Here is a 57671-nt window from a genome sequence, read left to right as displayed (position 1 = left end):
CACCGCAGCAGCCCCGCACGGGGGTCGGCGGGCCCGCGCCCCTGCAGGCCCCCCGACCCCGCCGTACGCTGAACCCACCTCTAAAATCCGCACGTCAGGGCCGCTCCAGAGCCGCAGCGCCCACCCCTTGCCCGTTCGAGGAGCCGCACCTCATGGCCGAACACCCCGCCTACCCCGTAGGCCTCCGCCTCACCGGCCGCAGGGTCGTCGTCCTGGGCGGCGGCCAGGTGGCCCAGCGCCGCCTCCCCGCGCTCATCGCGGCCGGCGCCGACGTCCTCCTCGTGTCGCCCGAGGCGACCCCCTCGGTCGAGGCGATGGCGGACGCGGGCGAGATCACCTGGGCGAAGCGCCCCTACGCCGACGGCGACCTCGCCGACGCCTGGTACGCCCTGATCGCCACCAGGGACCCGGAAGCGAACGCCCGGGCCTCCGCGGAGGCGGAGGCGCACCGCGTCTGGTGCGTCCGCTCCGACGACGCCGACGCGGCGACCGCCTGGACCCCGGCGACCGGCCACAGCGAGGGCGTCACCGTCGCCGTGCTCACCACGGACGCGCGCGGCCGCGACCCCCGGCACACCGCCGCCATCCGCGACGCGGTCGTGGCGGGCCTGCGCGACGGCACCCTCGTCGCCCCGCACCACCGCACCCGCACCCCGGGCGTCGCCCTCGTCGGCGGCGGCCCCGGCGACCCCGACCTGATCACCGTGCGCGGCCGCCGCCTCCTCGCCGAGGCCGACGTCGTCATCGCCGACCGCCTCGGCCCCCGCGACCTCCTCGCCGAACTCCCGCCGCACGTCGAGGTGATCGACGCGGCGAAGATCCCGTACGGCCGTTACATGGCCCAGGAGGCCATCAACAACGCGCTGATCGAGCACGCCCGGCAGGGCAAGTCCGTGGTCCGGCTCAAGGGCGGCGACCCGTACGTCTTCGGGCGTGGCATGGAGGAGCTCCAGGCCCTCGCCGAGGCGGGCATCCCCTGCACGGTCGTCCCGGGCATCTCCAGCTCGATCTCGGTTCCCGGCGCGGCCGGCATCCCGGTCACCCACCGCGGGGTCGCGCACGAGTTCACGGTGGTCAGCGGCCATGTGGCCCCCGACGACGAGCGCTCCCTGGTCGACTGGCCGTCCCTGGCGAAGCTCACCGGCACGCTGGTGATCCTGATGGGCGTCGACAAGATCGGGAAGATCGCCGAGACGCTCGTCGCGCACGGCAAGCCGGCCGACACCCCGGTCGCCCTCGTCCAGGAGGGCACGACCGCCGCCCAGCGCCGCGTCGACGCCACCCTCGCCACGGTCGCCGAGACGGCCCGCGCGCAGGAGGTCAGGCCCCCGGCGGTCATCGTCGTCGGCGCGGTGGTCGCCGTCGGCCCGCAGACAGTGGCGTAACCCCGGGTAACACAACCCGTTCCCAGCCGTTGGCACCGCACCCAGGACAAGGCAGTATCACCTCTGTGGCCGATCTCATCACCGTTGAGGACCCCGACGACCCGCGCCTGCGCGACTACACCGGCCTGACCGACGTCGAGCTGCGCCGCAAACGCGAGCCCGCCGAGGGCCTGTTCATCGCCGAGGGCGAGAAGGTCATCCGCCGGGCCAAGGACGCCGGGTACGAGATGCGCTCGATGCTGCTCTCCGCCAAGTGGGTCGACGTCATGCGCGACGTCATCGACGAGCTCCCGGCCCCGGTCTACGCCGTCAGCCCGGAGCTCGCCGAACGCGTCACCGGCTATCACGTCCACCGCGGCGCGCTCGCCTCCATGCAGCGCAAGCCGCTCCCGACGGCCGCCGAACTCCTGCAGAGCGCGCGCCGGGTGGTGGTGATGGAGTCGGTGAACGACCACACCAACATCGGCGCGATCTTTCGCTCGGCCGCCGCCCTCGGCATGGACGCGGTCCTGCTCTCCCCGGACTGCGCCGACCCCCTCTACCGCCGCAGCGTCAAGGTCTCGATGGGCGCGGTCTTCTCCGTGCCGTACGCCCGTCTGGACACCTGGCCCAAGGGCCTGGACTCGGTCCGCGAGGCCGGCTTCACGCTGCTCGCCCTCACCCCGGACGAGAAGGCCAGCTCCCTCGACGAGACCGCCCCGCACACCATGGACCGGGTCGCCCTGATGCTCGGCGCGGAGGGCGACGGCCTCTCCACCCAGGCCCTGGTCGCCGCCGACGAATGGGTCCGCATCCCCATGTCCCACGGGGTCGACTCCCTCAACGTGGGCGCGGCGGCAGCGGTCGCCTTCTACGCGGTGGCCACCGGCCGCCCCACCCCGTAGAACGTCGGCCCGCCCGCCTGTCTCCCCAGTCTCCTACGACCGAGCGGGCCGGACAGGCCCCGCCCGTCAGTCCCCGAGCCCCGCCCCACGCTCCGGCACAGACACCTGCACCGACCGCGGCCCTTCATGCCGTACGACGTCGTGGTCGACGCCGAGTCCCCGGGCCGGCCCCTGGCAGCCCTGGACGATGCCGATGCCGAGGGCCACGAGCAACGTCACGACGACGAACACGAACAACCGCTGCCGCAGCAGCCGCGGATTGGCGGGCCGCCGCCCGGTTCCCGTGGTCCGCGGCCCCGGACGCCCGGCCCCGCTGCGGGGCGCCGGCCGGCCGCCGTTGCCGGGACGCGTGGTGCGTGCGGAGGGAGTCGGCCGGGCCCCGGACCGCGACGACGAGACGCTGCCGCCGCCGCTGCGGGGAGCGCTGCCCCCGCGTGAGGGAACACCGCCCCGCGAAGGGGCCCCGCCGCGCGAGGACGGCACCCCGCCCCGGGGCACGGGGGTGGCGCCGGGGCCGCCCGGTTGACGCAGGGTGCGCTCCGGATAACTGGGGTCGGCGAGCCGCCCGGTGGGCCGGTCCGCCTCGCCGGCCCGGGGCACGGGCGGCCGCGCGTCGGCCGTGCCCTGCGCCTCGCGGGCCGCGATCTCCTTCAGCCTCAGGGAGAGATCGAGGGTGCTGGGCCGTTCCTCGGGGTCCTTCGCGAGGCAGGCCCGGATCAGCGGGGCCAGCGCGTCGGGCACGCCGTGCAGCGCGGGCTCCTCGTGCACCACCCGGTACAGCATCACCTCGGAGCTGCCGTGCCCGAAGGGCGAGTCGGCCGTCGAGGCGTAGGCGAGGGTGGCGCCGAGCGAGAACACGTCGGTGGCCGGGGTGACCATCGCCCCCCGCACCTGCTCCGGCGCGAGGAAGCCGGGTGAGCCGACCGCCGTGCCGACGTGCGTCAGCGTCGAGGCCCCCGTCGCCCAGGCGATGCCGAAGTCGATGATCCGCGGCCCCTTGGGGGACAGCAGGATGTTGGACGGCTTGAGGTCCCGGTGCACGACCCCGGCCTCGTGGACGGCGACGAGCCCCTCCGACAGTGCGGCCCCGATCGACGCGAGCTCGGCCGCGCCGAGCGGCCCCTCGTCGTTGACCTTGTCGTGGAGGGAGGGCCCGGGAACGTACTGGGTGGCGAACCACGGCCGGTCGGCGTCCAGATCCGCGGCGACCAGCCGGGCGGTGCACCCGCCCCTGATCCGCCGGGCGGCCGACACCTCGCGAGCGAACCGCGAACGGAACTCCTGGTCCTCCGCCAGATCGGGCCGGATCACCTTCAGCGCGACCCGCTGCCCCTTCTTGTCGGAGCCCAGGTAGACGACGCCCATTCCGCCCGCGCCGAGCCGTCGGTGAAGCCTGAACGAGCCGACGACGCGCGGGTCCTCGCGCCTCAGGCGCATCATCGCCATGTTCATCCCCGCTGCCCGGTCCGTGTGACGTGGCACAGCTTACGTTTCCACGGCCGCTCGCGCGCAGAGGCCGCGCCCTCTCGTCCCGATCGATTGTCCGTGCACGGCGCACCAGGTGAAGGAGGGTCAGAGGCCCTGCGAACAGGCGTCCCTTGACGACCGCGCGACCTCAACCACCCTCAGTGGAAGGGCGATTGAACCAGCGAAGGGCGACCGGGCGGAGTCGGCCACGGACGCCGACGACCCGACGGGGACCCGGGAGGCGCTGGTCGCAGGGGCGGGCCACGGGGGCGTGGCAGCGGTGCGCCGAGGGGCGACGGAAGTGAGCGAAGTCACGCTTGAGGGCCCCCTTCCCCGGAAAAACCGGCCCGGACCGGGCGCCCCCTCCGGGAAGACCCCGAGACCTGGGACCTCGTCTCCACCCAGGGGAGTACTCCGCAGGTCATGGCTCATCCTCCGGGAGGCCCGGCAATCGGTACGAGGGCATGACGCCCGGGGAGCGCCACGCGCCTAGATTTGAGGTCAAGCGGCGGGTGCAGCACTCGTCCCCCGAGGTCAGACACCCGCCGCTGCCAACGACAACCGAATCGGTCAGGAGAGGGACCATGGCCTACACGGCACCGCGGGCACTGATCCGCACACAGGGACGCACCAGGCGAACCCGCCGTACGGGCCGCCGCCACCCCTTGGTGGCGACGCTCATGGCCCTTCCCCTGGCGGTCCTGCTCCTCGTCGTCTTCGACGGCTGGGAGACAGTGGCCACACAGGCGTCGTCCGTGGGAGTGATGCTGGGGCGCTGAGCGGCGACCCCAGGCCCGGAAGAGCGGTCCGGGCGGGGACATCCACCCATGAAACCCCGTGGGGACGGGGGTGCGGCGGACGGCAAAAAATGCCGGCGCAGCTGGGGAGCTGCGCCGGCATTGCCCTGCCCGCGAACGGTGGCCTCCGACACCGGGCGACCTCACCTGCGTACCCTCGCGGACAGACCCGTACGCCGTCGCTCAGGGAGCACCGTGACCGCCACCCCCCTGCTCGCCGAGCTCGCCTTCCGCGCCAGAGCGCAGGCTCATGCGCACGGCGTCGCGGCGGCCTGCTCCTGCGGCGCGGCCACCCTCGCCGACCGCCCCGACGCCACCGTCGTACGGCACGCGGACACCGTCGCCAAGGCCCACGCCCCGGACACCGACCCGGCCGAGCTCACCGCCCGCCTCACCGCCGCCGCCCGGGTCGCCGACGTCCTCCTGCCCCCGCGCACCCCGACCCCGGCCCGCCTCCACGGCCGGCTGGTGACCTTCTGGCCGTACGGCGTCCCGGTGGACCCGGACGATCCGGACGCCGCTCCCTGGGAGGCCGCGGGCACGCTGCTCGCCGCTCTGCACCGCGCCCCCGCCCCGCCCGGGCTCCCGCCCATGCGCGGCCCCGTCAAAGCAGCCCACGCCGTGGCCCGGCTGCGCGCTGCGGGCCCCCATCCCGTCGCCGCGTCCGTCCTGCGGGCCTGGAGCCTGCTGCCCGCCTGGGCCCGCGCCGAGGCGCCGATGCCCGGCGCAGCCGTCCTCTGCCACGGCGACCTGCACCTCGGTCAGCTCGTCCGTCACCCGGGCCCCGACGGGCCCTGGCGGCTGATCGACGTCGACGACCTCGGTGTGGGCGTTCCGGCCTGGGATCTCGCCCGCCCCGCCGCCTGGTACGCCTGCGGCCTCCTCCCGCCCGACGAGTGGACCCGCTTCCTGGCCGCCTACCGTGCGCGGGGCGGCCCGGCCGTTCCCGCGGACGGCGACCCCTGGCCCGCGCTCGACGTCCCGGCCCGCGCCCTCACGGTCCAGACCGCGGCCCGGGCCATGACCAAGGCGCTCGCACAGGACCGGCCGCTGGACGAGGTCGAGCAGTGCCTGGTCGACGCCTGTGTCCGTATGGGTTCCGTCCCCCCGCAGTTGGCGTCGAACTCCGCGAAGTAGGGTGCAACCGACCGCGGCCGGACAGTGTCTGTCCTGGCGATACGCGAAACAGGACCGACCGGCGAGGAGTTGGAGCCCAACCATGCAGTGTCCGAAGTGTCACGCCCCGATGCACACGTACAACCGAAACGGCGTCCAGATAGAGCAGTGCAGCAACTGCCGGGGAATCTTCCTCGACTACGGCGAGCTGGAGGCGCTGACCCGCGTGGAGTCGCAGTGGTCCCAGCCGGCGCCCCCGCCGCCCGGCGCCCCGCAGGCGTACCCGTCCGCCCCGGCCGCTCCCGCCTGGGGCGCCCCGCACGGCGGAGGTCACGGTGGCGGGCACTACGGCGGCCATGGCGGCCACCAACGCCACAAGAGCTTCGGACACATGCTGTTCTCCAGCTGAGCCCCTCCCCGCCCACGCAGAAGCCCCCGGCCGTACGAGACGGCCGGGGGCTTCTGCGAAGTGTGGACGATACTGGGATTGAACCAGTGACCTCTTCCGTGTCAGGGAAGCGCTCTCCCGCTGAGCTAATCGTCCGGGATGGTGCGGTGCTGCGTGCGCGATACTGGGATTGAACCAGTGACCTCTTCCGTGTCAGGGAAGCGCTCTCCCGCTGAGCTAATCGCGCGGGGACCCTTGCGGATCAAGGTCCTTGCGGACCAGTGGACGATACTGGGATTGAACCAGTGACCTCTTCCGTGTCAGGGAAGCGCTCTCCCGCTGAGCTAATCGTCCTTGGAGGTGGAGACGGGATTTGAACCCGTGTAGACGGCTTTGCAGGCCGTTGCCTCGCCTCTCGGCCACTCCACCAGGAGCGTAGGGACTCGGGAAGATCCCCTACTTCCTGCGAGCGGACGACCAGGTTCGAACTGGCGACCTCAACCTTGGCAAGGTTGCGCTCTACCAACTGAGCTACGTCCGCTTGTCGTTTCCGCTCGGCTTGCGCGTCGCGGCGACGTGTTGAACTCTAGCGGATTCCTCGGCCAGCACAAAAACGCGTTTGTGCAGCGTGCTGCCCTGTGTCCCACTGAGGGCCAGCTCAGAGGCGTGCGCGGACTCACCCGGGCAGGCCGTAAGAAGCCCGCCATAGACTCGACATCGTGCTCGACCTCCCGCCTCTCGCCCGCTTCGGCGCCCGCGTCGCCACCGGCCTCCTCGATGTCACCGACGACCCCGCGGCCCTCGAATCCACCGGTTTCTGGGCCGTGTCCGCCGACTTCGAGGGCCGTCTGACCTGCGCCCGCTTCGCGGACGTACGCGAGGAGCCCGTACCCGCCCCGGCGCCGGGCCGATGGAGGGGGCCCGCCGTCGGTGACTGGACGTCGTCGCTCGATCGCGCCGCGTACACGGCGGGCGTACGTCGGATACGCGAGCACATCGCGGCCGGCGAGGTCTATCAGGCCAATCTCTGCCGCGTGCTGGAGGCCCCCGTCGCGCCCGACGCCGACGTGGACGCCCTCACCGCCCTGCTGGCCCGCGGCAACCCGGCACCGTATGCAGGAACGATTCGTCTCCCGGGGTGCGGCGTCGAGATCGCCACCGCGTCCCCCGAGCTCTTCCTGCGCCGGGACGGTCGCAACGTCGAGTCCGGGCCCATCAAGGGCACCGGACGCACCGAGGCCGACCTCCTCGACAAGGACTACGCCGAGAACGTGATGATCGTGGACCTGGTCCGCAACGACATCGGACGGGTCTGCGCCACCGGCACTGTCACCGTCCCCGACCTGTGCGCCGTCGAGAAGCACCCGGGCCTGGTCCATCTCGTCTCGACGGTCGGGGGACAACTGCGCGAGGACGCCGGCTGGCCCGAGCTGCTCGCCGCAGCCTTCCCGCCCGGCTCGGTCACCGGCGCCCCCAAGTCCAGCGCCCTGCGGATCATCGACGCCCTGGAGACCTCCCCCCGGGGCCCGTACTGCGGCGGCGTCGGCTGGGTCGACGCCGACCGCGGCGCGGGCGAGCTGGCCGTCGGCATCCGCACCTTCTGGATCGACCGGTCCGCCGACGCCCCCCTCCTGCGCTTCGGCACGGGCGCCGGCATCACCTGGGGCTCCGACCCCGAGGCGGAGTGGCGGGAGACCGAGCTGAAAGCGTCCCGACTGCTCGCGGTAGCGTCGGGGACGTACCAAGCAAGGGAACACGAGGGAGAGCGACAGTCGTGAAGATCTGGCTCGACGGTGGGTTGCAGGACATCGAATCCGCCCGCGTCTCCGTCCTCGACCACGGGCTGACCGTGGGCGACGGCATCTTCGAGACGGTCAAGGCGGTGGACGGCGGCACGTTCGCCCTCACCCGACATCTCGACCGGCTCACCCGCTCCGCGCGCGGCCTCGGCCTGCCCGACCCCGACCACGAGGAGATCCGCCGCGCCTGCGCCGCCGTCCTCGAGGCCAACCCCATGCCGCTGGGCCGACTGCGCATCACCTACACCGGCGGGCACGGCCCCCTCGGCTCCGACCGCGGCGAGCACGGCCCGACCCTCGTGGTCGCCCTCGGCGACACCACCCGCCGGCCCGACTCCACCGCCGTGATCACCGTCCCCTGGACCCGCAACGAACGCGGCGCGCTCACCGGCCTGAAGACCACCTCGTACGCCGAGAACGTCGTCGCCCTGGCCCGCGCCCACCAGCACGACGCCTCCGAAGCCCTGTTCGCGAACACGGTCGGGCAGCTCTGCGAGGGCACCGGTTCGAACGTCTTCGTCGTCCTGGACGGCGAGATCCACACCCCGCCCCTCGCCTCCGGCTGCCTCGCGGGCATCACCCGCGAGCTGGCCGTCGAGTGGACCGGGGCCAAGGAGACCGATCTGCCGCTGGACGTGCTGGAGCGGGCCGAGGAGGTCTTCCTCACCTCCACCCTGCGGGACGTGCAGGCCGTGCACCGCGTCGACGCCCGCGAACTGCCGGGCGCACCGGGGCCGGTGACCGCCAAGGCGATGCGCGTCTTCGCCGAGCGGGCGGGCGACGACCTGGACCCGTAAGGGGTGCACGAGGCGCGACTGCCGGGAAATCGGGCTGACTTCGGCCCGTGACGACGGGTAGAAACCCCCTGATGACCACGACCCTGCGGCCGACCGAGCCGCTCCAGCGCACGAGCGGCGGGGCGCTGTCCCGTCACTTCCGGGTGTGTGTGAACAGCCGTCCCGTCGGAGCGATAAAGCTCTCCACCCACCCCGACTTCGGGCCCGCCGTCGCTCGCGTCGACGACCTGCGCATCGAGGAACCGGACCGCGGGCGGGGCCGGGGCGCGGTGGCCGCGCTCGCCGCCGAGGAGGTGGCCCGCAGCTGGGGCTGCCGCACGATGGAGATCAGGGTTCCCGTAGACGCCGGGACCGCCCTGCGTCTCGCCACGGCCCTCGGCTACCTCCACCGCAACCGCGCCATGGAGAAGCTCCTCGGCACGGTCCCGCCCGAACTGCCCCCGGGCACCTCGGGCCGACCGCTGTCCGAGGCCGAGTACGGGCCCTGGCGACAGCACGGCATCGAGGAGTACGCCCAGAGCTGGATCAGCCGCGGCACTGCCGAGACCGAGGCCCGCGCCAAGGCCGAGGCGGACACCGAACGCCTCCTGCCGCAGGGCCCCGCGACGAAGAACATGCTGATCAGCGTCCTGGAGCACGAGGGAACCCGGGTCGGCGCGCTGTGGCTGGGCCTCGACAAGGAGCGGGCGTACGTCTACGACGTCGAGGCCGACGAGGCCTTCCGCGGCCAGGGCCACGGCCGCTCCCTGATGCTGCTGGCCGAGGCTCAGGCCATCGACGCGGGCACGCGGTTCATCGGCCTCAACGTCTTCGCGGGCAACACCCCGGCCGAGCGGCTCTACGACTCGCTGGGATACGTGCCGGTGAGCTACGCGATGTACAAGAGCCTGCTCTGAGCCCGTAGGGGACCGCCCGGGCCGGTCTCGGCCCGTCCTGCGCTGTCTTGGCTCGTCCTGGCGTGTCGGGGCTCGTCCTGGCCTGTCGTGCCTGTCTGGGCTGGTGGCGGCCCGGCTCAGCCCTGCTCGGACAGCAGGCGGTCGGCGATCTCCTCGATGCGCTCCCGCAGCCCCTCCTGGCTCTTGCCGCCGTCGAGGCGCTCGCCTCCGATGACGTACGTCGGAGTGCCGGTGACGCCGATCGCCTTGCCCTCGGCCTGGTCGGCGTCCACGATCAGGATGTGCCGGCCGTCGATCAGGGCCGTGTCGAACTCCTCGGCGTCCAGCCCGAGTTCGCCGGCCACCTCGACCAGGAAGGGTTCCCCCTTACGGTCCAGCTCCTCGACCCGCCCCAGCACGGCCTCCACGTACGCCCAGCCCTGCCCCTGCTCCAGGGCCTCCTCGGCGGCCTGTGCGGCGGCGAAGGAGTGCCGGTGCTTCTCCAGCGGGAAGTGCCGCAGCCGCAACTCCAGCCGGTCGCCGTAGCGCTCGCGCAGCGCGCGCAGGTCGTCGAGCGCGCCACGGCAGTCCGAGCACTGCAGCTCGCACCAGACGTCGAGGACGACGGCGGCGGGGCGGGCAGGGGCGGCTGCGGATGCGGCTGCGGATGTGGCGGCGGACGTCGAGGCGGGGGAGGAAGCCGGGGAGGAGTCGCTCATGGGCTCAGTCTTCCAGCCCTGGTCCGGCTACCCCAATCCGGACCGCTCTGCGCTCACCTGCGCGCTCACCTCTGCACTCACCGAACGGCTTCGGCTTGTCCCGGCCGGCACCTGCGGAGGAGCCGACCCGGAGATGTCCCTGATGTCCGGCCGGAGCATGGCTTGTGAGCGGTGTGGAGGTGCAGGATGGAAGGAACGAAGCGCCGCCCTGACGAATGACCCGCGTGGAGGACCGGATGATTGCCGAGACCGTCTGTTCCGCTGTTGCCGCGGCCGGCCTGGGCATCGCGGTGGTCACGGCCTACCGCAAACGCTTCCTGGCCGCCGCCCGCATCGCGGCCTATGCCCTGGTGCCCCTGGGCCTCGTGATGACCGGGATCGTCGAGTGGGCGGCCGACACCGCCTTCAGCCCCACCGCCTGGGCGGGCTTCGCCGTCCTGGGCGGGGCCTGGGCCCTGTTCGCGAGCACGCGCGCCCTGGAGCGCCGCCGCGGCGTCGGCACCCGCAAGGAGCGCAGAGCGGCCGCCCGCTCCGCGCAGACCGACGCGATCGCCCCGGCCGCCTCGGCGCCGTCCCTCGGCCAGTCGGCCCGCCCGACGGCTCGTCCCGCCGCCGCACCCCGCGCCCAGGGCGGTTCCGACGACTTCAGCGACATCGAGGCCATCCTGAAGAAGCACGGCATATGAAGGGCCGAACCGCACGGGAAGCGGCGCTGCACCCGCGTCGGCCCTGCACAGAGCGCCGACCTCGCTGATGACCCTGTAGCTGACCTTGTGGCCGACCCCGCGGTGGAAACGACACAGTCGGCCCGTCCGCGCGCGGAAACGATCACGGCCTGCACCGACGCCACGGAATCCGGCGCACTCCCGCTCAAACCGAGCGTGTTGATCGCGCGGGGGGCGCGGTCTACGTCATCATCGCCCGCGAGATGCTGGACACGACACAGAGCGACGCCGCGCCGCCGCAGGACGAGCCGCGCGGGTGCCTCTTCGCCCTTTCCCAGCCACCGCTGATGATCTTTCTGGCGGTGATCGGGTGTCTTCTGCTCATGGCTTCGCTGCATGACCTGCTGCTGCTGTGAGCCGTACCCGCGGTCCCCGGCGCCACCCGCCGGGGCCGCGTCGGCATCGAGGGGCGGCGGGCGGCAGCGACTGCGCGGGCTGCTTGTGAAGGCGTCAGCGATCCATGGCGGGCCGCCCACTGCGGTCTCCTCGGTCGGCAGCCTCCTCGGCCTGCGCTCTCCTCGGCCCGCCGCCGACCCCTGTCCTGCTGTTTCCTCAGCCCGCCGCAGCCCGGGGCTGCTCAGCCCGCCGCTTCCTTGCGGCGCGCGCGGTAGGCGGCGACGTGGAGGCGGTTGCCGCAGGTGCGGCTGTCGCAGTAGCGGCGGGAGCGGTTGCGGGAGAGGTCGACGAAGGCGCGCCGGCAGTCCGGGGCCTCGCAGCGCCGCAGCCGCTCCTGCTCCCCGGCGACCACGAAGAACGCCAGCGCCATCCCGCAGTCGGCCGCCAGGTGGTCCGCGATGGAGGCGCCGGGCGCGAAGTAGTGCACATGCCAGTCGTAGCCGTCGTGATCGGTGAGCTGCGGTGTGGTGCCGGCGGCGGCCACCAGCTCGTTGATCAGCCTGGCCGCGCCGCGGGCGTCCGACGCCGCGAAGACGCCTGCGAACCGGCCACGGATCTTGCGCACGGCGGACAGGTCGAACTCGGAGAGCACGCCGACGTCGCTGATCTCGTGCTTTCGCACGAAATCCGCGAGGGCGGCGACATCCGTCAGCGTGTCCGGCGTCGTGTCGTCCTCCGGGGCGGTGTTCACCAGATCCACCACGGCATCGAGCGCACACCGGGTGTCGTGGGTGATCAGCACGTTTCGCTCCCTGGCCTGGGGGTCGGGCGGACGCCCGCCGATGCTGGCCGATGGTAGCCGCCCCGGGCCGTCAGGCCACGGTCAGTCGATGCGGGGACGGCGGGGGAGACCCGGCCGTACGTCTCGTGGGCTCCGCCCGCCTCACCCGTACCCCACGCCCCGTATGCCCGGCACGCACGCCGACGCCGCCCCACGGATGACCGTGGCGCGGCGTCGGCGCATACCGTATGCGGTTGTCTCAGCCCGAGCCGTCTCCCCGAGTGGACGGCGCCGGGCAGCTCGGTGTGAGCTCCGCCCTAGCTTTCCGCCAGGATGTGCGAGAGCTCTTGGTCGAGATCGAAATGCCGGTGTTCCGTGCCCGGGGGCACGGCTGCGTCCGTTCGCTTCAGGAAGGACTCCAGAGCCCGCGCAGGGGCCTCGAGCAGGGCCTCGCCCTCAGGAGAGCTCAGGGCGATGCAGACGACGCCCTGACCGTGACTGCGCGACGGCCAGACACGGACGTCGCCGGTGCCCGTGGGCCGATGCAGGCCCTCCGCGAGGAGATCACGGGCGAACACCCACTCGACGGTTTCCTCGGCTCCGGTGTGGAAGGTGGCGTGCACGGCGTAGGGGTCGGCCGTGTCGTACCGCAGGCCTGCGGGGACAGGCAGGGAGGACTCGCTCGACACAACGAGGCGCAGGTGCAGCTCGCAGCTGACCGTGGTGTTCATAAGCGCCAGGGCCTTTCGCTCAGTGTGCGCTCGGGGATTCGCACGTCGGCGAAATCGACATGCCACCTACGGTGCCGTTGTAAACCCCTCTGAGTGTTTTGCGTGTCTTTACGTAACTCTTCCGGCCGAGGGTGCGTTCGAGAAGTGCCACCATTCCGGTGACTGGAATCTCTCGGGTAGGGTCTGGGTGTATGAATACGGGGAGTGACGAGCCCGGCGAGGTCACCATGACGGCGGACGGGGCGAAGGCGGACGGAGCGGCGCAGGAGCCGCCCGGGCAGGGGCTCGGCTCCAAGGCGCCGGAATTCGTCAAGGCGCGCCGCATGCTCCACCTGAGCTGGCAGGTCGGCGTCTTCGTGCTCGGCCTGGCCGTGGTGGTCGCCGGCGTCATCATGCTGCCGCTGCCCGGACCCGGCTGGGTCGTGATCTTCGGCGGCATGGCGATCTGGGCGACCGAGTTCGTCTGGGCCCAGCTGGTGCTGCGCTGGACCAAGCGCAAGGTCACCGAGGCCGCCCAGCGCGCCCTCGACCCGAGGGTCAGGCGTCGCAACATCACCCTGACCGCGATCGGCCTCGTGATCATCGCGGCCCTCGTGGGGGTCTACCTGTGGAAGTTCGGCTTCGAGATGCCCTGGAAGATCAAGGACCAGTGAGCCGCGCCGGGGGTGCGGGGGCCGGCCGGTCCTGGTCACAGGCACCCCCTGACATGGGGTAATGTTCTTCCTGCGTCCGGGCGATTAGCTCAGTGGAAGAGCGCTTCGTTCACACCGAAGAGGTCACTGGTTCGAACCCAGTATCGCCCACCCCGAAACGGCGGCCCGTCTGCGAAAGTGCAGACGGGCCGCCGTCGTTCGTGCCGCCCGCCGCCGACTCGATCGCCGGCCGCCTCCCACCCCGGGCCCTGCTACCAGTCCCCGCCGGTCCCCGCCCGCCCGCACCAGGTGGCACCGAGTGCACCGCCCGACCTCACGCCTCCCCGGCCCCACCCCGTGACCCCCGCGGCCTCACACGCCTCCGGCGTCCGTGGCCCGCGCCACAGGCCCCGCCTGCACCGAGTGGCACCGCGCGACCTGGAGTCTCCCCGGCCCCACCCCGTGACCCCCGCGGCCTCACACGCCTCCGGCGTCCGTGGCCCGCGCCACAGGCCCCGCCTGCACCGAGTGGCACCGCGCGACCTGGAGTCTCCCCGGCCCCACCCCGTGACCCCCGCGGCCTCACACGCCTCCGGCGTCCGTGGCCCGCGCCACAGGCCCCGCCTGCACCGAGTGGCACCGCGCGACCAGGAGTCTCCCCAGACCCACCCCGTGACCCCCACGCGCCCCGGCATCCCCGGCCCCGGCATCCCCCGCCCACGCCACACGCCCAATCGGCCGCACCCGGCGGCACCCTGTGGCTCCACGGCTCCACGCGCCCCTGCCTGCGCTCCACGCCCACGCCTGCACCGCAGCCCCGCACCCGGTGGCATCCCCTAGCTCTACGTGTCTCACGCGCCCCCGCGTCCACGCCCGTGCACCCCCGCCGCCCCTCCACGCCCCACACCTACCCCTCAGCCCCCATCCACCCCCAATCGACGCCCCCAACTCCCACCCCGCACACCCCCAGTCGACGCCCACCCCGCACGCCCCCGCCCACCCCACACCTCACCCGACCCGTCACCCCAAGCCCCGCCCCACCCGTCGCCCAACACTCGCCCAACACTCATTCACCCCTCACCCAACACCCGCCCACCCAGGCGGATTTCAGCCGCTCCGCACATCCCCTCACCCCCGACCATCCGTTCGAGACGCCGAACAAGCCCCCCTCACCAGCGACTTCGCACCCTCTCCCGCCCCGAGTCGCCCCCAAACCCCCCGCTCGCCGCAGAGCCGCCTCACAAGAAATTCCTGTCCGAATCATTGACGCTCCCTCAACCCCCTCGTACCTTGTGCCAGCAAGCGCTTTCTTGAAACGATTCATGTAAGCGGCAACGACGCTGCGGGGAGGGTCCGACTGTGGGGACCAGCAGGAATGTTGAGAGGCGAACGATCCTGAAGGCGGCCGGAGCTTCCGCGGCCACGCTCGGGCTGGCCGCGACCACGGGATGCGGAGGCGACAGCGGTTCCGGGAACGGGACGGTGACGATCCGTTACGCCTGGTGGGGTGCCGAGGAGCGCGCGAAGAAGATCAATCAGACCATCGCGCTCTTCGAGAAGAAGTATCCGAAGATCAAGGTGAAGACCGACTTTCAGGACTATGTCGCTTTCTGGGAGAAGTTCCAGACGCAGGCGGCCGGCGGAAATCCACCGGACGTATTCCAGAACGCCGTCGCTTATCTTCGGAAGTACGACAAGAGAGGCATTCTCCTCGACCTCAAGTCCCAGGTGGACGCGGGTAATCTGAGCCTGGACGACTTCCGGGCCGGCGTCACCAAGGTCGGCGAGGTCGACGGCAAGCAACTGGGCGTCCCGGTCGGCTCCAACACCATGGCGCTGGTCATCGACAAGAAGGCCTTCGAGAAGGCGGGCGTCGAGGCGACCCCCGGCTGGACCTGGGACGACTACTTCAAGGCCCTCAAGACGATCCATGACAAGACGAAGGTCCCCGGGGACACGGGCTACTTCAGCATCATGTACCTGTACGACCTGTATCTCCGTCAGAACGGAAAGGCGTTCTTCACCAAGGACGGACTCGGCTTCGACAAGGCCGATCTGACGGAGTGGTGGCAGGACGGCTACAACCTCACCAAGGCCGGGGTCATCACCGACCCGAAGACCGTCGCCCAGGACCGCCCCAAGTCCTCCCTCTCGGCGGGGCACGCGGCGGCGGAGTTCACCTGGGACAACTTCACCGTCCGCTACACGGCGGAGGGCGACAGCACCTACGGTCTCGCCCCGATCCCCACCACGGACGGCAAGGACACCGGCCAGTACCTCGCCTCCCTGATGCTCAGCGCCTCGGCGCGCACCTCGCACCCCAAGGAAGTCGCCCAGTTCATCGACTTCATGGTCCACGACCCCGAGGTCGGCAAGATCATGGGCTACGACCGGGGCATCCTCGCCACCACCGAGCAGTACGAGGCGTTCAAGCCGACCGACGCGGTCGCCAAGGAGATCGCCCAGTACGAGGTCGACACCGCCAAGGCCGGCCTCCTCGGCACGATCACCCCGCACCCGTCCGGCGCCGACACCGTCGAGGCCGCGTTCCTGCGCATCGCCGGCGACATGAGCCTCGGCAAGCTCAAGGTCTCCGACGCGGTGAAGCAGCTCTTCGACGAGTCCGAGGCCGCTTTCCAGGCCTGACGCCCCGATGGGGAACCACCTGACGCCCGATGGGGAACCGACTGTGACGCTCGTCAAGGAATCTCCGCCCGCCGCCCGGAAGGCCCGCTCCGCCGCCCCCGCCGCCGACAAGCGGCGGGGGCGGCGGGAGAACCTCGCCGGCTATCTCTTCATGTCCCCGTGGATCGCGGGCTTCCTGCTCCTGACCGCGGGCCCCATGGCCGCCTCGCTCTACTTCGCCTTCACCGACTACAACCTCTTCAACAGCCCGAAGTGGATCGGCTTCGGCAACTTCACGAAGATGTTCGACGATCCACGCTGGCAGAAGTCGGTCGAGGTGACGGCGAAGTACGTCGTCATCGGCACGCCCCTGAAGCTGCTGCTCGCGCTCGGCGTGGCCCTGCTGCTCGCCCAGAGCCGGCGCGGACAGGCCTTCTACCGGGCCGCCTTCTACGCCCCCTCGCTCATCGGCGCGAGCGTCTCCGTCGCCTTCGTCTGGCGGTCCCTCTTCTCCGACGACGCCGTCGTCGACCGTACGCTGTCGGTATTCGGCGTCCATGTCGGCGGCTGGGTCGGCAACCCCGACTGGATCCTGTACTGCCTGGTCGCGCTCACCGTCTGGCAGTTCGGCGCGCCGATGGTCATCTTCCTGGCCGGCCTCAAGCAGGTGCCCAGGGAGCTGTACGAGGCCGCCGCGATGGACGGCGCCGGGCCACTGCGCCGGTTCTGGAGCATCACGCTTCCGATGATCTCCCCGGTGCTCTTCTTCAACGTGCTGCTGGAGACCATCCACTCCTTCCAGATCTTCGGCTCGGCCTACGTCGTCTCCAACACCTACTGCGGCCCGGCCGACGCCACGCTCGTCTACACCTGCTACCTGTACCAGCAGGGCTTCAAGAACGCCCAGATGGGCTTCGCCTCCGCGATGGCCTGGATGCTGCTGCTGGCCGTGGCCCTGGTGACGGCCGTCCTCTTCTGGTCGCAGAAGAAGTGGGTGCACTACGAGAACGCGGAGGACACCCGATGAGCGCCGCCACCACGCCGACCACCGCGTCCGCCGGCCCACCCGCCGAGCGACCCACCGTGCACAGGTCGGCCGGCCTCGGCCGCAGGCGCGCCGGCTCACTCGTCTGGCACCTCGGCTCCCTGCTGGTCCTCGCCGTCGTGCTCTACCCGGTCCTGTGGGTCGTCGGGGCCTCGTTCAAGCCGAGCAAGAACATCATCAACAGCCTGGACCTGTTCCCGACCAGCCCCATCCTCGACAACTTCAAGGGCCTGGCCGACGGCATCGCCGACATCTCGATCTGGACGTTCTTCCAGAACTCCCTCTTCTACGCGCTGGGCTCCGTCGCCGGCATCCTCATCTCCTGCTCGCTGACCGCGTACGCCTTCGCCAAGATCAGGTTCGCCGGCCGGAACCTGCTGTTCTCGCTGATGATCGGCACGCTGCTGCTGCCGTACCACGTGCTGCTCATCCCGCAGTACGTGATGTTCCAGAAGCTGGAGCTCATCAACACCTATGTGCCGCTGCTCCTGGGCAAGTACCTGGCCACGGAGGCGTTCTTCGTCTTCCTCATGGTGCAGTTCATGCGCAACCTGCCCCGGGAGCTGGACGAGGCCGCCCGGATCGACGGGTGCGGGCATCTGAGGATCTACTGGTCGATCGTGCTGCCGCTGTGCCGGCCCGCGCTCATCACCAGCGCGATCTTCACCTTCATCAACGCCTGGAACGACTTCATGGGCCCGCTGATCTACCTCAACGAGCCCGGCAAGTACACCGTCTCGCTCGGCCTGACGATGTTCCGCGACTCCGACGGCGTCGCCGCCAACTACGGCGGGCTGATCGCCATGTCGCTGGTGGCGCTGCTGCCGGTGCTGCTGTTCTTCCTCGCCTTCCAGCGCTATCTCATCGACGGAATGGCGACCTCCGGACTGAAGGGCTGAGGCGGTTCCCCCATGGCCGAAGCACGCGTGAAAGCCCGTAGCCACAAGGAGCGCAAGGAGTCCGTCCTCGCCGAACGCTTCGGGGTGTTCGCCGAGTGTCTGCTCACGGGGGTGTGGATCGCGGTGGCCTCGCTCGGCGTGGTCACCTATCCGGCCGCCTTCGCCGCCGGGGCCCGGCATCTGCGCCGCCGTACGGCCCATGAGGCCGGCGGCCTACGGGAGTTCGTCGCCGACTTCCGGGCGGCCCTGCGCGGCGGGTGGCTCGCCGGGCTCGCCGGGTGGGCGGCGGCGGCCGCGGTCTGGGTGGACGTGCAGGCCGCGCGGGCCGGGATCCCCGGCGGGCCGTTCGTGGGGGCCGTAGGGCTGTTCGCGCTGATCGGGCTCGCGGTCGCCGGGCTGCGCGCGGCTGCGGTGTGGACGCCGGGGGAGTCCTGGCGCGCCCTGCTGGCGCGGGCGGGCCGCCGTACCGTGCTCGATCCGGCCGGATCGTTCCTGCTCACCGCCGGGCTGGCCGTGGTGGCCGTCTCCGGCTGGGTGATCGCGCCGCTGGCGGTCCCCGTGCTCGGGGCCGTCGTAGCGGCGGCGGTAGCCGTGGAGGAGCGGTACCGCAGCCGCTGAGCCGCGGTTCCTTCGTACCAGGTCGGCGCCCGGCGCCGCACCTCTCTCTGTCATGCCCCTGACCAGACGTTCTCCCGCATGGAAAGGCTGCAACTCATGTCTCCCATCCCCCGCAGGTCCCTTCTCAAGGCGGCGGCCGTCGCCGGAGCCGCCGCCCAGTTCAGCTGGGCGCTAGGGGCGAAGGACGCCGAGGCCGCGCCGAGAGCCGCGGCGGCGGACGCGGATCCGGTGACCCTGGACTGGCTGGAGGACGGCGGTCTCGGGGCCGCCCCCGGCTCCACCCTAGGCGTGCCCTGGCCGATGGGCGCCTTCCAGGACGACCAGACCTTCGCGCTCGCCGACGCCGACGGCAAGGACGTCCCCGTACAGTCCTGGCCGATCGCCTACTGGCCGGACGGGTCCCTCAAGTGGACCGCGCACGCGGTGAGTTCGGGCTCCGGCAAGCTCACCCTCGCCGCCGGCGCGCCCGCCGCCCCCGCCAAGAAGGTCACCGTCGACAAGAGCGGCGGCACCATCGACGTCTCGACCGGCGTCATCACCGCGAAGATCGGCAAGTCGGGCGCCACGCTCATCAAGTCGGTCACCCGAGGCTCCACCGAGATCGCCAGGAACGGCCGGCTGGTCCTGATCCGCCAGCCCGAGATCGAGGACGAGGACCAGGGCACGGTCAAGACCGAGCGCTTCGAGGGCGCCGTCGACGCCGTCGCCGTCGAGCAGGAGGGCCCGGTCCGCGCGGTCGTCCGCATCGACGGCAAACACCGCAAGGGCAGCCGCAGTTGGCTGCCCTTCTCCATCCGCCTCTACTTCTACGCGGGCGCCGACTCCTTCCGCATGGTGCACACCATCACCTACGACGGGAAGCAGGAACCGGGCAAGGCCAGCGGCGACTTCATCCGCGGCCTCGGCGTCCGCTTCACCGTCCCGATGCGCGACGCGTCCTACGACCGCCACATCCGCATCGGCGGCGAAGGCTCCGGCCTGCTGCGCGAGGCCGTCAAGGGCATCACCGGCCTGCGCCGCGACCCCGGCGCCGCCGTCCAGGCCGCCCAGTACGCGGGCCAGAAACTCCCCGACCCGGCCACCTGGGACCAGCGGGTCACCACCCGCCTCCAGTACATCCCCGAGTGGGGCGACTACACCCTCTCCCAGCTCTCCGCCGACGGCTTCACCCTCCGCAAACGCACCAAGAAGGGCTACGGCTGGATCGGCGCCGGCGGCGGCAAGCGGGCCTCCGGCTTCGGCTACGTCGGCGGCGTGAGCGGCGGATTCTCCTTCGGCCTGCGGGACTTCTGGGAGAAGCACCCCGCCCAGCTCGACGTCCGCGACGCGCACACCGACGAGGCCGAGGTCACCCTCTGGCTCTGGTCGCCCGAGGCCCAGCCCATGGACCTGCGCTTCTACCACGACGGCATGGGCCAGGACACCTTCCCCGAGCAGCTCGAGGGCCTCAACATCACCTACGAGGACTACGAGCCCGGCTTCGGCACCCCCTACGGAATCGCCCGTACCTCCGAACTCCTCTTCTGGGCCAACGAGTCCACGCCCACGCCCGAGAAGCTCGCCGAACAGGTCGAGGCCGTACGGGAGTTGCCGCAGCTCGTCGCCCCGCCCAAGCAGCTCATCAAGGCGAAGGTCTTCGGCCCCGGCCTCTACTCCGAGCCGGACCGCTCCACCCCCGCCAAGGCCAAGATCGAGGACCACCTCGACTTCCTCTTCACCTACTACAAGGACCAGGTGGAGCAACGCCGTTGGTACGGCTTCTGGGACTACGGCGACATCATGCACACCTACGACACCGTCCGGCACCAGTGGCGGTACGACATCGGCGGCTACGCCTGGGACAACTCCGAGCTCTCGCCGGACCTCTGGCTCTGGTACGCGTACATACGGTCCGGCCGGTCCGACATCTTCCGCTTCGCCGAGGCGATGACCCGGCACACCGGCGAGGTCGACGTCTACCACCTCGGCCAGTGGGCGGGCCTGGGCACCCGGCACGGTGTGCAGCACTACGCCGACAGCGCCAAGCAGCAGCGCATCGCCAACACCACCTACCGCCGCTACTACTACTTCCTCACCGCCGACGAACGCGTCGGCGACCTCATGCACGCCAACGTCGACTCCGACGAGACGTTCCTCGCCCTGGACCCGCTGCGCAAGATCCGCACCGAGCCGTACACGCCCGACCGGCACGCCCTGTCGATCGGCTTCGGCACCGACTGGAGCGGCCTGGTGTCGGCGTGGCTGACCGAGTGGGAGCGCAAGGGCCCCAAGTGGGAGAAGGCCAAGGCACGCGTCCTGTCCACCATGGAGACCATCGCCGCCCAGCCCAACGGCTTCGTGCAGGGCAGCGGCTTGTACGACCTCGACACCGGCAGGTTCGCGGTCGCCACGACCCCCGTCGTCGGCGTCTCGCACCTCTCCGCCGTCTTCGGCCTCAACGAGCTGTGCGCCGAGCTCATCCACCTGGTCGACATGCCGGCCTTCAACGAGGCCTACTTCGACTACTGCCGCTACTTCAACGCCACCAAGGCGGAACAGGCGGCGCGCTACGGCTCCAACTTCGGCACGTTGCTGCTCTTCCAGGGCCACTCCCGCCTGGACGCGTACGCCGCCGTCCAGACCGGGGACGCGACGCTCGCCAAGCGGGCGTGGACGAAGTTCTACAGCTCCGACGGCTACATGGAGTCCTCGCCCTGGAAGACGGAGCCGCTGAGCGGCCCCGCCACCCTCGTCGCGGGCAGCGAGGCCGCCTGGGTGTCCACCAACGACACCGCCCTCTACGGCCTCGCCGCCATCGAGAACCTGGCACTCCTGGGCGACAAGATGCCGTAGCCGGCGGCTAGTTCATCCGCCCCAGGACCTCCCGCACCCGTCGGACGTCCCGCAGTCGCTGCTCGTACGTCGCGCCGACGGCGAGCAGCAGCAGTCCGGCGAGGGCGGGAGGAACCCAGCGGGGGAGCGCGTCGGCCATCTGGACGAGATACGGGGAGAGTTCGCGCACCCCGTCCAGGACGAGCACCGAGCCGCCCAGCACGAGGGGCGCCTGGATCCGGTGCCGGCCGCCCAGCAGGGTGAGCAGCAGGGCTGCCGTGCCGAGCAGCAGCGGACGGGTCCAGCCCGTCCCGCCCCAGGCGGCGGCGAGGCTCGGCAGCAGCGTGGCGGCGAGCCCGGGACCGTACGCCGTCCAGGACGACGTCTCGGGGGCGCGGCGCCGGCGCAGGGCTCCGACCAGCAGCGCCGGAACGGTCACCGGCAGCGTGTAGGCCTCGGGCACGGTGACGCCCCAGGACGCCAGCCGGACCCAGGCGGCCAGCGCGAAGAGGGCGGCGGCCGCGTAGCCGACGGGTCGGCGGTCGGGGCGTACGGCGGTGCCCGCGGCGATCACCGCGCACAGGGACAGCACCAGGGCGAGCAGCGGCGGGTCGAAGACCGCGAGGCCGACGGCGACCAGGCCGGCCACGGCTCCCGTCGTCTCGACCGCGACCGTCGTGGCCGAGTCGTCGATCCGCGGCGCGATCAGGGCCGCGGCCACCGGGATCGCCAGCACCAGCAGTGCGATCTGCTCCGGCCGCCAGCCGGCGGAGGCGCCCACCGCGCACGCCAGCGCCGTCGCGTATCCGAGGGAGGCGGCCGCGGACACCGGGGTGAGCCGCCCGCGCCGGGCGGCCACCGCGAACACGGCGGTCAGCGACGCGAGTACGGCCAGGGTCGCGTTCTCGGCGGCCAGGGAGAGGAGGCCGAGACTGACGGAGGTCGCCAGGGCGAGCCCGATCGCCGGCCGAGTCCCGAGCCCGAGGAGCGCCACGACGGCGATCCCGAGCACCGACAGGCCCATGCTGTACGGCAGTTCGAGCGCCGTGGGGAACACGATCACCGCCCCCCACGCCAAGGCGAGCGCATGCGGGCGCCACTGGGCGCCGCGCAGCACGAGGACTGCGGCGACCGCGGCGAGGACCAGCGGAGCGGTGGCCGAGTGCGGCGGCCAGAACGCGTCGACCGTCGCCGCCGTACGAGCGTCCTGCGGAGCCCCCGCCCACACCCGGCCCAGCCAGGCCGTCGGCCCGAGCAGCGTGACGCCCACGGCCGGCGCCGCCGACAGCACCGCACCGGCCTGCACGACGACGGAGGCCAGAGTGAGACCCCGGCGCACCGGCTCCGTGCCCCGCGCGGCGGGCAGCAGGGCGATTCCGCAGGCCAGACACGCGGGCACGACCCACTCGCCGGGCACCGACACGCGCAGGACACCGCCGACGCCGGCGACCGCGCACAGGGCGCCCGCCAGCGCCGTACCCGTTGCGAGCCCGGGCCGGGGGGTGAACCTCGCGGCGGCCAACGCGATGACCGCCGCGAGGAACAGGAGCGCCGCCGCACGGGCGGCGGCGCCCGGACCGGACGCGTCCAGGCAGAGCAGACCGGCCGCCAGCACGCCGTAGCCGCCCGCCCCGAACGCGCACACCACGGCGACGGGCCGCACGGACACCGCTCGCAGCGCGACCGCCGCGTCCGCCGCCGCCGTCAGCAGCACCCCGGCCGTGACCGCGTACGGCCCGCCGCCGGCCGCCACCACCCAGAGAGGCAGGGGGAGTTGGGCGATCAGCAGCCCGGCCGGGCGGGGCAGGCGAAGGCCGCCGAAGGCCGTGCCGTACGCCGTCCAGAGCGCGGCGAGAGCCGTCGCGCAGGTCGCCACGTACGTCGTGCTGTCCGCGGCCCGGAACGCCACCTCGTGCAGGGCGAACGCGTCCAGCGCCGTGAGCGCGAGGCCGAGGCCCGCGACCGACTCGGCGGTCGAGCGCAGCCCCCGCCGCAGCAGCGCCACCGGTGCGCCGAGCACGGCCAGCGTCACCGCGCCGAGCACCAGGGACCGGCCGACGATCCCCAGGTGCCCCCAGCTGACCAGCGTGAACACCATCGCCGCGACCGTGAGCAGGATGCCGCCGAGCAGGAGAAGAACGTTCTGCACGCCCGGTGCGGTGGCCTCCGGGCGGGGCGGTCCCACAGGCGCCGACGCGATCGGCCGTACCGGCTGCTGAAGCGCGGTCACCAGCCAGGCGCGGCGGGCCAGCAACTGGGCCCGGCGGGAGTCCAGTTGCCGCAGCTCGGTGTCGAGGAGCCGCAACTCCTCGACCGGAGGCGGAATATGCGTCATGCCTGGAGTGTGGGCCGCGTCACGTCGTACGGCATGAGCGCGCGTACTCAGAACGTACTCAAATGCCGTTCGCCGGGCCCCCGCGCGGGCACACTCGGCCCATGGACTGGACCCATTACCGCTTTCTCAGCCTGTGGGCCCTGCCCGCGCCGCCCGCCGTCGTGTACGCCGCGCTGGAGCGGGCCGAGGACTATCCGCTCTGGTGGCGGCAGCTGCGCGAAGTACACCGGATCGACGACACCACCGGCGCCGTCCGCATCCGTTCGCTCCTGCCCTACGACATGACCTTCACCGCACGGGCCGTACGGCGCGATCCGGCGGCCGGAGTGCTGGAGATCGCCGTGTCCGGCGACATCGTCGGCTGGGCGCGCTGGACCGTCACCCCCGACGACGGCGGCGGCACGCTCGCCCGTTACGAGCAGACCGTCGAGGTGAACAAGCCGCTGCTGCGCCGCTTCGCCGTGCCCGGGCGGCCGGTGTTCCGCGCCAACCACTGGCTGATGATGCGCGCCGGACGGCGCGGACTCGCGGCGTACCTCGAAGCGGTTTGAAGGAAGCGTGCGGGGACCTGTATGGTTCAGTGCGTTCCCGGGCGATTAGCTCAGTGGGAGAGCGCTTCGTTCACACCGAAGAGGTCACTGGTTCGAACCCAGTATCGCCCACCGGGAAGAGCCGGTCCGCAGTACGCGGACCGGCTTTCTTTGTGCACCGCTGCGGACAGTCCTTAGGCCGCGGCGGACAGCGCCGGGCGCAACGGCCACGACGTGTCCACCGTCTCCGGAGTGCCGCTGCGCGCGAACCACGCCTGGAGCCCCCGCGCCTGCGCCGCGTGCCACGCCGTCTGCAGCGCGTGCAGCTCCGCCGGGGACAACCGCTCCAGCCGCGCTGCGAACCGCCGCCCCAGCGCCCGCACGACCTCCAGCGAGGCCAGCGCGTCCGCCGCCGCGTCATGCGCGTCGGCCAGCGTCACGCCGTAGTGCCCGCACAGGTCGGTGAGCGTGCGCCGGCCCTTGCGGTAGCGGTCCAGATGCTTGTCCAGGACCCTCGGGTCCAGCACCCGCAGCGGCGCCGGCTCCAGCCAGTGGCCCAGCGACGACGCGCGGTGGCGACGCAGCTCACGGTCGAGCAGCGTCAGATCGAACGGCGCGTTCATCACCACCAACGGCCGTCCCGCGGCCGCCTGTTCGGCCAGCAGCTCGGCTATCTCGAACATCACCGGCGCCGGCCACCGGCCGTTGCGCTGCAGATGCTCCTCCGTCAGTCCGTGCACCGCCGTCGCCTCGGCGGGCACCGGCACGCCCGGGTTCACCAGCCAGCGGCTCACCCGCGGCCGGACGCCCGGCGCGTCCTGGACGACGAGAGCGGCCGACACGATCCGGTCGGCCTCCACGTCGACGCCCGTCGTCTCCGTGTCGAAAGCGGCCAGCGGCCCCTCGTACCAGTTCGCCATACCAACACAACCCCTCGTTCACCCACGGCAGCTGACGCCCCGTCTTCTGCCTGTTTGGTGATACCCGGGCTGTTTGCGCCGTACGCCGGAAGGACACAACAGGGGTACGGGTCTTTGCAGTTCAGAGCAGTTCAGGGCAGTTCGGAAGTGATTCGGAGCAGTTCGGAGCGGTTCAACGGCCCGACGCGGGAAATCATTCGACCCCGGCGCGGGATCGCACGGCCATCCGGCGCGGGGAACTCACCTGGCTTGGAAGGCTGTTGGTCATGGCGATAGCGCAGCCCGAGCGGGGCGGGCTGCTGCCCGAACGCACGGGCCCCCATCGCGGCACACTCGCCACCACCGCCTGCATGGAGACCCTGCAGGTGGGCTATCTGCACGCGGTCGCGGCGGCCGCGGGGTGCTCGCTGTCCCAGCCGTTCCCCGACAACGGCATCGACTGGCACGTCAGCCACAGCGCGCCCGGACACACGGTGGACGACGAGGTCACCATCAAGGTGCAGCTCAAGGCCACCTACCAGATCCCGCCCGGCCCACCGGGCCGCTCCTTCTCCTTCACCCTCGACAACGACCACCTGCGCAAACTCGCCCGCACCCCGGTGTCGGTGCACAAGATTCTCGTCGTGATGATCGTCCCCCGGTCGCAGGACCAGTGGCTGCGCGCCGGCCACGACCGCCTCGACCTGCGGCACTGCTGCTACTGGGTCAATCTCGCCGGCCACCCGATCACCGGGCGGACCCGGACCACCGTGCGGATACCGACCGCACGCATCTTCGACGACCGAGCGCTGTGCGAGATCATGACGCGGGTCGGGACGGGAGGCAGACCATGACCCACCGCCCCCTCGACGAACCCCTGCGAGCCGTACGCCCGCATCCCGAGCCCCACTGGGACCGCTCCCCGCAGCCCGGCGACGTCGACCCGGCCGTCCTCGGCGCCCTGCTGCGCCGCCACGGCTGGCAGCGGCGCGGCGGAGCCGTGGGACGCTACGGCCGCTGGACCCCGCCCGGACCGGGCGGCGGCGGAATGAGCCTGCTCGTCCCTGAGAGCCGCGCCTTCCCCGACAGCGACGACCTGCTCGGCGAGGCGCTCCTCGCCCTGGCCCGCAGCGGCACGCCCTCCGCCCGCGAGGTGCTGGTCGGGCTCGCCGTCCCCAGCGACGAGATCCGCTGGTGGCGCGACACCCCGGAGGGGCCCGCCGGGGCCACGCCCTGGACCGTCGAGGAACAGCTGCGCGGCGCCGCCCGCCAGATGCTCCTCGCCGGCGCGCTCGCCACCCGCGCCCGGGCCGGCTACTACGGCGCCCGCCACCGGCACGCGGCCACCGCGCTCCTCGACCACGTCCTCGTCGGCTCCGCGCCCGACGGCCGCCGGCTGACCGGCTTCGTGCCCGTCGACGCCGGCCGCCCCCTCGCCGTACGCCTCCACCAGGCCCTGTACGCGGTCCGCGAGGCCATCGACTACCAGCGGGCCACCGGCGGCATGGACGCCTTCGACGGCGCCGTCGAGGCCGGCGCCAGCCGCGAGCTCACCGAGGCGCTCATCGCCCTGGTCCGGGGCGCCGAGGGCGCCAGGATCGCCGTGCAGTGGTCGCCCGCGGCCGGGGTCCCCGAGGACTGCGCGGCGGGCCCCGAGCCCCTCGAGTTCTCGCCCGGCGACCTGCCCGTCCTGCGCGAGGCCGGCGCCCGCTATCTGCGCGAGGAACCCTCCGTGCCCGTGCGGATCACCGGCACCGTGGTCCGGATGCGCAGGTCGGGGCCGCGCGGCGAGGGCAGCGTACGGCTGCAGATCCTCGCCGGGGCCGAGATCCCGCACGTGCGGCTCACCCTCGACGAGGAGGACTACCGCGTCGCCGGACAGGCCCACCTGGTCGGACTGCCGGTGCGGGTGCAGGGGCGGCTGGAGAGCAGGGGAGGCTTCCGGCGGGTCACCGGGGCCTGCGGAGTCGTACCCGTGCAGGTCGACGACGCCGAACGGGACCGGCTGATGAAGTCGCTCCAGGAGACCGAGGAGATCAGGGCCTTCTTCGAGGAGGCCTGCGAAGGGGACTGATTTCGCGGTCGACGGGTGCGGGTCGGTACGATCGCCTCTTGCGCGCGCTCTCGGTATGGCGCCGCACCCCCTTCAGTCAGGAGAGACCGGTGTCAGACGTCCGTGTGATCATCCAACGCGATTCCGAGCGGGAAGAGCGCACGGTGACGACGGGCACTACGGCCGCCGACCTCTTCGCCGGCGAGCGCTCGATCATCGCCGCGCGCGTGGGCGGCGAGCTCAGGGACCTGTCGTACGTGCTCTCCGACGAGGAAGAGGTCGAGGGCGTCGAGATCTCCTCCGAGGACGGCCTCAACATCCTGCGCCACTCCACCGCGCACGTGATGGCCCAGGCCGTGCAGGAGATCTTCCCCGAGGCCAAGCTGGGCATCGGCCCGCCGGTCAAGGACGGCTTCTACTACGACTTCGACGTCGAGAAGCCGTTCACGCCCGAGGACCTCAAGGCCGTCGAGAAGAAGATGCAGGAGATCCAGAAGCGGGGCCAGCGCTTCGCCCGCCGCGTGGTCACCGACGAGGCGGCCCGCGAGGAGCTGGCCGACGAGCCGTACAAGCTGGAGCTCATCGGCCTCAAGGGCGCGGCCTCCACCGACGACGGCGCGGACGTCGAGGTCGGCGCCGGCGAGCTGACGATCTACGACAACCTGGACGCCAAGACCGGCGACCTGTGCTGGAAGGACCTCTGCCGCGGTCCCCACCTGCCCTCCACCCGCCTCATCCCGGCGTTCAAGCTGATGCGCAACGCGGCCGCCTACTGGCGCGGCAGCGAGAAGAACCCCATGCTCCAGCGCATCTACGGCACGGCCTGGCCCTCCAAGGAGGAGCTGAAGGCGCACCTCGACTTCCTCGCCGAGGCCGAGAAGCGCGACCACCGCAAGCTGGGCAGCGAGCTGGACCTCTTCTCCATCCCGGAGCAGATCGGCTCCGGCCTCGCCGTCTTCCACCCCAAGGGCGGCATCATCCGCCGCGTGATGGAGGACTACTCGCGCCGCCGGCACGAGGAGGAGGGCTACGAGTTCGTCTACACCCCGCACGCGACGAAGGGGAAGCTCTTCGAGACGTCCGGGCACCTGGACTGGTACGCCGACGGCATGTACCCGCCCATGCAGCTCGACGAGGGCGTGGACTACTACCTCAAGCCCATGAACTGCCCGATGCACAACCTGATCTTCGACGCGCGCGGCCGCTCCTACCGTGAACTGCCGCTGCGCCTCTTCGAGTTCGGGACCGTGTACCGGTACGAGAAGTCCGGCGTCGTGCACGGCCTGACCCGTGCGCGCGGCTTCACGCAGGACGACGCGCACATCTACTGCACCCGCGAGCAGATGTCGGAGGAGCTCGACAAGACGCTCACCTTCGTCCTCGGCCTGCTGCGGGACTACGGCCTCAACGACTTCTACCTCGAGCTGTCCACCAAGGACCCGGAGAAGTTCGTCGGCTCCGACGAGGTCTGGGAGGAGGCGACCGAGACGCTGCGCGAGGTCGCCGAGAAGCAGGGCCTGCCCCTCGTTCCCGACCCGGGCGGCGCCGCCTTCTACGGGCCGAAGATCTCCGTCCAGACCAAGGACGCCATCGGCCGCACCTGGCAGATGTCGACCATCCAGCTCGACTTCAACCTGCCCGAGCGCTTCGACCTGGAGTACACGGGCCCCGACGGCTCCAAGCAGCGTCCGGTCATGATCCACCGCGCGCTGTTCGGCTCCATCGAGCGGTTCTTCGCGGTGCTCCTGGAGCACTACGCGGGCGCGTTCCCGGCGTGGCTGGCCCCGGTCCAGGCGCTCGGCATCCCGATCGGCGACGGGCACGTGGAGTACCTGGAGAAGTTCGCCGCGGCCGCCAAGAAGCAGGGGCTGCGGGTCGAGGTCGACTCGTCCTCCGACCGGATGCAGAAGAAGATCCGCAACGCCCAGAAGCAGAAGGTGCCCTTCATGGTCATCGCGGGCGACGAGGACATGTCGAACGGCTCGGTGTCCTTCCGCTACCGCGACGGCTCGCAGGAGAACGGCATCCCGTTCGACGAGGCCATCGCGAAGATCGCGAAGGTCGTGGAGGAGCGGACGCAGGTCTGACGCCGTGAGGTGACGGCCCCCGGGGACTGGCTTCCCCGGGGGCCGTCCCCGTTCTAGGCGTCTCCCGACTCGTCCTTCAGCGAGAACACCTGGATCAGCCAGGACGAGAACGAGCCGGTGACCGCGCCCAGCAGGGCCAGCCCGCACGCCATCAGGCCGGTCGCGATGAACCTGCCCATCGAGGTGACCGGGACGACATCGCCGTAGCCGACCGTGGAGAGCGTGGAGCAGGCCCACCAGACCGCGTCCCCGAAGGTGTGCATGGTGGTGCCCGGCGCATCGCGTTCCTGGGCGTAGACGGCGAGCGCGCCGGCGAAGCCCAGCAGAGCCGTCGACACCCCCGCGTACGTGATCACGCGCGCGTGCAGCGACAGCCGGGGCTGTCCGTGCCGGCGCTGTACGGCCTCGTAGAGCCGCACGATCCGCAGCGGGCGCAGCAGGGGCAGGAGCACGACCAGGCTGTCCAGCCAGTGAGTGCGGACGAAGCGCAGCCGCTGTCCGCTGAGCCGCCAGCGCACCGCGTAGTCGACGATGAACAGCGCCCAGGCGGTGAAGATCACCGTCAGGCACAGGTCGTGCCAGAAGGGCGGGAGACCGGGGGCGAGGACGTGGAGGGCGTAGCCGGCGAGGAACGCCAGCGAGGCGAGTGCGAGCGGGAGCTCGGTGCGCTGTTCCCAGCGGGCCTGGGGGCTGTCTGCGTCCATCGCCCCAGCTTGGCCCGGAGGGCTTTTCGCACAACCCGGCGACACGTCGCGAACGGGCGAAGCCATATGCTGCCTTGCATGACGAGTGAGCCGGAGCAGCAGATCGGAGTGGGGACGCAGGACGCGTTCCAGCGCCTGTGGACGCCCCACCGGATGGCCTACATCCAGGGTGAGAACAAGCCGACCGGCCCGGGGGCCGACGACGGCTGCCCGTTCTGCTCGATCCCGGCGAAATCCGACGAGGACGGCCTGGTGGTCCGGCGCGGGGAGCATGTGTACGCGGTGCTGAACCTGTACCCGTACAACGGCGGCCACCTGATGACCGTCCCGTACCGGCATGTGGCCGACTACACGGACCTGACCGGGCCGGAGACCGCCGAGCTGGCCGAGCTGACCAAGCAGGCGATGACGGCGCTGCGCACCGCGTCCGGCGCGCAGGGCTTCAACATCGGCATGAACCAGGGCACGGTGGCGGGCGCGGGCATCGCCGCCCATCTCCACCAGCACATCGTGCCCCGCTGGGGCGGGGACACCAACTTCATGCCGGTGGTGGGCCACACGCGCGTGCTGCCGCAGCTGCTGGCGGACACGCGGAAGATGCTGGCGGAGGCCTGGCCCACGGCTTCCTAGGGGCGGGGCGCCCCTCGGCCCGTCCGGCGTTCGAGGACGAGGCACTTGAGGGGCCGAAGGGGGTCTGGGGGCGCAGCCCCCAGCCTCGCCCGCCCGACCCGCACACTTCCCGGCCGACCGCCGCAGGCTCACGCGTCGTAGGTGTCCGCCTTGCGCGGGGACAGGTCCTGTACCGCGCCGCTGAGGATCGACGACCGTGAGGTGAACTTCTCGGTGTCCACGTCGTGCTCCTTGAGCACCCGGAGCGCGGCGGTGTGGACCACCCTCAGCACGGGCGTGGCCGCGCGCAGCGCGTCGTCGGCCATGAAGCGGTGGCGCCAGGGCTGGTCGGCCCAGGAGTGCCGCAGGCCGAACGGCTCGGGCAGGCCTATGGAGCCGCCGAGCCAGTTCAGCAGCGGCGGGTACCAGCTCAGGGTGGCGCGCGCGGCCAGTCGTACCACCTCGTCGGCGGTGACCAGCGGCAGGTTGATCTTGCGGGTCTCCCAGAACCGGACGGTCTTGGCGACCTCCTTGGTCGGGGCCTCGGGCTTGGTGGTGAACAGGCCGTTGACGGGGCCCAGGGCGTGTCCGGTGACCTCGATGCGCAGCGTCTCGTGCAGCACGGTCACGGTGATCAGCATGGTGATGATCAACTGGCCGTCCCACAGCGGCCACTGGACGCCCAGGTAGTGCCGGTCGCCGCTGCCGAACTGCTGGTTGTTGCAGATGTCCTCTATGGCCCTGGGCTTGACCTGGTAGGCCTCGACGTCGGTGCCCTCCGGCCGGGCCACCGCCTTGGCGTTCTCGCCGACGGGCGTGACGATCCAGTGGCGTACGGCGGGGGCGGGGAAGCCGCCGGTCTTCAGGCTCTGCCGGTGCAGCAGGTTGAGCTGGTCGTGGATGGACCGGACGACCGTCCAGCTGCGGAACTCGTGGACGCCCTTGACGGGGTCGAGCGGGGTGAGCTCCTCGGCGAGATGCCAGGCGCCCCAGCGGGTGCCCATGCCGAGGATGCCCTTGGGGCCGGCGTAGAAGACGGAGTTGGACTGCTGTTCGGCGCTGAGCCGGGCCAGGGACTGGCGCAGCTGCTCGGCCGCGGTCTGGTTGGGGCTGGTGGGCACCGCCTCGGGGACCTTCGCGCCGACGCTGCTGCCGGACAGCAGGCTGTCCCAGCGCTCGCGCAGGTCCTTCGCCGTGCCCTCGCAGATCCGCTTGGCCAGGAACCAGCCGGCCACGGGGGCGATGACCGCACCGCGCGCGTACCACCCCAGGAGCCCGGTGAACGGCATGCGGATCAGGAAGATCACGGCGAGGCCGCCCACGACGACCAGCAGGACGGTGCCGAGTCCGGAGACCCGCTTGTTGTCCAGCTTCCCCGCGGTGGCCCGGAGCTGGAAGACCAGCAGCCAGACCAGCAGGCCGGGCAGGAAGAGCACGCCGCACAGCAGCATGATGCCGGTGAGCTTCTGGTCGCGTTCCCGGCGGATGCGGTTGGCCGCGAGGCAGTGCTCTACGACGACCTGCGGCTCGCTGCCGAAGGACTGGATGAGCGGTTTGCGGCCGACGCCGAGCATGCGGTCGATCACCGCCTGGGAGAACGCCTCGCCGAGGTTGGGGCGGAAGATCTTGGCCCACGGCCGGCCCGTGTTGACGGCTGTCTGGTGCCACTCGTTGTCGGCCTGCTTGATCTCCTCGACCGGGCTGTCCCGGTAGGCGGCCGAGGCCAGCGCGAACGTGGGCGTCTGCCCCGCGTCGCCCGACCGCGGCACCTGCGGTCCGAAGATGTCCGCGTAACCGCTGTCAACGGTCATTCCCGCCCCCGATCGCCGCTGCTCTCGCTTCTGCGGCTTTCCCGACTTCCGTGCTCCGCACACCTGTTGATCAGGTCATCAGGGTATCCGCAGGCGCCGACATCCGTCGGCGGACGGCCGAAGCCGCCCGCCGATCCGGAGGGAAACCTTCCTCATGGGTCCCCTTGAGGCCCCACGGGTCTCTCAGGGGCCCGTGGGTCTCTGAGTCCCCATGCGGCACTTGAGAGTGTCCTGGTGCCAACCCCTAGCCGTCCTCCGTCTGTTGGCGGACCTTCTCGGCGACCTGGGCCGGCATCGGCTCGTGCCGGGCGTACGCGCGCTGGAAGCGGGCCGTGCCGTGCGAGAGGGAGCGCAGGTCGACCGCGTACCGGCCGATCTCGATCTCGGGCACCTCGGCCCGTACGAGCGTACGGCCGCCGGCTGTCTGCTCGGTGCCCAGCACCCGGCCGCGCCGGCCCGACAGGTCGCTCATCACGGCGCCCACGTAGTCGTCGCCGACCAGCACGGTCACCTCGGCCACCGGCTCCAGCAGATGGATGGTCGCCTCGGCCGCGGCCTCCCGCAGGGCGAGCGCGCCGGCCGTCTGGAACGCGGCGTCGGAGGAGTCCACGGAGTGCGCCTTGCCGTCGAGCAGCGTGACGCGGACGTCGATCAGCGGATGGCCGGCGGCCAGGCCCCTGGCCGCCTGAGCCCGTACGCCCTTCTCGACGGACGGGATGAACTGGCGCGGCACCGCGCCGCCGACGACCTTGTCCACGAACTCGATGCCAGAACCGCCCGGCAGCGGCTCGACCTCGATCTCGCAGATCGCGAACTGCCCGTGTCCGCCGGACTGCTTCACATGCCGCCCGCGCCCGCCGGACCTGCCGCCGAACGTCTCCCGTAGGGAGACCCTGTGCGGGACGACGTCGACCTGGACGCCGTAGCGGGAGCGCAGCCGTTCCAGGGCGACGTCCGCATGGGCCTCGCCCAGACACCACAGCACCACCTGGTGGGTGTCCTGGTTCTGCTCCAGGCGCATCGTCGGGTCCTCGGCCACCAGCCGGCCCAGGCCCTGCGAGAGCTTGTCCTCGTCCGCCTTGCTGTGCGCCTGGATGGCCAGCGGCAGCAGCGGGTCGGGCATCTGCCAGGGCTCCATCAGGAGCGGGTCGTCCTTGGCGGAGAGCGTGTCCCCGGTCTCCGCACGGCCCAGCTTCGCCACGCACGCGAGGTCGCCCGCGATGCAGTGCGACAGGGCCCGCTGCTGTTTGCCGAAGGGCGCGGACAGGGCGCCCACGCGCTCGTCGACATCGTGGTCCTCGTGGCCGCGGTCGGCGAGGCCGTGCCCGGAGACGTGGACGGTCCTGTCGGGGCGAAGGGTGCCGGAGAAGACGCGGACGAGCGAGACCCGGCCGACGTAGGGGTCGGAGGAGGTCTTCACGACCTCCGCTACCAGCGGCCCGTCCGGATCGCAGGCTGTGAGGTCGCGGGCCCGTCCGTCGACCGTCGTCACCCGCGGCGCCTCGCGCTCCAGGGGCGTCGGGAAGCCCCTGGTGACCAGTTCGAGCAGCTCGACCGTGCCCAGACCCTGCCGGGCGCCGTCGGCCGCGGGGGCGGCCGCCAGGACGGGGAAGAAGGCGCCGCGCGCGACGGCCCGCTCCAGGTCCTCGATCAGCGTCTTGACGTCGATCTGCTCGCCGCCGAGATAGCGGTCCATGAGGGTCTCGTCCTCGCTCTCGGCGATGATCCCCTCGATCAGCCGGTTGCGGGCCTCCTCCAGGTCCGGCAGCTGCTCCTCGCCGGGCTCGGACTCCTCGCGCTCGCCGGAGGAGTAGTCGAACAGCTTCCGCGACAGCAGTCCGGTCAGCCCCGTCACGGGCGCGTGCCCGTCGGGCCCCTGCGGGCCGTGCAGCGGAAGGTAGAGCGGGAGGACCGCGTCGGGGTCGTCGCCGCCGAACGCCTGCGCGCACGTCCGCGTCATCTCCTCGAAGTCCACGCGCGCGGCCTCCAGGTGTGTGACGACGATCGCGCGCGGCATGCCGACGGCCGCGCACTCCTCCCACACCATGCGGGTCGAGCCGTCCACGCCGTCCGAGGCCGAGACCACGAAGAGGGCCGCGTCCGCGGCGCGCAGACCGGCCCTGAGCTCCCCGACGAAGTCGGCGTATCCGGGGGTGTCGAGAAGGTTGACCTTGATGCCGTCCCATTCGACCGGCACCAGGGAGAGCTGCACCGAGCGCTGCTGCCGGTGCTCGATCTCGTCGTAGTCGGAGACGGTGCCGCCGTCCTCCACGCGGCCCGCCCGGTTCACCGCTCCCGCGGTCAGCGCGAGAGCCTCGACCAATGTCGTCTTGCCCGATCCGCAGTGGCCGACCAGCACCACATTCCGTACGGACGCGGGGTGGTCGGCCGCTGTAGCCCTGCCGGCGGCTCCGGGGTGTGCATGTGCCTTGTCGCCCATTTTCCTTGCCTCCCGTGCACGGTGAGGTCACTGGGGGCGCGGGCACGGCGGCCCCGCGTGCGATGGCGGCTCCGGCGACGCCCGCGGTCCTTCGAGCTTTCCACTCCCGTCACCGCGCGTCCATACGGCGGACGGCGGCAGGCGACGACGGACGACGGCAGCAGAGGCCGACGGGACGACGACGGACGACGGGAGCAGGGGCCGACGAGACGACGACGGACGACGGCAGCAGAGGCCGACGAGACGACGACAAGCGACGGCAGCGGAGGCCGACGGGACGGCCGCGGAGGCCGACGGACGCGACCCGGACGCGACCCGCCCGTGACCCGGATGCCGTCAGGACGTGACACGGGGGTGCGGGTGCCCGACCGTCGCACACACGCGCGCGTGGCTACGATGGGCCAGCCGGTGGCCAGCAGGGGCCGCGCGGCCACACCGAACCCTCGGGAAGGCCATGCTGAACAAGTACGCGCGTGCATTCTTCACGCGTGTCCTCACACCGTTCGCCGCGTTTCTCATCCGCAGGGGCGTCAGTCCCGACACGGTCACGCTCCTCGGCACCGCCGGTGTGATCGCGGGCGCGCTGGTCTTCTACCCCCGGGGCGAGTTCTTCTGGGGCACGATCGTCATCACTCTGTTCGTGTTCTCCGACCTCGTCGACGGCAACATGGCCCGCCAGCTCGGCCGCTCCAGCCGCTGGGGCGCCTTCCTGGACTCCACCCTCGACCGGGTCGCCGACGGCGCGATCTTCGGCGGCTTCGCCCTCTGGTACGCGGGCAACGGCGACGACAACGTCCTGTGCGCCGTCTCGATCTTCTGCCTGACCAGCGGCCAGGTGGTCTCGTACACCAAGGCGCGCGGTGAGTCGATCGGACTGCCGGTCGCCGTCAACGGGCTCGTCGAGCGGGCCGAGCGGCTGGTGATCTCGCTGGTCGCGGCCGGACTCGCGGGACTGCACACGTTCGGCGTGCCGGGCATCCAGGTGCTGCTGCCCATCGCCCTGTGGATCGTCGCCGTCGGCAGCCTGGTCACCCTGATCCAGCGCGTCGTCACCGTCCGGCGCGAGTCGGCCGAGGCGGAGGCGGCCGCGGCCCAGCAGGAGGCCCAGGGGAGCGAGGCCGCGAAGTGAGCGCCCAGGAGCGGCTGGCCGACGCGCTGTACGGCGTCGGCTGGAGCACCGTCAAGAAACTCCCCGAGCCCGTCGCCGTCCGTCTCGGCAACACCGTCGCCGACCTCGCCTGGAAGCGGCGCGGCAAGGGCGTACGGCGGCTGGAGAGCAACTACGCGCGCGTGGTGCCGGACGCGAGCCCGCAGCGGCTGGCCGAGCTCTCGCGCGCGGGCATGCGCTCCTACCTGCGCTACTGGATGGAGTCCTTCCGGCTGCCCGCCTGGAGCGCCGAGCGCGTCCGCCACGGCTTCGACTGCAAGGGCGCGCACCACCTGATCGACGGCATCGCCTCCGACCGGGGCGTCGTCCTCGCGCTGCCGCACATGGCCAACTGGGACCTGGCGGGCGCCTGGGTCACCACCAAGCTCCAGACGCCGTTCACGACGGTCGCCGAACGCCTCAAGCCGGAGTCCCTCTACGACCGTTTCGTCGCCTACCGCGAGGGCCTCGGCATGGAGGTCCTGCCGCACAGCGGCGGCACCGCCTTCGCCACGCTGGCCCGCAGGCTGCGCGACGGCGGACTGGTCTGCCTGGTCGCCGAGCGCGACCTGTCCGCCTCGGGCGTCGAGGTGGACTTCTTCGGCGACACGACCCGGATGCCCGCCGGACCGGCCCTGCTCGCCCAGCAGACCGGCGCGCTGCTGCTCCCCGTCACGCTCTGGTACGACGACTCGCCCATCATGCAGGGCCGTATCCATCCCCCGATCGAGGTACCCGAGGCAGGTACGCGGGCCGAGAAGACGTCCTTCATGACACAGGCGCTGGCAGACGTCTTCGCCGCCGGCATCGCCGACCACCCGGAGGACTGGCACATGCTCCAGCGTTTGTGGCTCGCGGACCTGGAACCCCGCCCGTCGGACGGGGCGCGCGCGTGAGGATCGGCATCGTCTGCCCGTACTCCTGGGACGTCCCGGGCGGCGTCCAGTTCCACATCCGCGACCTCGCCGAGTACTTCATCCGGCTCGGCCACGAGGTGTCCGTCCTCGCCCCCGCCGACGACGACACGCCACTGCCGCCGTACGTCGTCTCGGCCGGCCGCGCGGTCCCGGTGCCGTACAACGGCTCGGTGGCCCGGCTGAACTTCGGCTTCCTGTCCGCCGCGCGGGTGCGGCGCTGGCTGCACGACGGAGCGTTCGACGTCGTCCACATCCATGAGCCGACCTCGCCGTCGCTGGGCCTGCTGACCTGCTGGGCGGCCCAGGGCCCGATCGTGGCCACGTTCCACACGTCCAACCCGCGCTCGCGGGCGATGATCGCCGCGTACTCGATCCTGCAGGCCGCCCTGGAGAAGATCAGCGCCCGGATCGCGGTGAGCGAGTACGCCCGCCGCACGCTGGTGGAGCACCTCGGCGGGGACGCGGTCGTGATCCCCAACGGCGTCGACGTCGACTTCTTCGCGCGGGCCGAGCCCAAGCCGGAGTGGCAGGGCGACACGATCGGCTTCGTCGGCCGCATCGACGAGCCCCGCAAGGGCCTGCCGGTGCTGATGCGGGCCCTGCCGAAGATCTTCGCCGAGCGCCCGAAGGCCCGGCTGCTGGTCGCCGGGCGGGGCGACGAGAAGGAGGCCGTGGAGAACCTGCCGAAGGAACTGCGCGCGCGCGTGGAGTTCCTCGGCATGATCAGCGACGAGGACAAGGCGCGCTTCCTGCGCAGCGTCGACCTGTACGTCGCTCCCAACACCGGCGGCGAGAGCTTCGGCATCATCCTCGTCGAGGCCATGTCGGCCGGCGCGCCCGTGCTCGCCTCCGACCTGGACGCCTTCGCCCAGGTCCTCGACCAGGGAGCGGCGGGCGAGCTGTTCGCCAACGAGGACGCGGACGCCCTCGCCGAGGCCGCCGTACGGCTCCTGGGCGACCCGGTGACCCGCGCCGAGCTGCGGAAACGGGGCAGCGCACACGTACGGCGCTTCGACTGGTCCACCGTCGGCGCGGACATCCTGTCGGTCTACGAGACGGTGACCGACGGTGCGGCGGCGGTGGCGGCCGCCGACGACGACCGGGGATCGACGGGCCTGCGGGCGCGGTTGGGTCTGGCACGGGACTGAGCGAGGGGACTCCGCGACGGGACGGGGCTGCGCGAGGGGGCCGAGTCACGGGGCGGGGCCGAGTGCCGGGCGGGGCGGCCCGGGCCGTGTCCGACAGCGGTCCGCCCCGAACCGACGCACGGTCGACGCGCTCACCGTCGTAGGCGAGGAAGCCGTGCCCGGCGCGCGGCCGGTCGACGCCGGGCAGGGGCCGGTCCCCGCGGCCAGGTCTTCCCAGCCCACTCCTCCGGCGTGCGATCGGCCCACCGCCGCCGACGTTCCGCGCCGCCCCGGTAGCCTTGCGGCCCGTGACCGCAACCCTGATCTGGACCCTCGTCGTCCTCGTCGCCGTCGGCCTCTATCTGAGCTGGACGGCGGGACGGCTGGACCGGCTGCACGCCCGCATCGACGCGGCCCGCGCCGCGCTGGACGCACAGCTGCTGCGGCGGGCGTCGGTGGCCCAGGAGCTGGCCACCTCCGGGGTCCTCGACCCGGCCGCCTCCATCGTGCTGTACGAGGCCGCGCACGCGGCCCGGCAGGCCGAGGAGGAGCAGCGGGAGGTCGCCGAGAGCGACCTCAGCCAGGCGCTGCGGGCCGTCTTCGCGGACGCGCGCCAGCTGGAGGTCGTCCGCGAGGTCCCCGGCGGGGAGTCCGCGGCCCTCGAACTGGGGGAGGCCGTCCGACGCGTCCCCATGGCCCGGCGCTTCCACAACGACGCCGTGGGCGCGGCCCGCCGCCTGCGCGAACACCGCAAGGTGCGCTGGTTCCGCCTGGCCGGACACGCCCCGTTCCCGATGGCCTTCGAGATGGACGACGAACCGCCGACGCCCCTGACGGACCGGGCGACCTGAAGCGATGACCGGCGACCGGCGCCGCGTCTTCCTCGACCCGGACGGTTCGGGTGCGGACCAGGGCTGGGTGTTCGTGATCGTGGCCGCGCCGACCGGCGTGGTCTACGAGGTGCAGGGCGGCGGCTTCGGCTGCGTACCGTACGCCCAGGAGGGGTACCTGCTGCCCGTGTTCGGGCGGGACCTCGACGAGGACCTGAAGGGGATCTTCGTCGGGGAGCTGAAGGGCTGGGGTTCCCGAGGGCTGGACTGGCCGCCGGAACTGCTCGAACGGCTGAGAGACGCCGTCGCGTTCCCTCTGTACGGCTCCGCGAACCGCGACGACCTGTTCCCTTCCCCGTTGGCCCTGGACGAGTCCCGCCTCTCCGAGGCCGACGAGGCGTGGGTGCCCGTTCTGACGCCCGACGGTCCCGGAGTGGTCGTCTGGGAGAATTCCGACTAGCTCCGGACTAGCTCCGGCTAGCTCCGGCCAGCCGAAAAGGATCCACCGGCTTTCCATTGGCCCTTGCTGTGGACTGGTCCACTCGCGTTTCCTCAGTGCTGCAGAAATCCTCTTTTCCGACGAGTGAGGTCACCCCGTGTCCAGCACGATCTCCGAAAACCAGACCCCCGAGACCGGCACCGCGCGCGTGAAGCGCGGGATGGCCGAGCAGCTCAAGGGCGGCGTGATCATGGACGTCGTCACGCCGGAGCAGGCGAAGATCGCCGAGGACGCGGGGGCCGTCGCCGTCATGGCCCTGGAGCGGGTCCCGGCCGACATCCGCAAGGACGGCGGCGTGGCCCGGATGTCCGACCCGGACATGATCGAGGGCATCATCGAGGCCGTCTCGATCCCCGTCATGGCCAAGTCCCGCATCGGCCACTTCGTCGAGGCCCAGGTCCTGCAGTCCCTCGGCGTCGACTACATCGACGAGTCCGAGGTCCTCACCCCGGCCGACGAGGTCAACCACTCCGACAAGTGGGCCTTCACGACCCCCTTCGTCTGCGGCGCCACCAACCTGGGCGAGGCTCTGCGCCGTATCGCCGAGGGCGCGGCCATGATCCGCTCCAAGGGCGAGGCCGGCACCGGCAACGTCGTCGAGGCCGTCCGCCACCTGCGCCAGATCAAGAACGAGATCGCCCGTCTGCGCGGCTACGACAACAACGAGCTGTACGCCGCCGCCAAGGAGCTGCGCGCCCCGTACGAGATCGTCAAGGAGGTCGCCGAGCTCGGCAAGCTCCCGGTCGTCCTGTTCTCCGCCGGTGGCGTCGCCACCCCCGCCGACGCCGCCCTGATGCGCCAGCTCGGCGCCGAGGGCGTCTTCGTCGGCTCGGGCATCTTCAAGTCCGGCGACCCGGCCAAGCGCGCCGCCGCCATCGTGAAGGCGACCACCTTCTACGACGACCCGAAGATCATCGCGGACGCGTCCCGCAACCTCGGCGAGGCCATGGTCGGCATCAACTGCGACACGCTCCCCGAGTCCGAGCGCTACGCCAACCGCGGCTGGTAGTCACCTGTGAACACCCCTGTCATAGGCGTCCTGGCCCTCCAGGGCGACGTACGGGAGCACCTCATCGCCCTGGCCGCGGCCGACGCCGTGGCCAGGCCGGTGCGGCGCCCCGAGGAACTCGCCGAGATCGACGGCCTCGTCATCCCCGGCGGCGAGTCCACCACGATCTCCAAGCTGGCCGTCCTCTTCGGCGTGATGGAGCCCCTGCGCGCGCGCGTGCACGCCGGACTGCCGGTCTACGGCACCTGCGCGGGCCTGATCATGCTCGCCGACAAGATCCTCGACCCGCGCTCGGGCCAGGAGACGATCGGCGGCATCGACATGATCGTGCGCCGCAACGCCTTCGGCCGGCAGAACGAGTCCTTCGAAGCCGCACTCGACGTGCGGGGCATCGCGGGCGATCCTGTGGAGGGCGTCTTCATCCGCGCCCCCTGGGTCGAGTCCGTGGGCGCCGGGACCGAGGTGCTCGCCGAGCACGACGGCCACATCGTCGCGGTCCGCCAGGGCAACGCGCTCGCCACGTCGTTCCACCCGGAGCTGACCGGCGACCACCGCGTGCACTCGCTCTTCGTCGACATGGTGCGCGCGAACCGGCCGACGGCGTCCTAGTAGGATCTGGGGGTCCCCCCAGGCTCCTAAAATCTGGGGGAGTTCGTACAGGGTTGGGTTACGCGAAGGAGACAGGCAGATGTCCGGCCACTCTAAATGGGCTACGACGAAGCACAAGAAGGCCGTGATCGACGCCAAGCGCGGCAAGCTCTTCGCGAAGATGATCAAGAACATCGAGGTCGCGGCCCGTACGGGCGGCGCCGACGTGTCCGGCAACCCGACGCTGTTCGACGCCATTCAGAAGGCCAAGAAGAGCTCGGTCCCGAACAAGAACATCGACTCGGCGGTCAAGCGCGGAGCCGGCCTCGAGGCCGGCGGCGCCGACTACGAGACGATCATGTACGAGGGCTACGGCCCGAACGGCGTCGCGGTGCTCATCGAGTGCCTCACCGACAACCGCAACCGCGCCGCCTCCGACGTCCGCGTCGCCATGACCCGCAACGGCGGCTCGATGGCCGACCCCGGCTCCGTCTCGTACCTGTTCAACCGCAAGGGCGTCGTGATCGTGCCCAAGGGCGAGCTGGCCGAGGACGACGTCCTGGGCGCGGTGCTCGACGCCGGCGCCGAGGAGGTCAACGACCTCGGCGAGTCCTTCGAGGTCATCTCCGAGGCGACCGACCTGGTCGCGGTGCGCACCGCCCTCCAGGACGCCGGGATCGACTACGACTCCGCCGACGCCAACTTCGTCCCGACCATGCAGGTCGAGCTCGACGAGGAAGGCGCGAAGAAGATCTTCAAGCTGATCGACGCACTCGAGGACAGCGACGACGTGCAGAACGTCTTCGCCAACTTCGACGTCAGCGACGAGGTCATGGAGAAGGTCGACGCCTGAGCCGACGCTCACTTTCGAACGGGCCGACGGGACACTCCCGTCGGCCCGTCGCGTTGCGGGGCGTTGCTGGCGACCGTTGTCGGTGGCACCCGATAGCCTGCACAAACAGGTGAGCGAAGGGAGGGGGCGTATGCGTGTGTTGGGGGTGGACCCCGGACTGACCCGATGCGGAGTCGGCGTCGTCGAGGGCGTCGCCGGACGGCCGCTCACGATGCTCGGCGTCGGCGTCGTCCGCACGCCCGCGGACGCCGAGCTGGGGCAGCGCCTCGTCGCCGTGGAGCAGGGCATCGAGCAGTGGCTGGACGAGCACCGGCCCGAATGCGTCGCCGTGGAGCGGGTGTTCAGCCAGCACAACGTCCGTACGGTCATGGGAACCGCCCAGGCCAGCGCCGTCGCCATGCTGTGCGCCGCCCGCCGCGGCATCCCCGTCGCCCTGCACACGCCCAGCGAGGTCAAGGCGGCCGTCACCGGCAGCGGCCGCGCCGACAAGGCCCAGGTCGGCGCGATGGTCACCCGTCTGCTGCGGCTGAGCGCACCGCCGAAGCCCGCCGACGCCGCCGACGCCCTCGCCCTCGCCATCTGCCACATCTGGCGCGCCCCCGCGCAGAACCGACTCCAGCAGGCCGTCGCCCTGCACACATCGAAAGGCCGTACGGGATGATCGCCTTCGTGAGCGGACCGGTCGCCGCCCTCGCCCCCGACTCCGCGGTGGTCGAGGTGGGCGGCGTCGGCATCGCCGTCCAGTGCACCCCGAACACCCTCGCCGGACTGCGGATGGGCCGGCAGGCCAAGCTCGCCACCTCCCTCGTCGTCCGCGAGGACTCCCTGACCCTGTACGGCTTCGTGGACGACGACGAGCGCCAGGTCTTCGAGCTGCTGCAGACCGCGAGCGGGGTCGGCCCGCGCCTGGCCCAGGCCATGCTCGCCGTGCACACGCCGGACGCGCTGCGCCGGGCCGTCGCCACCGGTGACGAGAAGGCGCTCATCGCCGTCCCGGGCATCGGCAAGAAGGGCGCCCAGAAGCTCCTGCTGGAGCTGAAGGACCGGCTCGGCGAGCCGGTCGGCGCGCCCGCGATCGGCAGGGCGGTCACCTCCGGCTGGCGCGACCAGCTGCACGCCGCCCTGATCGGCCTGGGCTACGCCACCCGCGAGGCCGACGAGGCCGTGGCCGCCGTGACCCCGCAGGCGGAGGCGGCGGAGGGCGTCCCCCAGGTGGGGCAGCTCCTCAAGGCCGCCCTGCAGACGCTGAACCGGGCCCGCTGACCCGCCGCACCTTGAGGCACACCACCTGCTGTGCCCTCCCGGGGAACGCCCCCCGGACCCCCGGCCGGCCGACCGGCCCGGCGCGCCACCGCGAGGAGAGTTGCTGTGAACTGGGACGACACGACCGAAGAGACCGCCGCCGAGCGGCTGGTGGGCGCTGTCGCCGATCGTGAGGACCAGGCCGTCGAGGCCGCCCTGCGCCCCAAGGACCTGGGCGAGTTCATCGGCCAGGAGAAGGTCCGCGAACAGCTCGACCTCGTCCTGCGCGCCGCACGCGCGCGGGGCGCCACCGCCGACCACGTGCTGCTCTCCGGCGCCCCCGGCCTCGGCAAGACCACCCTCTCGATGATCATCGCCGCCGAGATGGGCGCCCCCATCCGCATCACCAGCGGCCCCGCCATCCAGCACGCCGGCGACCTCGCCGCGATCCTCTCCTCCCTCCAGGAGGGCGAGGTCCTCTTCCTCGACGAGATCCACCGCATGTCGAGGCCCGCCGAGGAGATGCTCTACATGGCGATGGAGGACTTCCGCGTCGACGTCATCGTCGGCAAGGGCCCCGGCGCCACCGCCATCCCCCTCGAACTGCCCCCCTTCACCCTGGTCGGAGCCACCACGCGCGCGGGTCTGCTGCCGCCCCCGCTGCGCGACCGCTTCGGCTTCACCGGGCACATGGAGTTCTACGAGCCGGCGGAGCTGGAGCGCGTCATCCACCGCTCCGCGCACCTCCTCGACGTGGAGATCGACGTCGACGGCGCCGCCGAGATCGCCGGCCGCTCCCGCGGCACGCCCCGCATCGCCAACCGGCTGCTGCGCCGCGTGCGCGACTACGCGCAGGTCAAGGCCGACGGCGACATCAACCGCGACATCGCCTCGGCGGCCCTCGCGGTCTACGAGGTCGACGCCCGCGGCCTCGACCGGCTGGACCGCGCGGTCCTGCAGGCCCTGCTGAAGCTGTTCGGCGGCGGCCCGGTCGGTCTGTCGACGCTCGCCGTCGCGGTGGGGGAGGAGCGTGAGACCGTGGAAGAGGTCGCCGAACCCTTCCTGGTCCGTGAAGGCCTCCTCGCCCGCACCCCGCGCGGACGCGTGGCCACCCCGGCCGCCTGGACGCATCTCGGCCTCACCCCGCCCCGCCCCGCCGGCACGGGAAACGGACAACAAGGCCTGTTCGGGGCGTGAGGACCGGGCCGGCGCGGGGCCGACGCCGACCCGGTGCGAGCCCGACGCGCAGCGGGCCCGTACCGACCGGAAGCGGATACGAGACCGGCGCGGTGTCGATCCGGCATCGATGCGGGAGCAACGGCGAAGGCATTGGCCGGGTCAGGAACCCAGGTGCCATGCTGAGCGTTGTTCCATGCGCGCGGACTCGCTTAGACTCCGCCGATGCCGCAGTTGTCGGCAGCACACAACCCCCATCCATCAGGCCGCTCAACCATCGCGGTCGCTTGAAGGAAGTTCCGACCCGTGAGTCCTGTGACCCTCCTCCCGTTCATCGTGCTCATCGGGGCCATGTTCCTGATGACCCGGTCGGCCAAGAAGAAGCAGCAGCAGGCCGCCGCCATGCGGAACGACATGCAGCCCGGCAGCGGTGTCCGCACCATCGGGGGCATGTACGCGACGGTCAAGGAGGTCAACGAGGACACGGTCCTCCTCGACGCCGGTCCGGGTGTGGATCTGCTCTTCGCGAAGAACTCGATCGGCGCCGTGCTGACCGACGACGAGTACAACCGCATCGTCCACGGCATCGAGCACGACCTGAAGTCCGACTCCGACGTCGTCCCGGACGACGCCTCCTCCCTCACCGAGTCCGCTGTCTCCGACGAGACCGCCGAGACCGACGAACCCGTCGACGAAGCTGCCGCCGCCTCCGACGACAAGTCCGTCGACCTCGGCAAGAAGGACGGGCCCGAAGAGGCCCGGGAGCAGGCCGCCGAGCCCGAGGCCACGCAGGCCAAGGCCGACGAGGAGCCGGAGAAGACCGACGGCGACTCCGACGCGAAGAAGTAGTCACGTCCCCGGGGCGCACGGGTCACACCCGTCTGCCCCGGGGCGTACGCATTTCGCCAGGGGATCCCGACACCATGTCATGGCCGCCGCCGCGCTGACCCGGCGCGCAGCGGCCCGAGAGGGAGTACGAGAAGGTGGCAGCACCTAAGAAGGGCCGGAGCGCGAGCGCCCAGAGCAAGCCAGGGCGCTCGCTGGCCCTGATCCTGATCGCCATCGTGGGGCTCACCGGAGGCATGTTCGCCTCCGGACACACCACTCCGCGTCTCGGCATCGACCTTGCCGGCGGTACGAGCATCACGCTCGAGGCGAAGGCCGACCAGGGATCCGCGATCAACAAGGCCAACATGGACACCGCGGTCGAGATCATGAACCGCCGTGTCAACGGGCTGGGCGTCTCCGAGGCGGAGGTGCAGACCCAGGGCGACCGCAACATCATCGTGAACATCCCCAAGGGCACCAACTCCGCGGAAGCCCGGGCCCAGGTCGGCACCACCGCGAAGCTGTACTTCCGTCCGGTCTACGCCTCCGAGCCCACCGGCTCCGCCGCCGCCACGGCGAGCCCCTCCGCCAGCGGCTCCTCCAGCGCCTCGCCGAGCTCCTCCACGAGCCCGTCCGCGAGCGCCTCCGGCTCGACCGGCGAGAAGGCCAGCTCCTCGTCGTCCCCGTCGGCCAGCGCCACCTCGCAGGGCCGTGCCGTCACCGACGCGCTGAAGGCCGACACCACCCCGTCGGCCTCCGCCAGCGCCGGCGCGAGCGACTCCGCCAGCCCCTCGGCCTCCGCGAGCGCCACGACCGACGCCGCGACCGCCGCGCTCCAGGCCAAGTACGCGGCCCTGGACTGCTCCGACGAGTCGGCCCGGGCCAAGGCCGGCGAGGGCGTCAAGCCCAGCGACCCGACCGTCGCCTGCGGTGAGATCGACAAGGTCTGGTACAAGTACGTGCTCGGCCCGGCCGCCGTCGACGGCACCGAGGTCAAGAAGGCCCAGGCCGTCTACGACACGCAGACCGCCGCCGGCTGGCAGGTCACCATGACCTTCACCGGCTCGGGCAGCAAGAAGTTCGCCGCCATCACGGCCGAGCTCGCCAAGAACACCCAGCCGCAGAACGAGTTCGGCATCGTGCTCGACGGCGAGGTCGTCTCCAGCCCGTTCGTGCAGAACTCCATCACCGGCGGCCAGGCCCAGATCTCCGGCAGCTTCACGCAGGACGAGGCCCAGAACCTCTCCAACATGCTGTCGTACGGCGCGCTCCCGCTCTCCTTCAAGGAGCAGAGCGTGACCACGGTGACCGCCGCGCTCGGCGGCGACCAGCTGCACGCCGGTCTGCTGGCTGGCGCCATCGGTCTCGCCCTGGTCGTGATCTACCTGGTGGCCTACTACCGCGGCCTGGCGATGATCGCGCTCGCCTCGCTGCTGGTCTCCGCTGCCCTCACCTACGTGCTCATGGCACTGCTCGGCCCGGCCATCGGCTTCGCGCTGAACCTGCCGGCCGTCTGCGGCGCCATCGTCGCCATCGGCATCACCGCGGACTCGTTCATCGTGTACTTCGAACGCGTCCGGGACGAGATCCGCGAGGGCCGCACCCTGCGCCCCGCCGTCGAGAGGGCCTGGCCGCGCGCCCGGCGCACCATCCTGGTCTCCGACTTCGTGTCGTTCCTCGCGGCCGCCGTGCTGTTCATCGTCACCGTCGGCAAGGTCCAGGGCTTCGCGTTCACGCTGGGTCTGACCACCGTCCTCGACGTCGTCGTGGTCTTCTTCTTCACCAAGCCGCTGATGTCGCTCATCGCCCGCCGGAAGTTCTTCGCCAGCGGCCACAAGTGGTCCGGCCTCGACCCGAAGAGCCTGGGCGCCAAGCCGCCGATCCGCCGTACCCGCCGTCCCTCCGGTCCTGCCGCCGGCCCCGTCGAGACGAAGGAGGCGTGAGCGATGTCCAAACTCGGCAACCTCGGCGCCCGACTCCACCGTGGCGAGATCAGCTACGACTTCATCGGACACCGCAAGCTCTGGTACGGCATCTCGATCCTGATCACCATCACGGCCATCGTCGGCCTGGCGGTGCGCGGCCTGAACATGGGCATCGACTTCCAGGGCGGCGCGGTCTTCACCACGGAGAAGACCAGCGTCTCCGTCTCTCAGGCCGAGGACTACGCGAAGTCGGCGTCCGGCCATGACGCGGTCGTGCAGAAGCTCGGCAACGGCACGCTGCGCATCCAGATCGCCGGCATGGACACCGAGCAGTCCGACGAGATCAAGACCGAGCTCGCCAAGGACTTCAAGGTCGACCCGGAGTCCATCGCCGCCGACCTGGTCGGCCCGAGCTGGGGCGACCAGATCGCCAACAAGGCCTGGCAGGGCCTGGCGATCTTCATGGTCCTGGTCGTGATCTACCTGGCGATCGCCTTCGAGCTGCGCATGGCCGTCGCCGCGCTCGTCGCCCTGATCCACGACATCACCATCACCGTCGGCATCTACGCCCTCGTCGGCTTCGAGGTCACGCCCGGCACGGTGATCGGTCTGCTGACGATCCTCGGTTACTCGCTGTACGACACGGTCGTCGTCTTCGACTCCCTCAAGGAGCAGACGAAGGACCTCACGAAGCAGACCCGCTTCACCTACAGCGAGGTCGCCAACCGCTCGATCAACGGCACCCTGGTCCGCTCCATCAACACCACGGTGGTCGCGCTGCTGCCGGTGGCGGGCCTGCTGTTCATCGGCGGCGGCTTCCTCGGCGCGGGCACGCTCAACGACATCTCGCTGTCGCTGTTCGTCGGCCTCGCGGCCGGCGCCTACTCCTCGATCTTCATCGCCACGCCGCTCGTCGCCGACCTCAAGGAGCGCGAGCCGCAGTACAAGGCCCTGAAGAAGCGCGTCCTGGCCAAGCGCGCCCAGGCCACCGCCGACGAGGACCTCACGGAGACCCGTAGCGACGACGCCTACGGCGACGACGAGCCGGAGGACGCGGCCCACGCCGTCGTCGGCCCGCGCAGCCAGCCCGCGTCCCGTGGCCGGGGCCGCGGCCGCCCGTCGGGGAAGCGCCGATGACCGAGCTGACCGACCTCACGACGCTGCTGCTCAGCCGCATCCGTGACGTGGCCGACTACCCGGAGCCGGGCGTGATGTTCAAGGACATCACCCCGCTCCTGGCGGACTCGACGGCGTTCACCGCGCTCACCGACGCCTTCGCCGGCATCGCCGAGCGCACCGGCGCCACCAAGATCGTCGGCCTGGAGGCCCGGGGCTTCATCCTGGGCGCCCCGGTCGCCGTCCGCGCGGGCCTCGGCTTCATTCCCGTACGCAAGGCGGGCAAGCTCCCCGGAGCGACCCTCAGCCAGGCCTACGACCTGGAGTACGGCTCGGCGGAGATCGAGGTGCACGCCGAGGACCTCACCGCCGAGGACCGCGTCCTGATCGTCGACGACGTGCTGGCCACCGGCGGCACCGCCGAGGCCGCGATCCAGCTCATCCACCGGGCGGGCGCCGAGGTCGCGGGCGCCGCCGTCCTGATGGAGCTGAGCTTCCTCGACGGCCGCCCCCGCCTGGAGGCGGCCCTGCGCGGAGCTCCGCTGGAGTCACTGCTGACCGTCTGAAAACCGTCGTACGCCAAGCGGGCGGGCCCGGAGGAATCCGGCGCCCGCCCCTTGCGTTTCTCCGGTGGACGGGCCTCACATCGGCCTGAAGGCGATCCTGGAGCCCGGGATCGCTACGATGGGTGCTCCGGAGCCTGACCGGGGACCCGGATCGCGCACGAGGAGTCCTCTTGCCAGACGAGGCCCAGCACCTGACCGCCGCCAAGCCCGAGTCCGCCTCGGGCCCCGCGGCCACGCCCGCGTCGCACGCGAAGGACGACAGCCGCGGGCCGGTCGAGCACGACCGCTCCGCGCCCGCGGACAAGCCGGCCGAGCAGCCGCGGCCCAAACCGGCCACGCCCGAGCGGCCCGCCGCCACGCCCGCGTCCGCTGCCACGCCGGCCGCCGCCCCCGCGGCCCGCCCGTCCGCCGCGCAGCCGCCCGCCCGCTCCGGCTCCTCCAACCGCGTCCGCGCCCGCCTCGCCCGCCTCGGCGTCCAGCGCGCGAACCCCTACAACCCGGTCCTGGAACCGCTGCTGCGGATAGTGCGCAGCAACGACCCCAAGATCGAGACCGCGACGCTCCGCCAGATCGAGAAGTCCTACCAGGTCGCCGAGCGCTGGCACCGCGGCCAGAAGCGCAAGAGCGGCGATCCGTACATCACGCACCCGCTCGCGGTGACCACGATCCTCGCCGAGCTCGGCATGGACCCGGCCACCCTCATGGCGGGCCTGCTGCACGACACCGTCGAGGACACCGAGTACGGCCTGGAGGACCTGCGCCGCGACTTCGGCGACCAGGTCGCCCTGCTCGTCGACGGCGTCACCAAGCTGGACAAGGTCAAGTTCGGCGAGGCCGCGCAGGCCGAGACCGTGCGCAAGATGGTCGTGGCCATGGCCAAGGACCCGCGCGTCCTGGTCATCAAGCTCGCCGACCGCCTGCACAACATGCGCACCATGCGCTACCTCAAGCGCGAGAAGCAGGAGAAGAAGGCGCGCGAGACCCTCGAGATCTACGCGCCGCTCGCCCACCGCCTCGGCATGAACACCATCAAGTGGGAACTGGAGGACCTCGCCTTCGCGATCCTCTACCCCAAGATGTACGACGAGATCGTACGGCTGGTGGCCGAAAGGGCACCGAAGCGTGACGAGTACCTGGCCATAGTGACCGACGAGGTCCAGTCCGACCTGCGCGCCGCCCGCATCAAGGCGACCGTCACAGGCCGCCCGAAGCACTACTACAGCGTCTACCAGAAGATGATCGTGCGCGGCCGCGACTTCGCGGAGATCTACGACCTGGTGGGCATCCGCGTCCTCGTGGACACCGTCAGAGACTGCTACGCGGCCCTCGGCACCGTGCACGCGCGATGGAACCCGGTCCCCGGCCGGTTCAAGGACTACATCGCGATGCCCAAATTCAACATGTACCAGTCGCTGCACACGACGGTCATCGGCCCCAACGGCAAGCCCGTCGAACTCCAGATCCGCACCTTCGACATGCACCGCCGCGCCGAGTACGGCATCGCCGCGCACTGGAAGTACAAGCAGGAGGCCGTCGCCGGCGCCTCCAAGGTGCGCTCCGACGCGCCCCGGACCACCGGCAAGGACGACCACCTCAACGACATGGCGTGGCTGCGCCAGCTCCTGGACTGGCAGAAGGAGACCGAGGACCCCGGCGAGTTCCTGGAGTCCCTGCGCTTCGACCTGTCGCGCAACGAGGTCTTCGTCTTCACGCCGAAGGGCGACGTGATAGCGCTGCCGGCCGGCGCCACGCCCGTGGACTTCTCGTACGCGGTGCACACCGAGGTGGGCCACCGCACCATAGGAGCCCGGGTCAACGGACGCCTCGTACCGCTGGAGTCGACCCTGGACAACGGCGACCTGGTGGAGGTCTTCACCTCCAAGGCCGCCGGGGCCGGACCGTCGCGGGACTGGTTGAACTTCGTCAAGTCGCCGCGCGCCCGCAACAAGATCCGGGCGTGGTTCTCCAAGGAGCGCCGCGACGAGGCGATCGAGCAGGGCAAGGACGCCATCGCGCGCGCGATGCGCAAGCAGAACCTGCCGATCCAGCGCATTCTCACCGGCGACTCGCTGGTCACGCTGGCGCACGAGATGCGCTACCCCGACATCTCCTCGCTGTACGCGGCGATCGGCGAGGGCCATGTGGCCGCGCAGAACGTCGTACAGAAGCTGGTGCAGGCGCTCGGCGGCGAGGAGGCGGCCACCGAGGAGATGGACGAGGCGGTCCCGCCGTCGCGCACCCGCGGCCGCAAGCGGCGCAGCAACAACGACCCCGGTGTCGTGGTCAAGGGCGTCGACGACGTGTGGGTCAAACTGGCCCGCTGCTGTACGCCCGTCCCCGGCGACCCGATCATAGGGTTCGTCACCCGGGGTAGTGGCGTATCGGTTCACCGCAGCGACTGCGTCAACGTGGAGTCACTGTCCCGCGAGCCCGAGCGCATCCTCGAGGTCGAGTGGGCGCCGACGCAGTCCTCGGTCTTCCTGGTCGCCATCCAGGTCGAGGCGCTGGACCGCTCCCGGCTCCTGTCGGACGTCACCCGTGTCCTGTCCGACCAGCACGTCAACATCCTCTCCGCGGCCGTCCAGACCTCCCGCGACCGCGTGGCCACCTCCCGCTTCACCTTCGAGATGGGCGACCCCAAGCACCTGGGCCACGTCCTGAAGGCGGTCAGGGGTGTGGAGGGCGTGTACGACGTGTACCGGGTGACGTCGGCGCGCCGCCCGTAGGCAGGCCGTCGCCTGTAGGCAGGCCGTCGCCCGTAGGCGCAGGCAGTCTCGTCGGCAGGCAGGCATGGGAGAGGCCCCCGTACGACTCGTACGGGGGCCTCTCCCATGCCTGTGTCCGGGTGGGTCAGCCGCCGAACTCCTGCAGACCCTTCAGCGCCTGGTCCAGCAGGGCCTGGCGGCCCTCCAGCTCGCGCTCCAGCTTGTCGGCGCGGGCCGAGTTGCCCTGGGCGCGGGCCTGCTCGATCTGACCCCGGAGCTTGTCCACGGCGGCCTGGAGCTGACCGGTCAGACCCTCGGCACGCGCGCGTGCCTCCGGGTTCGTCCGGCGCCACTCGGTCTCCTCGGCGTCCTGGATCGCCCGCTCCACGGCGTGCATCCGGCCCTCGACCTTCGGCCGGGAGTCCCGCGGGACATGGCCGATGGCCTCCCAGCGCTCGTTGATCGAGCGGAACGCGGCCCGCGTCGACTTCAGATCGCCGATCGGCAGGAGCTTCTCGGCCTCTTCGGCCAGCTCCTCCTTGAGCTTCAGGTTCTCCGTCTGCTCGGCGTCCCGCTCGGCGAAGACCGAGCTGCGGGCGGCGAAGAACACGTCCTGGGCGCCGCGGAAGCGGTTCCACAGATCGTCCTCGTGCTCGCGCTGGGCGCGGCCCGCGGCCTTCCACTCCGCCATCAGCTCGCGGTAGCGGGCGGCCGTCGGACCCCAGTCCGTCGAGGCGGACAGCGCCTCGGCCTCGGAGACCAGCCGTTCCTTCGTCCTGCGGGCCTCCTCGCGCTGTGCGTCCAGCTGCGCGAAGTGCGCCTTGCGGCGCTTGGAGAACGCCGAGCGCGCGTGCGAGAACCGGTGCCACAGTTCGTCGTCCGACTTGCGGTCGAGCCGAGGCAGACCCTTCCAGGTGTCCACCAGGGCGCGCAGCCGCTCACCGGCGGCCCGCCACTGGTCGGACTGGGCGAGCTGCTCCGCCTCGACGACCAGGTCCTCCTTGGCCTTGCGGGCCTCGTCGGACTGCTTGGCGCGCTGCACCTTGCGTTCCTCGCGCCGCGACTCGACGGTCGCCACCAGCTTGTCCAGCCGCTCCCGCAGCGCCTGAAGATCACCGACCGCGTGGTGCGCGTCGACCTGCTCGCGGATGTGGTCGATCGCGACCTGGGCGTCCTTGGCCGACAGATCGGTGGTCTGCACTCGCTTCTCGAGGAGGCCGATCTCGACAACCAGGCCCTCGTACTTGCGCTCGAAGTAGGCCAGCGCCTCCTCGGGGGAGCCGGCCTGCCAGGAACCGACGACCTGCTCGCCGTCGGCCGTACGCACGTACACGGTCCCCGTCTCGTCGACGCGGCCCCACGGGTCGCTGCTCACAGCGCCTCCTCCACATGATGCCTCCGAGGGGCTTCAGCGCCCCTGGGCATCGTCCACAGTTTCGTCACGGCCAACATAGGCGACCGGCGGTATGCCTGTCCGCATCCAGCGCGACCGAAATTGCGCTGTCAGCCGCCCTGAACGTCAGGATTTGGTGACCGTCGCCTTGTTGATGACGACCGTCGCGTTCGGGGCGCCGTCACCCGCGCCGGTGTTCTCCCCGGCGGCGGCGATCTTCTTCAGGACGGTCAGGCCCTTGGCCGAGATCGTGCCGAACGGGGTGTAGCTCGGCGGGAGCTGGCTGTCCTGGTAGACGAGGAAGAACTGGCTGCCGCCGGTGTCCGGCTGCGAGGTGTTCGCCATGGCGACCGTGCCGGCCGGGTAGACGTTGTCCTTGAGGCTCTTGTCCTTCAGGTTCTCGTCCGGAATCGTGTAGCCGGGGCCGCCGCTGCCGGTGCCCGTCGGGTCGCCGCACTGCAGCACGTAGATGCCGTTGGTGGTGAGCCGGTGGCACTTGGTGTGGTCGAAGTAGCCCTTGCCCGCGAGGAAGTCGAACGAGTTGACGGTGTGCGGGGCCGCCGAGGTCTTCAGCGCTATGTCGATGTCACCGCAGGTCGTCGCCAGCTTCATCGTGTAGTCGGCCGACTTGTCGATGGTGATCGCCGGCTCCTTCTTCCAGGTCAGCTTCTCGACCGAACCGGCGGCAGCCTTCTCGCACGGGTCCTTCACGGCGCTGGGCGACGCGGACGGGGTGGTGTCCGCGCTCGCGTTCGCCTTGTCGTCCTCCTTGAGGACGCCCGTCGTGTACAGCGCCACACTGCCCACGATGATCACGCCGAGCACCGACGCGATCACCGAGTTGCGCACACGCGCCTTGCGTCGGGCGGACGTGCGCCGCTGCTGCTGCCGCAAGAACTTCTCCCGGGCGAGCTGACGCTTCCGCTGTTCCTGGGTGACCACCGGGTTTTCTCCTCGTGCGTCTCGTACGTCGACTGGGACGCGTGCGTCTTGTGAGCCGACCGCCTGCGTGTGCCCCGTACGGTATATGGGTTCGCTGAGGAATCGGCAGCGCCGGTAGGCTCTGACCACAGGTGGAGCCCACCGAATGCCACCGAATACCGTCGAACCGAATACCGTCGACAAGCCCTCCCGTATCGACACAACGAAGGACGATCGTGCTCATTGCCGGGTTCCCCGCCGGGGCCTGGGGGACGAACTGTTATCTCGTCGCCCCCGCCGCCGGCGAGGAGTGCGTGATCATCGACCCGGGCCACCAGGCGGCCCCCGGAGTCGAGGAAGCGATCAGGAAGCATCGGCTCAAGCCCGTCGCCGTCGTCCTCACCCACGGCCACATCGACCATGTGGCCTCGGTCGTCCCCGTGTGCGGCGCCCACGACGTGCCGGCCTGGATCCACCCCGAGGACCGGTTCATGATGAGCGACCCCGAGAAGGCGCTCGGCCGTTCCATCGGCATGCCGCTCATGGGCGAGCTGACCGTGGGCGAGCCGGACGACGTCCGGGAGCTGACCGACGGCGCGCGGCTGGACCTGGCCGGTCTGGAGTTCTCCGTCGCGCACGCGCCGGGCCATACGAAGGGGTCGGTGACCTTCCGGATGCCCGAGACGACCGAGATCCCCTCGGTCTTCTTCTCCGGGGATCTGCTGTTCGCCGGCTCCATCGGACGCACCGACCTGCCCGGCGGCGACATGGCCGAGATGCTCGACTCGCTGGCCCGCGTGTGCCTGCCGCTCGAGGACTCGACCGTGGTGCTGTCCGGCCACGGCCCCCAGACGACCATCGGCCAGGAGCGCGCCGCCAACCCGTATCTGCGGCAGGTGGCGGCCGGCGGCCAGGGAGCGGGTTCGAACACCCCTCCCCGACGAGGAATGTGACGAGAGACCTTCCGTGAGTACCTTCCAGGCCCCCAAGGGCACGTACGACCTGCTTCCGCCGCGCTCCGCGAAGTTCCTCGCGGTGCGCGAGGCCATCGCGACCCCGCTGCGCAACTCCGGCTACGGCTATGTCGAGACGCCCGGCTTCGAGAACGTGGAGCTGTTCGCCCGCGGTGTCGGCGAGTCCACCGACATCGTCAGCAAGGAGATGTACGCCTTCGAGACCAAGGGCGGCGACCAGCTCGCCCTGCGCCCCGAGGGAACGGCGTCCGTCCTGCGCGCCGCCCTCGAGGCGAACCTGCACCGGCAGGGCAATCTCCCGGTCAAGCTCTGGTACTCGGGCTCCTACTACCGCTACGAGCAGCCGCAGGCGGGCCGTTACCGCCACTTCTCCCAGGTCGGCGCCGAGGCGATCGGCGCGGAGGACCCGGCGCTGGACGCCGAGCTGATCATCCTGGCCGACCAGGCGTACCGCACGCTCGGCCTGCGCGACTTCCGCATCCTGCTCAACAGCCTGGGCGACAAGGAGTGCCGCCCGGTGTACCGGGAGGCGCTGCAGACCTTCCTGCGCGGCCTGGACCTCGACGAGGACACGCTGCGCCGCGCGGACATCAACCCGCTGCGCGTCCTGGACGACAAGCGCGCCGACGTCCAGAAGCAGCTCACCGACGCCCCGCTGCTGCGCGACTACCTGTGCGACTCCTGCAAGGCGTACCACGAGGAGGTCCGCGAGCTGATCACGGCGGCGGGCGTCGCCTTCGAGGACGACCCGAAGCTGGTCCGCGGCCTGGACTACTACACCCGTACGACCTTCGAGTTCGTGCACGGCGGTCTGGGCTCCCAGTCCGCGGTGGGCGGCGGCGGCCGCTACGACGGCCTGTCCGAGATGATCGGCGGCCCCGCACTGCCCTCCGTGGGCTGGGCGTTGGGCGTCGACCGCACGGTCCTCGCCCTGGAGGCGGAGGGCGTCGAGCTCGAACTCCCCGCGTCCACCAGCGTGTTCGCGGTCCCGCTGGGCGAGGAGGCCCGCCGCATCCTCTTCGCCAAGGTCACCGAACTGCGCAAGCTCGGTATCGCCGCGGACTTCTCGTACGGCGGCAAGGGGCTCAAGGGCGCCATGAAGAACGCCAACCGCAGCGGGGCCCGCTATGCGATCGTCGCCGGTGAGCGCGACCTCGCCGAGGGTGTGGTGCAGCTCAAGGACATGGAGTCCGGCGAGCAGACGGCGATCGGCGTGAACGAGATCGTGGCGGAGCTGGAGTCGAAGCTCGGCTAGCGCGCGAGGCGAGGCGCCGGGTGCCGTTCGGGCGCCCGGCGCCTTCGCCGTGGGCGCCGAGACGGGGACCGAACGCCCCGGGGCGACCGCACGTACTTCCTTATGTCCATCGAACGGTGGAGACACGGCTCGGTGCGGCAGAATGGCGTCTGCCCGAAGATGGTCCAACTCTCAAGCGACGGATCGGCGTGATGAGCAAGACGACAGTGAAAGACGTCTCCACGGAGTCCGAGCCCGAGCGCGACGCCGCGACCGAGCCCCGGACGGTGGGCGGCAGCCGTGCGTTCGCGATTCTGCTGCTGATCACCGGTGCGGCCGGTCTGCTCGCCGCGTGGGTCATCACGATCGACAAGTTCAAGATTCTCGAAGGCAAGGTGGACGGCAAGACGTTCACCCCCAGCTGCAGCATCAACCCGATCGTGTCCTGCGGCAGCGTGATGGAGAGCAAGCAGGCCGCGGCCTTCGGCTTCCCCAACCCGATGCTCGGCCTGGTCGCCTACGGCATCGTCATCTGCGTCGGCATGAGCCTGCTGGCCCGCGCCCGCTTCCCGCGCTGGTACTGGCTGACCTTCAACTTCGGCACGCTCTTCGGCGTCGCCTTCTGCACCTGGCTGCAGTACCAGTCCCTGTACAAGATCAACGCGCTGTGCCTGTGGTGCTCGCTGGCCTGGGTCGCGACGATCACGATGTTCTGGTACGTGACCTCGTTCAACGTACGCAACGGCTTCCTGCCCGCCCCCGGCTGGCTGAAGCGGTTCTTCGGCGAGTTCACCTGGGTCCTGCCGGCCACCCACATCGGCATCATCGGCATGCTGATCCTGACCCGCTGGGGCACCGACCTCTGGGCCTGACCCGGCCCCGAACAGGACTGTCAGACCTCTGACGTAGGCTCCGGAGGTGTGGAGCCCGACCTGTTCACCGCCGCAGCCGAAGACCGCCAGGAGAAGGACCCCGCAGGGAGCCCCCTGGCGGTCCGGATGCGCCCGCGCACCCTCGACGAGGTGGTGGGCCAGCAGCACCTGCTGAAGCCGGGCGCACCCCTGCGCCGCCTGGTCGGCGAGGGCGCCAAGGGCCCGGCCGGCCCGTCGTCCGTGATCCTCTGGGGACCGCCCGGCACCGGCAAGACGACTCTCGCCTACGTGGTCTCCAAGGCCACCGACAAGCGCTTCGTCGAGCTCTCCGCGATCACCGCCGGCGTCAAGGAGGTCCGCGCGGTCATCGACGGCGCCCGCCGCGCCACCGGCGGCTACGGCAAGGAGACCGTCCTCTTCCTCGACGAGATCCACCGCTTCAGCAAGGCCCAGCAGGACTCCCTGCTCCCGGCCGTCGAGAACCGCTGGGTGACGCTGATCGCGGCGACCACCGAGAACCCGTACTTCTCGGTGATCTCGCCCCTGCTCTCCCGTTCCCTCCTGCTCACCCTCGAACCGCTCACGGACGACGACCTGCGCGGGCTGCTGAGGCGGGCGCTGAGCGACCAGCGCGGCCTCAAGGGCGCCGTCACCCTCCCCGAGGACACCGAGGCGCACCTCCTGCGCATCGCCGGCGGCGACGCCCGCCGTGCCCTGACCGCCCTGGAGGCCGCCGCCGGGGCCGCCCTCGACCAGGACGAGACCGAGATCAGCCTCCAGACCCTGGAGCAGACGGTCGACCGGTCGGCGGTGACCTACGACCGCGACGGCGACCAGCACTACGACGTCGC

General features: G+C 71.3%; 51 protein-coding genes, 7 tRNA genes and 1 pseudogene (1 of these 59 only partly in view). 43 read left to right on the top strand and 16 right to left on the bottom strand.

What is annotated here, in order from left to right:
- The first annotated feature begins 152 nt into the window (after positions 1-152).
- Positions 153-1385 carry a uroporphyrinogen-III C-methyltransferase gene (gene cobA, locus OG562_RS06815; RefSeq protein ID WP_266394786.1) on the top strand — a complete coding sequence of 411 codons (1233 nt, stop codon included), beginning with the start codon at positions 153-155 and terminating at the stop codon, positions 1383-1385.
- A 65-nt stretch (positions 1386-1450) separates the two neighbouring features.
- A complete protein-coding gene (locus OG562_RS06810) occupies positions 1451-2269 on the top strand; it encodes an RNA methyltransferase (RefSeq protein ID WP_266394784.1) in 819 nt (272 codons plus the stop codon).
- Between the two features lie 66 nt (positions 2270-2335).
- Here OG562_RS06810 and OG562_RS06805 read toward each other — a convergent pair whose 3' ends face one another.
- A complete protein-coding gene (locus tag OG562_RS06805) occupies positions 2336-3721 on the bottom strand; it encodes a serine/threonine-protein kinase (RefSeq protein ID WP_266409074.1) in 1386 nt (461 codons plus the stop codon).
- Positions 3722-4320: 599 nt separating this feature from the next.
- On the opposite strand from OG562_RS06805, the gene OG562_RS06800 reads away from it, so the two are divergent.
- The 3 genes from OG562_RS06800 to OG562_RS06790 all read left to right on the top strand — a co-directional run bounded on the left by OG562_RS06800 (position 4321) and on the right by OG562_RS06790 (position 6058).
- Positions 4321-4515 carry a hypothetical protein gene (locus OG562_RS06800; protein WP_266394782.1) on the top strand — a complete coding sequence of 65 codons (195 nt, stop codon included), beginning with the start codon at positions 4321-4323 and terminating at the stop codon, positions 4513-4515.
- 213 nt (positions 4516-4728) lie between these two features.
- Positions 4729-5670, top strand: a complete 942-nt coding sequence (locus OG562_RS06795; protein WP_266394781.1) for a phosphotransferase family protein — start codon at positions 4729-4731, stop codon at positions 5668-5670.
- Between the two features lie 82 nt (positions 5671-5752).
- Positions 5753-6058 (top strand): zf-TFIIB domain-containing protein, encoded by a 306-nt coding sequence (locus OG562_RS06790; protein WP_266394779.1) that lies wholly within the window; start codon positions 5753-5755, stop codon positions 6056-6058.
- Between the two features lie 63 nt (positions 6059-6121).
- Here the strand turns inward: OG562_RS06790 and OG562_RS06785 are convergent.
- From OG562_RS06785 to OG562_RS06765, 5 genes are all read right to left on the bottom strand, one after another.
- A tRNA-Val gene (locus tag OG562_RS06785) sits at positions 6122-6193 on the bottom strand.
- A 19-nt stretch (positions 6194-6212) separates the two neighbouring features.
- Positions 6213-6284: transfer RNA gene (locus tag OG562_RS06780), tRNA-Val, on the bottom strand.
- Positions 6285-6319: 35 nt separating this feature from the next.
- Positions 6320-6391: transfer RNA gene (locus OG562_RS06775), tRNA-Val, on the bottom strand.
- 1 nt (position 6392) lies between these two features.
- Positions 6393-6466, bottom strand: a tRNA-Cys gene (locus OG562_RS06770).
- A gap of 39 nt (positions 6467-6505) precedes the next feature.
- Positions 6506-6578: transfer RNA gene (locus tag OG562_RS06765), tRNA-Gly, on the bottom strand.
- A gap of 178 nt (positions 6579-6756) precedes the next feature.
- Between OG562_RS06765 and OG562_RS06760 the strand changes: the two genes are divergently transcribed.
- The 3 genes from OG562_RS06760 (at position 6757) to OG562_RS06750 (ending at position 9529) form a co-directional block, all read left to right on the top strand.
- Complete coding sequence (locus tag OG562_RS06760) at positions 6757-7815, top strand: chorismate-binding protein (protein WP_266394777.1); 1059 nt, start codon at positions 6757-6759, stop codon at positions 7813-7815.
- Positions 7812-8633, top strand: coding sequence for an aminotransferase class IV (locus OG562_RS06755; protein WP_266394776.1), 822 nt, complete (start codon positions 7812-7814; stop codon positions 8631-8633). Before OG562_RS06760 ends, OG562_RS06755 begins: the two co-directional genes overlap by 4 nt.
- 71 nt (positions 8634-8704) lie before the next feature.
- Entirely contained in the window at positions 8705-9529 is an 825-nt protein-coding gene (locus OG562_RS06750; RefSeq protein WP_266394775.1) for an N-acetyltransferase, read from the top strand.
- Between the two features lie 116 nt (positions 9530-9645).
- Here OG562_RS06750 and OG562_RS06745 read toward each other — a convergent pair whose 3' ends face one another.
- Entirely contained in the window at positions 9646-10227 is a 582-nt protein-coding gene (locus tag OG562_RS06745) for a DsbA family protein (RefSeq protein WP_266394773.1), read from the bottom strand.
- Between the two features lie 236 nt (positions 10228-10463).
- Between OG562_RS06745 and OG562_RS06740 the strand changes: the two genes are divergently transcribed.
- Together OG562_RS06740 and OG562_RS06735 are read left to right on the top strand one after the other, a co-directional pair.
- Positions 10464-10913 carry a hypothetical protein gene (locus tag OG562_RS06740; RefSeq protein WP_266394771.1) on the top strand — a complete coding sequence of 150 codons (450 nt, stop codon included), beginning with the start codon at positions 10464-10466 and terminating at the stop codon, positions 10911-10913.
- Between the two features lie 242 nt (positions 10914-11155).
- Positions 11156-11308 carry a hypothetical protein gene (locus OG562_RS06735; RefSeq protein ID WP_020128804.1) on the top strand — a complete coding sequence of 51 codons (153 nt, stop codon included), beginning with the start codon at positions 11156-11158 and terminating at the stop codon, positions 11306-11308.
- A gap of 221 nt (positions 11309-11529) precedes the next feature.
- Here OG562_RS06735 and OG562_RS06730 read toward each other — a convergent pair whose 3' ends face one another.
- Positions 11530-12090 (bottom strand): CGNR zinc finger domain-containing protein, encoded by a 561-nt coding sequence (locus tag OG562_RS06730; protein ID WP_266394770.1) that lies wholly within the window; start codon positions 12088-12090, stop codon positions 11530-11532.
- Positions 12091-12386: 296 nt separating this feature from the next.
- Positions 12387-12800 carry an SsgA family sporulation/cell division regulator gene (locus tag OG562_RS06725; protein ID WP_004002642.1) on the bottom strand — a complete coding sequence of 138 codons (414 nt, stop codon included), beginning with the start codon at positions 12798-12800 and terminating at the stop codon, positions 12387-12389.
- 191 nt (positions 12801-12991) lie between these two features.
- On the opposite strand from OG562_RS06725, the gene OG562_RS06720 reads away from it, so the two are divergent.
- From OG562_RS06720 to OG562_RS06690, 7 genes are all read left to right on the top strand, one after another.
- Positions 12992-13453: a TIGR02611 family protein gene (locus tag OG562_RS06720; RefSeq protein WP_266394768.1), complete on the top strand. Its 462-nt coding sequence runs from the start codon at positions 12992-12994 to the stop codon at positions 13451-13453.
- Between the two features lie 78 nt (positions 13454-13531).
- Positions 13532-13603: transfer RNA gene (locus OG562_RS06715), tRNA-Val, on the top strand.
- A gap of 1188 nt (positions 13604-14791) precedes the next feature.
- The gene (locus OG562_RS06710; protein ID WP_266394767.1) at positions 14792-16078 is read left to right on the top strand and encodes an ABC transporter substrate-binding protein; all 1287 of its coding nucleotides are present in this window, start codon (positions 14792-14794) and stop codon (positions 16076-16078) included.
- 43 nt (positions 16079-16121) lie between these two features.
- Positions 16122-17084 carry a carbohydrate ABC transporter permease gene (locus OG562_RS06705; protein ID WP_266394766.1) on the top strand — a complete coding sequence of 321 codons (963 nt, stop codon included), beginning with the start codon at positions 16122-16124 and terminating at the stop codon, positions 17082-17084.
- A complete protein-coding gene (locus tag OG562_RS06700; protein WP_266394765.1) occupies positions 17081-18001 on the top strand; it encodes a carbohydrate ABC transporter permease in 921 nt (306 codons plus the stop codon). The genes OG562_RS06705 and OG562_RS06700 overlap by 4 nt, the downstream gene beginning before the upstream one ends.
- A gap of 12 nt (positions 18002-18013) precedes the next feature.
- Positions 18014-18619 carry a hypothetical protein gene (locus tag OG562_RS06695; protein WP_266394764.1) on the top strand — a complete coding sequence of 202 codons (606 nt, stop codon included), beginning with the start codon at positions 18014-18016 and terminating at the stop codon, positions 18617-18619.
- A 96-nt stretch (positions 18620-18715) separates the two neighbouring features.
- Positions 18716-21451, top strand: coding sequence for a Tat pathway signal sequence domain protein (locus tag OG562_RS06690; protein ID WP_266394762.1), 2736 nt, complete (start codon positions 18716-18718; stop codon positions 21449-21451).
- Positions 21452-21458: 7 nt separating this feature from the next.
- Here the strand turns inward: OG562_RS06690 and OG562_RS06685 are convergent, their stop codons facing one another.
- A complete protein-coding gene (locus OG562_RS06685; RefSeq protein ID WP_266394761.1) occupies positions 21459-23765 on the bottom strand; it encodes an SCO7613 C-terminal domain-containing membrane protein in 2307 nt (768 codons plus the stop codon).
- Between the two features lie 101 nt (positions 23766-23866).
- On the opposite strand from OG562_RS06685, the gene OG562_RS06680 reads away from it, so the two are divergent.
- Both OG562_RS06680 and OG562_RS06675 read left to right on the top strand, forming a co-directional pair.
- Entirely contained in the window at positions 23867-24316 is a 450-nt protein-coding gene (locus tag OG562_RS06680) for an SRPBCC family protein (protein WP_266394759.1), read from the top strand.
- A 39-nt stretch (positions 24317-24355) separates the two neighbouring features.
- A tRNA-Val gene (locus tag OG562_RS06675) sits at positions 24356-24427 on the top strand.
- A 62-nt stretch (positions 24428-24489) separates the two neighbouring features.
- On the opposite strand, the gene OG562_RS06670 is transcribed toward OG562_RS06675, so the two are convergent.
- A complete protein-coding gene (locus OG562_RS06670; RefSeq protein ID WP_266394757.1) occupies positions 24490-25215 on the bottom strand; it encodes a 3'-5' exonuclease in 726 nt (241 codons plus the stop codon).
- Between the two features lie 266 nt (positions 25216-25481).
- On the opposite strand from OG562_RS06670, the gene OG562_RS06665 reads away from it, so the two are divergent.
- From OG562_RS06665 to thrS, 3 genes are all read left to right on the top strand, one after another.
- The gene (locus OG562_RS06665) at positions 25482-26048 is read left to right on the top strand and encodes a DUF4365 domain-containing protein (RefSeq protein WP_266394756.1); all 567 of its coding nucleotides are present in this window, start codon (positions 25482-25484) and stop codon (positions 26046-26048) included.
- Positions 26045-27268, top strand: coding sequence for a hypothetical protein (locus OG562_RS06660; protein ID WP_266394754.1), 1224 nt, complete (start codon positions 26045-26047; stop codon positions 27266-27268). Before OG562_RS06665 ends, OG562_RS06660 begins: the two co-directional genes overlap by 4 nt.
- Positions 27269-27357: 89 nt before the next feature.
- On the top strand, positions 27358-29334 hold the full coding sequence (thrS, locus tag OG562_RS06655) for a threonine--tRNA ligase (RefSeq protein ID WP_266394753.1): 1977 nt from the start codon (positions 27358-27360) through the stop codon (positions 29332-29334).
- Between the two features lie 53 nt (positions 29335-29387).
- Here the strand turns inward: thrS and OG562_RS06650 are convergent, their stop codons facing one another.
- Positions 29388-30038 carry a potassium channel family protein gene (locus OG562_RS06650; protein ID WP_266394751.1) on the bottom strand — a complete coding sequence of 217 codons (651 nt, stop codon included), beginning with the start codon at positions 30036-30038 and terminating at the stop codon, positions 29388-29390.
- A gap of 66 nt (positions 30039-30104) precedes the next feature.
- Here OG562_RS06650 and OG562_RS06645 point away from each other — a divergent pair, with 66 nt between their 5' ends.
- The gene (locus OG562_RS06645) at positions 30105-30668 is read left to right on the top strand and encodes an HIT domain-containing protein (protein ID WP_266394750.1); all 564 of its coding nucleotides are present in this window, start codon (positions 30105-30107) and stop codon (positions 30666-30668) included.
- A 128-nt stretch (positions 30669-30796) separates the two neighbouring features.
- Here the strand turns inward: OG562_RS06645 and OG562_RS06640 are convergent, their stop codons facing one another.
- Both OG562_RS06640 and OG562_RS06635 read right to left on the bottom strand, forming a co-directional pair.
- A complete protein-coding gene (locus OG562_RS06640) occupies positions 30797-32458 on the bottom strand; it encodes a hypothetical protein (RefSeq protein ID WP_266394749.1) in 1662 nt (553 codons plus the stop codon).
- 244 nt (positions 32459-32702) lie between these two features.
- Positions 32703-34898, bottom strand: a complete 2196-nt coding sequence (locus OG562_RS06635) for an elongation factor G-like protein EF-G2 (RefSeq protein ID WP_266394748.1) — start codon at positions 34896-34898, stop codon at positions 32703-32705.
- A gap of 396 nt (positions 34899-35294) precedes the next feature.
- Here OG562_RS06635 and pgsA point away from each other — a divergent pair.
- The 16 genes and pseudogenes from pgsA to OG562_RS06555 all read left to right on the top strand — a co-directional run bounded on the left by pgsA (position 35295) and on the right by OG562_RS06555 (position 51447).
- Positions 35295-36027: pseudogene (pgsA, locus tag OG562_RS06630) on the top strand (phosphatidylinositol phosphate synthase).
- Entirely contained in the window at positions 36024-36941 is a 918-nt protein-coding gene (locus OG562_RS06625) for a phosphatidylinositol mannoside acyltransferase (RefSeq protein ID WP_266394745.1), read from the top strand. The pseudogene pgsA and the gene OG562_RS06625 overlap by 4 nt, the downstream one beginning before the upstream one ends.
- A complete protein-coding gene (locus OG562_RS06620; protein ID WP_266394743.1) occupies positions 36938-38110 on the top strand; it encodes a glycosyltransferase family 4 protein in 1173 nt (390 codons plus the stop codon). The genes OG562_RS06625 and OG562_RS06620 overlap by 4 nt, the downstream gene beginning before the upstream one ends.
- Before the next feature lie 287 nt (positions 38111-38397).
- The gene (locus OG562_RS06615; protein WP_266394741.1) at positions 38398-38940 is read left to right on the top strand and encodes a hypothetical protein; all 543 of its coding nucleotides are present in this window, start codon (positions 38398-38400) and stop codon (positions 38938-38940) included.
- A gap of 4 nt (positions 38941-38944) precedes the next feature.
- A complete protein-coding gene (locus tag OG562_RS06610) occupies positions 38945-39379 on the top strand; it encodes a DUF6210 family protein (protein WP_266394740.1) in 435 nt (144 codons plus the stop codon).
- Between the two features lie 136 nt (positions 39380-39515).
- On the top strand, positions 39516-40427 hold the full coding sequence (gene pdxS, locus OG562_RS06605) for a pyridoxal 5'-phosphate synthase lyase subunit PdxS (RefSeq protein WP_323187489.1): 912 nt from the start codon (positions 39516-39518) through the stop codon (positions 40425-40427).
- A gap of 6 nt (positions 40428-40433) precedes the next feature.
- Positions 40434-41036 (top strand): pyridoxal 5'-phosphate synthase glutaminase subunit PdxT, encoded by a 603-nt coding sequence (gene pdxT / locus OG562_RS06600; protein WP_266394738.1) that lies wholly within the window; start codon positions 40434-40436, stop codon positions 41034-41036.
- A 79-nt stretch (positions 41037-41115) separates the two neighbouring features.
- Positions 41116-41868, top strand: coding sequence for a YebC/PmpR family DNA-binding transcriptional regulator (locus OG562_RS06595; RefSeq protein ID WP_266394736.1), 753 nt, complete (start codon positions 41116-41118; stop codon positions 41866-41868).
- A 130-nt stretch (positions 41869-41998) separates the two neighbouring features.
- Positions 41999-42529, top strand: a complete 531-nt coding sequence (gene ruvC / locus OG562_RS06590; RefSeq protein ID WP_266394735.1) for a crossover junction endodeoxyribonuclease RuvC — start codon at positions 41999-42001, stop codon at positions 42527-42529.
- Positions 42526-43131 carry a Holliday junction branch migration protein RuvA gene (ruvA, locus tag OG562_RS06585; RefSeq protein WP_266394733.1) on the top strand — a complete coding sequence of 202 codons (606 nt, stop codon included), beginning with the start codon at positions 42526-42528 and terminating at the stop codon, positions 43129-43131. Before ruvC ends, ruvA begins: the two co-directional genes overlap by 4 nt.
- Positions 43132-43236: 105 nt before the next feature.
- On the top strand, positions 43237-44307 hold the full coding sequence (ruvB, locus tag OG562_RS06580) for a Holliday junction branch migration DNA helicase RuvB (protein ID WP_266394731.1): 1071 nt from the start codon (positions 43237-43239) through the stop codon (positions 44305-44307).
- Between the two features lie 285 nt (positions 44308-44592).
- Positions 44593-45135, top strand: coding sequence for a preprotein translocase subunit YajC (gene yajC / locus OG562_RS06575; RefSeq protein WP_266394730.1), 543 nt, complete (start codon positions 44593-44595; stop codon positions 45133-45135).
- Positions 45136-45269: 134 nt separating this feature from the next.
- Positions 45270-47057: a protein translocase subunit SecD gene (secD, locus tag OG562_RS06570; protein ID WP_266394727.1), complete on the top strand. Its 1788-nt coding sequence runs from the start codon at positions 45270-45272 to the stop codon at positions 47055-47057.
- Positions 47058-47060: 3 nt separating this feature from the next.
- On the top strand, positions 47061-48176 hold the full coding sequence (gene secF, locus OG562_RS06565; RefSeq protein ID WP_266394726.1) for a protein translocase subunit SecF: 1116 nt from the start codon (positions 47061-47063) through the stop codon (positions 48174-48176).
- Positions 48173-48721, top strand: a complete 549-nt coding sequence (locus tag OG562_RS06560) for an adenine phosphoribosyltransferase (protein ID WP_266394725.1) — start codon at positions 48173-48175, stop codon at positions 48719-48721. Before secF ends, OG562_RS06560 begins: the two co-directional genes overlap by 4 nt.
- A gap of 170 nt (positions 48722-48891) precedes the next feature.
- Positions 48892-51447 (top strand): bifunctional (p)ppGpp synthetase/guanosine-3',5'-bis(diphosphate) 3'-pyrophosphohydrolase, encoded by a 2556-nt coding sequence (locus OG562_RS06555; RefSeq protein ID WP_266394723.1) that lies wholly within the window; start codon positions 48892-48894, stop codon positions 51445-51447.
- Positions 51448-51571: 124 nt separating this feature from the next.
- Here OG562_RS06555 and OG562_RS06550 read toward each other — a convergent pair whose 3' ends face one another.
- On the bottom strand, positions 51572-52801 hold the full coding sequence (locus OG562_RS06550; protein ID WP_266394721.1) for a DUF349 domain-containing protein: 1230 nt from the start codon (positions 52799-52801) through the stop codon (positions 51572-51574).
- Positions 52802-52945: 144 nt separating this feature from the next.
- Positions 52946-53761: a peptidylprolyl isomerase gene (locus OG562_RS06545; protein ID WP_266394718.1), complete on the bottom strand. Its 816-nt coding sequence runs from the start codon at positions 53759-53761 to the stop codon at positions 52946-52948.
- A gap of 215 nt (positions 53762-53976) precedes the next feature.
- On the opposite strand from OG562_RS06545, the gene OG562_RS06540 reads away from it, so the two are divergent.
- From OG562_RS06540 to OG562_RS06525, 4 genes are all read left to right on the top strand, one after another.
- Complete coding sequence (locus tag OG562_RS06540) at positions 53977-54693, top strand: MBL fold metallo-hydrolase (protein ID WP_266394716.1); 717 nt, start codon at positions 53977-53979, stop codon at positions 54691-54693.
- 13 nt (positions 54694-54706) lie between these two features.
- On the top strand, positions 54707-55969 hold the full coding sequence (hisS, locus tag OG562_RS06535) for a histidine--tRNA ligase (RefSeq protein ID WP_266394714.1): 1263 nt from the start codon (positions 54707-54709) through the stop codon (positions 55967-55969).
- 191 nt (positions 55970-56160) lie between these two features.
- On the top strand, positions 56161-56820 hold the full coding sequence (locus tag OG562_RS06530) for a vitamin K epoxide reductase family protein (protein ID WP_266394712.1): 660 nt from the start codon (positions 56161-56163) through the stop codon (positions 56818-56820).
- 48 nt (positions 56821-56868) lie between these two features.
- A protein-coding gene (locus OG562_RS06525; protein WP_266394711.1) for a replication-associated recombination protein A crosses the window boundary here: on the top strand, positions 56869-57671 show its 5' portion. Its footprint extends 553 nt past the window's final position; 803 of the gene's 1356 nt are visible here — the first part of the coding sequence; it begins with the start codon at positions 56869-56871; the stop codon falls past the right edge of the window.

Origin of the sequence: Streptomyces sp. NBC_01275 (genome assembly GCF_026340655.1) — a bacterium.
Lineage (GTDB): Bacteria > Actinomycetota > Actinomycetes > Streptomycetales > Streptomycetaceae > Streptomyces.
Note: the sequence above shows the minus strand (reverse complement) of the source record. Positions and strands in the feature narration are given on the sequence as shown.

Coding starts and splice junctions, on each gene's coding strand:
- OG562_RS06595 (WP_266394736.1), top strand. CDS start 41,116: ATGTCCGGCCACTCTAAATGGGCTACGACGAAGCACAAGAAGGCCGTG.
- OG562_RS06750 (WP_266394775.1), top strand. CDS start 8,705: ATGACCACGACCCTGCGGCCGACCGAGCCGCTCCAGCGCACGAGCGGC.
- OG562_RS06635 (WP_266394748.1), bottom strand. CDS start 34,898: ATGGGCGACAAGGCACATGCACACCCCGGAGCCGCCGGCAGGGCTACA.
- cobA (WP_266394786.1), top strand. CDS start 153: ATGGCCGAACACCCCGCCTACCCCGTAGGCCTCCGCCTCACCGGCCGC.
- OG562_RS06685 (WP_266394761.1), bottom strand. CDS start 23,765: ATGACGCATATTCCGCCTCCGGTCGAGGAGTTGCGGCTCCTCGACACC.
- OG562_RS06690 (WP_266394762.1), top strand. CDS start 18,716: ATGTCTCCCATCCCCCGCAGGTCCCTTCTCAAGGCGGCGGCCGTCGCC.
- OG562_RS06800 (WP_266394782.1), top strand. CDS start 4,321: ATGGCCTACACGGCACCGCGGGCACTGATCCGCACACAGGGACGCACC.
- OG562_RS06650 (WP_266394751.1), bottom strand. CDS start 30,038: ATGGACGCAGACAGCCCCCAGGCCCGCTGGGAACAGCGCACCGAGCTC.
- OG562_RS06695 (WP_266394764.1), top strand. CDS start 18,014: ATGGCCGAAGCACGCGTGAAAGCCCGTAGCCACAAGGAGCGCAAGGAG.
- OG562_RS06640 (WP_266394749.1), bottom strand. CDS start 32,458: ATGACCGTTGACAGCGGTTACGCGGACATCTTCGGACCGCAGGTGCCG.
- OG562_RS06560 (WP_266394725.1), top strand. CDS start 48,173: ATGACCGAGCTGACCGACCTCACGACGCTGCTGCTCAGCCGCATCCGT.
- OG562_RS06720 (WP_266394768.1), top strand. CDS start 12,992: ATGAATACGGGGAGTGACGAGCCCGGCGAGGTCACCATGACGGCGGAC.
- OG562_RS06680 (WP_266394759.1), top strand. CDS start 23,867: ATGGACTGGACCCATTACCGCTTTCTCAGCCTGTGGGCCCTGCCCGCG.
- OG562_RS06645 (WP_266394750.1), top strand. CDS start 30,105: ATGCTGCCTTGCATGACGAGTGAGCCGGAGCAGCAGATCGGAGTGGGG.
- OG562_RS06735 (WP_020128804.1), top strand. CDS start 11,156: ATGCTGGACACGACACAGAGCGACGCCGCGCCGCCGCAGGACGAGCCG.
- OG562_RS06745 (WP_266394773.1), bottom strand. CDS start 10,227: ATGAGCGACTCCTCCCCGGCTTCCTCCCCCGCCTCGACGTCCGCCGCC.
- OG562_RS06725 (WP_004002642.1), bottom strand. CDS start 12,800: ATGAACACCACGGTCAGCTGCGAGCTGCACCTGCGCCTCGTTGTGTCG.
- OG562_RS06665 (WP_266394756.1), top strand. CDS start 25,482: ATGGCGATAGCGCAGCCCGAGCGGGGCGGGCTGCTGCCCGAACGCACG.
- OG562_RS06670 (WP_266394757.1), bottom strand. CDS start 25,215: ATGGCGAACTGGTACGAGGGGCCGCTGGCCGCTTTCGACACGGAGACG.
- OG562_RS06790 (WP_266394779.1), top strand. CDS start 5,753: ATGCAGTGTCCGAAGTGTCACGCCCCGATGCACACGTACAACCGAAAC.
- OG562_RS06740 (WP_266394771.1), top strand. CDS start 10,464: ATGATTGCCGAGACCGTCTGTTCCGCTGTTGCCGCGGCCGGCCTGGGC.
- ruvC (WP_266394735.1), top strand. CDS start 41,999: ATGCGTGTGTTGGGGGTGGACCCCGGACTGACCCGATGCGGAGTCGGC.
- OG562_RS06530 (WP_266394712.1), top strand. CDS start 56,161: ATGAGCAAGACGACAGTGAAAGACGTCTCCACGGAGTCCGAGCCCGAG.
- ruvA (WP_266394733.1), top strand. CDS start 42,526: ATGATCGCCTTCGTGAGCGGACCGGTCGCCGCCCTCGCCCCCGACTCC.
- OG562_RS06700 (WP_266394765.1), top strand. CDS start 17,081: ATGAGCGCCGCCACCACGCCGACCACCGCGTCCGCCGGCCCACCCGCC.
- OG562_RS06610 (WP_266394740.1), top strand. CDS start 38,945: ATGACCGGCGACCGGCGCCGCGTCTTCCTCGACCCGGACGGTTCGGGT.
- secF (WP_266394726.1), top strand. CDS start 47,061: ATGTCCAAACTCGGCAACCTCGGCGCCCGACTCCACCGTGGCGAGATC.
- OG562_RS06805 (WP_266409074.1), bottom strand. CDS start 3,721: ATGAACATGGCGATGATGCGCCTGAGGCGCGAGGACCCGCGCGTCGTC.
- OG562_RS06660 (WP_266394754.1), top strand. CDS start 26,045: ATGACCCACCGCCCCCTCGACGAACCCCTGCGAGCCGTACGCCCGCAT.